This window comes from Streptomyces sp. NPDC093071 (genome assembly GCF_044754545.1).
Lineage (GTDB): Bacteria > Actinomycetota > Actinomycetes > Streptomycetales > Streptomycetaceae > Streptomyces.
In genome coordinates, this window is record NZ_JBIVPH010000011.1 from 113,578 (window position 1) to 167,676 (window position 54,099).

Genomic DNA, 54,099 nt, shown 5'->3' on the forward strand with positions numbered 1-54,099 from the left:
CCTCTTGGCCGGTCGGCGTGTGGCGGCTCCGGACCGGTGGTTTCCGACCGGTCCGCGAGTACGTGGACCACACGACCGGGCCCCGTCAGCGGTGCGTCAAATCTGTCCACCGCCGTGTAAACAACGCGTAGCCCCCGCCCGGTTCCTCCGTCCCGAACGCCTAGCGTCAGCGCCATGCAGCCCCCGCTTCCCGCTCCCCCACCCGGCCCCGTCCCCGTCGACGACGTACTGCACGATGCCGACTGGGCGGGCGAAGCGCGTTCCGCCCTCGCGTGCGCGGGATCGCTGCTCGGGGTGTCGCTGGGCGTCGACGCCTGCGCGCGCGAACCGACCCTGCTCGGCACGGTGGGGTGGATCGCCCTGGCCACGCTCCTGTTGGTGGTCCTGCTGCCCGCACGGGTGGGTGCCGCGCCGGACCTGCTCGTGGTCCGGGGACTGTGGCTCACCAGGACGGTCCGCATCGACCGGCTCACGTCGGTCTCCTGGCCGGAGGGCACCTCCCGGCGTCTGGTCCTGCGGGACGACGAGGGGTCGCGGACCGAGGTCGACCTCCGGGTCCTCCTCGCCAACCCGGCGTTGTGGCTGCGGATCGAGGCAGGCGCCCACGCCTCCCGGCGGCGCGGCCTCCTCACCCGTGACACCGCAGACCTCGCCCGCCTCTCCGTGCATGTCCACGCGGAGACCACGCGCTCCGTCTTGAAGGTCTCCGGCCTGGAGTAGCCCCCCGGGTCATCCGGTCGCAGGAGACGAGGTGCGGCGGAAGCTCCCCGGGGCGCGGTGCGCGCCCCGGGAGCCTCCGGGCGACCGGACGTCCTGCGCGGAGGACTAGTACTGCAACGGTCTTTTTCGTGATGGTTTATCGGCTTCTGGTGGTGTGTAGCCGCGTCGTTTGTAGTGGCTGATGCGGGCTTGGTGTTGTCGTCGGCGGCGCCAGGTCGACCAGTGCAGGATGTGGTCGACCGGGACGGGACGGCGGTGGGTGAGGCGGTGGATCAGACGTCTGAGTTCGGCAAGGCTCAACGGGACGAGGCCGGAGGATCCGTTTCTGCTCTGCCGGTGTCGAGCTCGCGAGCCCGCAGGACGGTCAGGCAGGCGTGGGCGGCCATAGCCAGGGTGATGTGCCGGTGCCAGCCGGGATAGCGGCGAACCTGGTAGTCGTCCAGACCGCACTCCTGTTTCGCGGTCTGGAAGCACTCCTCGACCGCCCACCGGCTGCCGGCAATGTGAATCAGCTCGTCGAGAGTGGTGCCGGCGGGGCAGTAGGCGATGTAGTAGGAGATCTCCTCGGGCCGGCGGACACTGCGGCGAGCGATCACCCAGTGCCGCCGGTCGTCCCGGTGCCAGGGGCGGACCTCGACCCTGGCCCAGTCGAAGACGCGAGGCCCGTGGGCACCGCTGCCGCAGGAGCGCCGCTTCCACTTCTGCCTCGGCAGGTCGTGGAACAGGTCGTGAACAGGGTGGTCGAGGGCCCAGCGGGTGACGACGGTGTCGTGCCGGGTGGTGGCCATGACATGGAAGACATCGGCCCGCTCGAGCTCGGTCCGCCAGCTCTTGGAGTAGCCGTAGCCGGCGTCCGCGGTCACCCAGCCGAACGGGATCTTCTCCTCGATCGCCCGGCGGACCATGGCCCGGGCCATGGCGACCTTCGTCTCGAAGACGACGCCGTCGCCGATGCCGGCCCGCCGGCACCTTTCCCGGTCATCGGTCCAGGATGCCGGCAGGTAGAGGCGCCGGTCGATCAAGGTGCGGCCGCGGCCGGCGGCATAGGCGAGGAACACGCCGACCTGGCAGTTCTCCGTCCGCCCGGCCGTGCCGGAGTACTGCCGCTGGACCCCGGCCGACCGTGTCCCCTTCTTCAGGAAGCCGGTGTCGTCGACGATCAGCACCGCCTCCGGGTCGCCGAGTTGCTCGACGACGTACTCACGCACGTCGTCCAGGACCTCGTCCGCATCCCAGTCGATCCGGTTCAACAACCGGTGGATCCGGTCCGGACCCGCATGTCCGGCCTCCTCCGCCAGCGTCCAGCCGTTCTTCCGCTCCAGCGGAGCGATCAGCCCCCGCATATACGCGAGCGCCGACTCACGCGGCTCCGACCTGGCAAAACGGTGCACAAACCGCTCATGAAGAGTCTTCACTTCACCCGCCCACGACCGGACATCAGACAGTTCCCCACCCATGACCAGACCAACGACCCACCTGCCAAACCGTCACGACAAGCACCGTTGCAGTACTAGGGCTGGGGCAACGCCTAACGTCGAGCCGAGCAGACCGGCCGACCAGCCGGAACAGACGTACCACCACGCCCCGCCGGGCCACGGCCACGCAGGTTACGGTGCCGAGACCGGTGTGCTGCCACTGCCTGCGCCACACCACCAGGTCAACTGATGAGCCGTCAGTAAAGTCAGCAAAAGGTCAGCATTCGGCTGACCAGACCTGCTCGCACCCGAGCACACCCTGGAAGTGCACCCACCGACTGCACGACTGCGGAAGGGGCTGCGATACATGCCCTCCCGCAGTCGCGACGGCAGCCCCGGCGGAGCCAAGCAGCCCTCGACTTCGAATCGACGCAGAAGAGAAAAACCCAGGTCAGCGCACCCTTCCTCGCGCCTTCAGCTGGGTCGGCGGCACCTCCGGGGCGCCCAGCCGGCCACCGTCGTACCCCTTCACCTCGCCGAAGCGGTCGCCCGTCATCCAGTCCTCGCGCGCCTGGCGGATCTCCTCGTCCGTGCGGCCCACGAAGTTCCACCACATAGCACGGGTTTACCGTTTCATCCCAGCTCAGGGCCTTGATCGACCATCCGGAGTCAGCAAAAGGTCAGCAAGACGCCCGGGAGTCGACAACCATGGCCACCATCAACCTCGTCCGCGGCATGGGCAGCTTCTTCAAGGAGTGCGAGCACCCCGAGAGCCGATGGCCGAGGTGCCCGCACGAGTACAAGATCCGCTACCGCAACGCGGCCGGACGGCAGGCCGAGGAGTCCGGCTTCTCCACCCAGGAGAAGGCCAAGGCCCGCCTCGCCGAGATGTACCAGGCCCGGAAGAACAACCCGCACAACCAGCACAAGGCCGAGCGCATCCAGAAGTACAGCCCGATGCAGTTCAAGCAGTACGTCACCGAGTGGAAGGCCGGCCAGCGCGACCTCAGCCCCAGCTCCCTGCGACACCTCGACTCACTGCTCGTCCACCACCTCTACCCTGCCTTCCAGAGCCGCCGGATGGGCACCTTCGACCACAAGGTCGTCGAAGCCTTCATCCAGACTATGGAGCGCAATGGCGTCGGCCTGGCCACCCAGTCCAACGCCTTCGACAAACTCAAGTCGATCCTCCTGGACGCCCACCGACTCGGTCTCTACGACGACAACCCGCTCGACGGCGTCAAGCCCCCGCAGTACGGCCCCAAGCGCGCCGTCATCCCCTCCCCCGCCCAGCTCCACGGCATACGCAACGCCGGCGACGACGTGTTCCGCCTCGTCGCCGACCTCATGAGCGGCTGCGGCATGCGCAACGGGGAAGCGCTGGCCGTCAACATCAACAACATCGTGGCCGACGACGTGTACCGGATCACCGAGCAGGTCAACCAGACCACGAAGACCTACGCGCCCCTCAAGCACCGCAAGGTTGGCGACTACCGCGACGTCCCACTACCGGCCCGGGTCAAGCTCTCCATCGAGTGGTACGCGGACACGTACGGCACCATCGACGGCTACCTGCTCCGCAACCCGCGAGACCTGTCCATGCCGATGCCCAACCACTACATCGGGAACCAGTGGAGGCGCATCAAGAAGGACGACCTCGTCGAGATCCCTGATGACATGGTCATCTACGGCTTCCGCCACTTCTTCGCCTCCAACTGCCTCACCCACAACATCCCCATCACCGACGTCGCGGAATGGATGGGCCACAGCAGCCTCGACATCACCTTCAAGATCTACCGACACCTCATGCCCGGCTCGATCAGCCGCGCCGCCCAGGTCCTGGACCTCGGCCTCGCCGCCTGAACACGCAAGGCCCTCTCCTCGGACAAGGAGAGGGCCTTGCACACATCCAGTCGAACGAGCTCAACCACCCGATAGCCGCTGCTGTTTCACCCACGCTTGAACCTCAGCCACCTTGAACTGAAGCTTGGCATTCCGCCCGCACCCGAACCTGTACGGAACGAGGCCTACGCGAGCGGCTTCGCGATACACCCACGGCACCGACATGTTTAGATACCTCGCGGTTTCCTTGACGCTCATGAAACTCCGGTCCATTGGTTCCCTCTCGACGACAGCTAGCATTTGCCGGAGAGAATCACTCATGGAGAATCGTTTGGCTGAACCGGAATCCTGCGCTACTGAACTTGATTGGGTGATGTCGGGGCCGTTCGCCTGACAGCGCCTGGTCCGTTTCGGTAGCCCTGGACTGTGAGATACGCGCCGGGAGGCGGGTTGACCGACGCCGGGAGGGCCGCGCGGAAGCGGATCCGGCTGCAGGCCGTGGAACGCTTCAAAGGCGGGGAGAAGAACCGGGAGATCGCAGCCGCGCTGAGGGTATCGGAGCGGTCGGTGGAACGGTGGTGCCGGCAGTGGCGGGAGGCCGCAGTGTCCGGGGTGCGCTCGAAGGGCTCACCGGGACGCCCAAGGCTGAGCGATGCTTAAATAGCCAGACTGGAGCGTGAGTTGGAGCGCGGACCGCTCGCCCACGGCTGGGCTGATCAGCGGTGGACGTTGGCGCGGGTGAAGATGCTGATCGGCCGGCTGTTCCACGTCTTCTACACGGTGGAGGGGATCTGGCGGCTGCTCAAGCGTCACGGGTGGTCGTGGCAGCAGCCGGCACGCCGGGCGATCGAGCGTGACGACTCGGCGGTCGAGCTGTGGAAGAGGGAGGTCTGGCCGCGGGTAAAAGCACCGCGGCGGCCCGTGGCCTGGGTCGTCTTCGAGGACGAGGCCGGACAGTCCATGAGGCCGCCGTGCGCCAGGACCTGGGGGCGGATTGGCGACACGCCCGTCGTCCGCGTCCGCGTCCGGGGGTCCGGACGGGTCTCGATGACCGGGATGAGCTGCTTCAAGCAGGGCAGGAGATCGCGGCTGCTCTACAGCTTCCACGTCTACCGGGGCCGCAAGGGCGAGCCGAAGGGCTTCACCTGGCGGGACTACCGCGACCTGATCACAAGGGCGCACATCCAGCTCGGCGGCCCGATCGTCCTGGTCTGGGACAACCTGCGCGCTCACTTGATGCCGCAGATGAGAGCGTTCATCGAGGCGAACGCCGACTGGCTGACCGTTTTCTAGCTTCCGTCGTACGCGCCGGACCTCAGCCCGCAGGAAGGCATCTGGGCCCTGGTCAAGCGGACCATCGGCAACCTCGCCGCCGCGAATCTCGATCAGATGGCCAGGGCTGTGAAGCGCAGCCTCAAGCAGATCCAGTACCGCCCTGCCCTCGTCGACGGCTGCATCGCTGCCACCGGCCTGACTCTGGATGGCTGACCGTGACCGGAGACCAGTCCCGGATCATGCATCCCAGTCCGCGTAGTCCCCCATCTCCACGTCGTCGCAGAAGGTCTCCCAGAACCCATCGGGCACGAGCGCGGTCTGGTCGATGCCGGAAAGGAGGTCGCGCAAATCTTCCGCCACCTCGCAGGTCTCCTCATCGCCCTCGGCATGGAACGGGAAGCGTGCGATCATGGCCGCGACGCATCGGTTGAACGAGGCGAGTTCCCTGTTCACGTGGCTGACCGCCGCTGTCTCGATTGCGGGAGTCTGCACCACGTGACCGCTGGCCACGTCAATGGCGATACTGATACGTCCGAGCAAGCCACTCGTCGCAATCCCTACCAGCCCCTGCTCACCGAGCCCCGCGAAGTACACCGGCTCGCTCAGCGGTCGGTACTCGTAACCGATCAGCCCGGCTGGGATGCCGGTCTTCCTGAGATCGACAGCAACCTGGGTGGGCACTTCGGGCGGAGCCTCAACAGGAATCAAGACGAACTTTGGTTTCGGCAGCTGCGGCAGGGGCTGGTTCACGGGAGGATCCTCTCCCGACAGGCTGCTCGGCAACACTCACAGGCCCGCGAGACTCACGACTCCTGCCCGGCGTCCGACCCCGACATCACTCAATCAAGTTCAGTAGCCCCGGTAGGACGAAGGTGTCACCAGAACGAGGCGTACGAAGGGCGAGGCGAGAACTACTCCAACGGCTGCGAGCCCACTTGCGGTAGCAGGTCTTCAACAGGGAGGAGAGCGCGCAGGCTGCCGAAGACCCAAGCATCGACGGTCTCTGGGTAGTGCCTGATCCAGTCCGCCGGCGGGGGCTGGTGCGGCTCGTCCAGACCGTGACACCACTGCGAGATGATGTTGTCACCGCGCGCAAGGTCAGTCACTGCTACCCGCAGTTTGGCGGCATGCCGCAGGATGCGGTCGCTGTCGGCGGACCATACGGGCCCAATCGCGCCCCCCTCGTGGGCGATGAAATTCCGTGCCTTCCTGGCTTTGTGCAGAGTGTTCATGTCCATGCTCTCACCCATTGCATGGGACGCCAGGCCGTGCAGGGTCCCCCCAGCAGCTTGTCTGCCGGCACTGCGGCGAGTATCTCTTCCAGGGAGAGAGCCGGGTCCGTCTGGTGAGCGGCGAGCAAGTTCCCCATCCGTAGCACGTACTGGCACTTGCGCTCATAGGCGCTCGCGAGGTGGAGTGCCCGCCCCACCGCGAGGAAGAACGCGTCGAGCAGCTTCGGATCCCGAGGTACTAGTAGGCTAAGTGACCAGCTCATTCCAGTCACAGTAGCGGCGGATGTCCCGGCGCCGCTCATGGATTGTTGGAATCTCGCTACTTGCCGCGCGCTATGTCGTCCTGAAGGGAGAGGTGCCGGTCGAGGCCCGTAACAGCCTGCTCGACCTTTTGCTCGAAAGGCTCCAAGGCGTCTTCAATGGCGGCGTACTCATGGACGAGCTGGTGCTTGTCGTCGATCGACTCTAGTTCGGACACCAGACGCCGCCATCGCTCCATGTCCGTCTTGGAGTACGGATACTTTCGCCCGCGAACCTGTTCGAGAGTTGTCGTCGCTGTGAGGTTCGCCTGCACCAGACGCAGAGCATCCCCACGCACAAGGTGCGGGACGCTGAGGTTGTCCTCGATGAACACGAGTCCGTCCCTCACCTGATCCAGCCGAGCATGCAAGTACTGGACGAGAGCGCTACGCACCTGCGGCAGGTCGAGTCCCACTTCGCGACGCAACTGAGCAGCGATCCTCTGCGGGAGATCCTGCCTCACAAGTCCCAACAAGCCATCGCTCGCAGCGTACCTCTTGAGCTCCGGGCCGAGTTCTGAAGGAGAGCCGTACGTCATGTAGAGCTGTCGGTAGGCATCCAGCACAGTGCAGGCGGCGTCGAAGTAGATCAGAGTGGCGGGCCTGATGACTTCGGGCCTCAGCTTGTCACGGTGGTACATCTCGTTGCGGTACTTGTGCAGCTTCTCCAGAACGGGACCAAGTGCAGCGTCCAGGACCTCGCGCCCCACGAGGAAAGCGACCTTGGCGTCGAAGTTACGATCGATCTTGTTCAGGTCGGTTTTGGAAAGAATCTTGGCTTCGATGGCCTCGGCCTCGGCAACCGCCTCCGCATGCCCATGGGCCGCCATTTCCTTGTATGTGGGTAGCAGGCCAGCAAGGATTTCTTGATCCCAGAGCTCGGACTGCACCGTCCGGTGCAGGATCAGTTCTGTCACACTGTCGAGAAGTATGAACGCCAGCCGCAGGTGGGGCACGCGCCCTTTCTCGATCAAGCCCTTGGCCTCTTCGAGCTGCACAACGATCAGCTCCAACTGCTCCATGTAACCTCTCCCGACACGCAGCCCAGTCACCTTGCGCTACATCATCCCTGACCAGTGACGCGGGCGGCACACGAATTTCGTGGGCAGCACGAGCAGCAAGCCCGGTTAACCTCGAAGGCCCAGCTCCCCTCTGAGGGAGACCGCTGAAGAAGCTCCTCACCTCCGGCCAATCCAACCAAGATCCTTCGTCAGACTCAGCCTGACTCACGGACAGCGACAGTCCGAAGAATAAGACAGACGCCCATTCAGGTGGACCGATTGCGGAATACACCAAGCCTGGCATCGATTGGTCTTCTTGCAGAGATCACGGGGAGGGGTGCTGGTGGCGGAGTTGTTGTTGTTCCGGCGGGATGCGGACGGTCGGGACGTGGAGCTGTCGGGTTCGACGGTGGCGCTGGAGGTGGAGCTGCAGCGGCGGGTCGAGGCCGGCCTGGAGCAGATGCTCGGGATCCGGTTCCTGGCGTCGGAGTATCCGACCGGTCCGTGGCACCGGGGGCGGATCGACACGCTCGGGCTGGACGAGAACGGCAGCCCGGTGGTGATCGAGTTCAAGAAGGGCTCTGACAGCGGGGTGCTGTCGCAGGCCGTCTCGTATCTCTCCTGGCTGGAGTCGGCGCATCACGAGTTCGAGGCGCTCGTGCGAAAGGTGTTGGGTGCGGGGGCGGCCGAGTCGATCGACTGGCGGCGTCCGCGGATGGTCTGCATCGCGGCCGGCTTTTCCCACCACGACCGGGTGGCCGTGCAGCGGTTGCCCGAGCGGATCGACCTGGTGCGCTATCGCATCTTCGAGGGCGGCCTGCTGAGTCTGCTGCTCGTGGACTCCTCACCCGGCGTGCCGAACACGGCGTCACGGCGGAGACGCGAGCGGAACGTGGTGGCCGACAACCCGCCAGCGGCACCGGCGACGCCTTCGCCAACGGGTGCCGACCTCGTCCCAGAGTCCTTGCGGGACCTGTACGCGGAGGTGGACGAGGCGCTCACGGCGTGGGGCGAGGTCGAGGTGGTGTCCCTCAAGCACTACATCGCCTACCGGCGGCTGGTGAACGTGGCCTCGGTGATCTTCCGTCCGAAGCACGGGGCGATCCTGGTCTACCTCAGACTCGACCCGGACACGGTCGTGCTGGAGGAGGGCTTCACCCGGGACATGCGCGGCATCGGACACCTGGGGACCGGGGACCTGGAGGTCCGTCTCGCCGCGGCGGCGGACCTGGAGAAGGCGGCGCCGCTGATCCGGCGGGCGTTCGAGGCGGCCTGACACAACGAGAAGGGCGGCTGGAGCACCGGTTCTCGATGCTCCAGCCGCCCTTCGGCGTCTGCGGCCCGCCGGCCCCCGGGCTCTCTCCGGTCTCATGGTCATGCCTCCGGCCCGGCCAGGTCGAAGTTGTCCTGCTTCAGCTCGGCGCGGAGGCGCTGCTCGGCGACGTCGGCGTAGTGCTCGGACAGCTCGACGCCCACGAAGTGGCGTCCCTCGCGAAGGGCCGCGACGCCCGTGGAGCCGCTGCCGGTGAACGGGTCGAGCACGGTGCCGCCCTCGGGGCAGACCTGGACGAGCTGCTGCATCACCTCGACCGGCTTCTGAGTGATGTGGACCCGGCCCTTGCGGGGCTGGGAGGCGATGTAGTGGCCGGGCAGGTAGAGGTCGCGGGTGTTGTCGAGGGAGCCCTTGACGCCCCAGACGATGAACTCGGAGTCCTGCTTCGGCCCGCCCTTACGGGGCCGACTGGAGGGCTTGATCCACGGCATCGTGCCGCTCCAGGTCCAGCCGGCCATCTGCAGGGCGTCGGTCGTCGTCGGTTCCTGGCGCCAGTCGGTGAAGACCATGGCCACCGCGTGCTCGGTGGAGGCCCGGTACGACTCGGTCAGCAGCTCAGTCAGCCAGGAACGGTAGGAGCGCTGGTCGCGGTTCTCGCCGGGGAAGTTCGCGAGGTCGTGCGCACTGTTGCTGGTGACGTACTTGGCGCGCGCGGTGCGTCCGGTGCGGTCGGCGCTGGTGCGTCCGCCGGAGTTGTACGGCGGGTCGGTGATCACCGCGTCGACGCTCTCGTCCGGGAGGGACTTCAGGACGGTCAGGGCGTCGCCTCGGTGCAGCGTGTAGGTCATGGGAAGGGCCTTTCTCAGGGCATGGCAGGTCCGCTCCCGCTCCGGGCAGCGCTCAACGGCGTTCTTCCGGGGTGGGGTTGTGGCGGAGGTTAGCGGCGATCTCCGGCCGAACCCAATGAAGCGACCGGGCCGGGGGGGCCGGATGTGGAGGTCGTTTGGTGCGGCCGGAATCCCGGTCTACTGTCTCGCCGTGTCACCGGGACAGAGCCCCGCTCCACCCCGGCTGACCTGTGCTTTTCCGTGCTGTCTCGTCCAATCGAGCGGTACGAAGGGCACGTTGCCCACGCGTTTCCCGATGCCCTCCGGAGGTCCTCGTGTACTGCCTGAGATTACGAGCGCGGCTGGCTGCCGCGCGTGACCTGAGACCGGCGTCCAGGAGCTACCAACTCCCCTGACCCGGGCCCGCCCGAGCGGCGGAAGCACATCAGCGCGGTGCCGACGGCTTTGCACGAGAAGTCGGCACCGCGCCTCCTACGAACCCCTCAAGGAGCCGCTGCGATGCAGCATGCCCTGAAACGCCCGCGCCCCGATCCGTCGCCGTCACCCGGCCGGCACCGCCGCCTCGGTGAACGGCGGCGGCGATGAAGAAGACCACCGGCGCCGTCGTCGGGCTCTGCGCGACCGGCCCGCTGCTGCTGGCCGCTCCGGTCCTCGCCTACTCGGCCGGGACCGCCTCGGCCTCCTGCTCGACCGGCGGTGCACAGGCTGTGGATACCGCTGCCGTCGCCCAGCAGGTGAAGGCCATCCTGGAGGGCGGGGGCAAGGGCTCGCTCTCCGTGCCGGGTCTGGACGATCCGGCCGAGCAGGTGCCGAACGCCAAGACGATCCAGGCCACCGGCGTCGCGATGAACATCCCGGCCCGGGGTCAGGTCGTGGCTCTGGCGACCGCTCTTCAGGAGAGCGGCCTGCGGAACCTGACCTGGGGTGACCGCGATTCGCTGGGTCTGTTCCAGCAGCGGCCGTCGATGGGCTGGGGAACGGCGAACGAGATCCTCGACCCGGTGCACGCCTCGACGAAGTTCTACGAGGGGCTCAAGAAGGTCTCGGGCTGGGAGTCCCTGTCCGTCACCCAGGCCGCCCAGGCGGTGCAGCGGTCGGGCTTCCCGGAGGCGTACGCCAAGTGGGAGCCGCTGGCCACCGCCCTGCAGAAGGCCATTGAGCCCCTGCTGGTGAAGACCGGCAGCCCCTCGCCGAGTCCTTCGCCGTCCGGCGGGGTCGATGTCGGCGGTCCTCCGCCCGGTACCGCTGGCGGCTGTGCGGCGGACGGGGACGGGACCGACTTCGGGACCATCCCGCCCGGCGCGGTGCCGGCCGAGTACAAGATCCCCGCCGACGCTCCGTTGAAGGCCCAGACGGCGATCCGGTGGGCGCTCGGCCAGCTCGGTACCCCGTATCAGTGGGGCGGGACCTGCGAGAACTCCCACGGCAAGGACGCGATGGGCCGGTGTGACTGCTCCTCGTTGATGCAGCAGGCGTACAAGGCCGCCGGCATCACCCTGTCCCGTACGACGTACACGCAGGTCAAGGAGGGCAAGCCGGTAGCGGTCGTTGTCCTGCAGCCGGGTGACCTGCTCTTCACCCAGGGGACGGCCGCCGTCCCCGAGCACGTCGGCATGTTCATCGGTCAGGGCCTGATCGTCCACGCCCCTCACACCGGCGACGTGGTCCGCATCACGACCCTCAGCCGCTGGAAGCCGCAGCTCCTCGCGATCCGCCGAGTCCTCTGACCGGCGCTTCCTCTCCCCCCTCCCTCCCCCTCTTCTCTCCTCGCACCGCCGCTTCGCCCTCATGGGCTTCGGCGTACAGTAAATCGAACTGGAGTTCCCCATGTATCTCGCCGAACAGGTCATCCAGCTCGCCTACGACCCCGGGATCAAGCCGAACGAGGGCGGTCTGCCGGGCCTGTCCGTCCTCAAGCAGGTGATGGGCTCCATCAACCTCTTCGGGCTGATCGCCGTGGTCGGCGCGCTCGCCGTCAGCGCGGGCGTGTGGGCCTGGGGCCATCACTCCGGCGGCCACCAGGCCGAAGCGAACGGCAAGAAGGGCGTGCTGGTGTCCGCCGGCGCGGCTCTTCTGCTCGGCGCGGCGAACGGCGTGGTCGCCTTCTTCAGCACGCTGGGGACGCAGGTCCGCTGATGCCCTCGCACGCCTCGAACCCCGGCGGCGCATCGCGCGTGCGCCGCCGGGCGCTGCTCGGCACCGTCGTCCTGGCCGTGCTCGTCGCCCTCGCCGGCCTGGCCGCCTACCTCACCCGCGACGGCCGGAACCCTCCCGAACCTCCTGCCCCACCGGCGAGTTCGCCCACAGCCTCCGCCCCGGCTGCTCCTTCGTCCGGGACGCTCGTCCCGCACGCCCGGCCGCGTGCTCTTCCGGTTCCGCCGAAGACCCGTGACCCGATCGCGTTCGGGAGGGCAGCCGCTGCGGCGCTGTGGTCGTACGACACCCGCGCGTACACCCAGCCCGAGCTGCGCAGGGCTCTTCGCGGGTGGCTGACCACCGAGGTGAAGTACGCCGATGCGGCCTCGGTGGACAAGGCCGTTCCCTCCGCCGTGCTGTGGAAGGAGATGGCCGCCAACGGCCAATTCGCCACCGCCAAGGTCCACGAGGGGCACTTCCCGAACGCCTTCACCCGGGCCCTTCAGGAGGACCCCGGAGCGATCACGCAGGCGTACGTCTACGCCGTCACGGTCTCCGGCAAGCAGAAGGTCGCCTGGAAGGGCTCGCCCGCTGGCGGCGCGGAGAGCCGGTCGGCCACCCTCGCGGTCCAGTGCCGGCCCGACCAGCCCTGCGCCCTGGCCGGCGTCATGTCGGCCGTCTCGCCCTGACCCCTCACTCCAGAAAGGAGGTACGACCATGGGAGTCTGCGACCTTCCCCTGATGGACAAGATGTGCGGAGCCGTCGACTTCGCCACCAACCCCGCCGGGGCCGTCACCGACGGCATCGGCGCGTGGATCGCGAAGTCCGCGGGCGAGCTGGCGGCCAGCGCGGCCGACCTCGCCGCAAGGGCCGTCGACCAGACCACCGCCATCGACCTGTCCGCCGGATGGTTCCGGGACAACTACGCGCTGCTGCTGCCCATCGGGCTCGCGCTCACCGTCGGCACGTTCTGCATCCAGTTGATGCTCGCGGCCTGGCGGCGCGACGAGCGCGCCCTGGCCCAGGCCGCGTTCGGCACCATGACCGGCGTCCTGTTCAGCTTCTGCGCCGTCGCCTTCACCAGCGTCGCCATCACCGTGGTCGACGCCCTGTCCGACGGCCTGTTCCAGGCCGCCAACACCTCCGTCGACGACGCGATCCGCCGCGTGGTGAAGGTCAACCAACTGGGGGCGATGTACGGCCTGGGCTGGGGCGTCCCGGCCCTGGTCGCCCTGGGGTGCGCGATCGGCGCCTTCCTGTACTGGGGCGTCATGGTCGCCCGGAAGGTCGGCGTCCTGATCATGGTCGCGCTCGCGGTGTTCGCCGGGGCCGGCGGCGGCTGGGAGGTCGCCAAGCGTTGGCGGCGCGGCTGGATCGAGGCCACCGCCACCCTGGTCGTCTCCAAACTCCTGATGACCGTCGTCTTCCTGATCGGCGTCTCCGCCATGGGCAAGTCCAACGCCAACGACGGCATGTCGGCCCTGTCCGACGCGATGGCCGGCCTCGTCGTGATGGTCCTGGTGCTGCTGTGCCCGTACGCGACGTACAAGTTCGTCCACTGGGCCAGCGACGGCGGCGGCCACGACGACCTGCACCGCACCGGTGTCGCCGGCATGGCGGTCGCCGTCGGGGCGGCGAAGACCGCGGGCACCCTGGCGATGCAGGCCGGCACCGGAGCCCCCGCTCCGCAGGGCCCGAACAAGGTCCCCGGCGCGGACACCGACGGTGTCGCCTCCGGCATCAACCCCGCCGGCAGCACCCTCAGCAAGGAGGGCATCGACGGCGGTCCGCCCAAGCAGCAGACCCGCTTCCGCTACGGCGAGGACCCGAACGCCACCGGCGACAAGGGCCGGGCCCTGATCCAGCGCCCGGGAATCCCGCCACTGATCACGCGTCCCAGCGAAGCAGAAGCGGAAGGTTCCCAAGCAGTCGTCCAGGGCTCCACCGACGGATCCGGTCACCTCACCGGCACGTCGGCTCCAGGCGGCAAAATGATCTCGGTGCCCCCTGCCGGACCCGCGCCCTCGTCCCCCGGGACCCCGGCCGCGCCGCCCGCCGGGCCGCCGGCCGCCGGTTCGCCGGCGCCGCCGACGACGAACTGGGTGTTCCCCACCCAGCCGCCCGAGGGTTCCTGACCCACCACACCCCGGGGGCGGGCTGCCCCTTTGCGCAGCCCGCCCCCGTCCCGCCCGACCAGCAGGAAGGTTCCTCCATGATCTCCAGAAGAGCGCCGCGCGCCCCACCCCCTTCCGCCCGCTCCCACCGTCTGGAACCACCATGTCCGGCAAGCACCAGGCCCCTACCGCCACCGTGAAATTTCCCCACCGCAGCAGGCGCGGCATCCTGCTCGGCCTGACCGCCCCCCAGCTCCTCGTCGCCGGACTCACCGGCCTTCTCCTCCTCGGCGTCGTCCTGACCCGGGGCGTGGTCGGCGCTCTTCAGCTCATCCCGCTGTGGGCGCTGATCGCCCTGGTCGTCTTCGTCCGTCACCGGGGCCGTGCCCTGGCGGACTGGGCGCCGATCGTCACCCGCTACGTGCTGCGCCGGATGCGCGGCCAGCTCGTCTGGCTCACCCGCCCCTCCCGTCGGCCGACCCGCGAGGGGCTGCTCCACCTTCCCGGCACGGCCGCCAGCCTGCGCGTGGCTACGGCGCCCGACAGGCGGTACGGCGCGGTTCACGACCCGCACAGCGGCACGCTGACCGCGGTGGTCAAGGTCTCCTCCCGCGCCTACGCGCTGCTCGACCCGGGCACCCAGCAGGCCAACGTCAACGGCTGGGGACGCGCGCTGGCCGCGCTCGCCCGGACCGGGCAGGTCGCCCGCATCCAGGTGATCGAGCGCACCGTCCCGGACTCCGGCGACGCGCTGCGCCGCTACTGGGAAGAGCACGGCCGGCCCGACGCCCCGATGGCCGGCGCGATCTACGGCGAGCTGATTCAGAGCGCGGGTCCGGCCGCCGCCCCGCACGAGGCGTACGTCGCGCTGTCGCTGGACACCAAGGCGGCACGACGGCTGATCAACCAGGCCGGCGGCGGGCTGACCGGCGCGTTCAGCGTCCTGGCGCAGCTCACCTCCACCTTCGAGCAGGCCGCGCGGACCGCCGGGCTCAACCCGACCGGCTGGCTGACCGCCCGCGAGATCGCGGCCGTGGTGCGCACCGCGTACGACCCGACGGCGCTGGCGGCGCTGGACCGGTGGTCGACCGCCGGCCGTCCCGAGGCCGATCCCGCTGCCGCCGGCCCGGTGGTGGTCGTGGAGAAGGCGGACCACATCGCGACCGACTCGGCCGTTCACGCCACCTACTGGGTGGAGAACTGGCCCAGGACCGAGACGTCGGCCGGTTTCCTGCACCAGCTCCTGTTCACCGGCGGGGTCCGGCGCACTCTCTCGCTCTCCTACGAGCCGAAGGGGCTGGACGCCGCCCTGCGCGACGTCCAGCGCAAGAAGGCGTCGGTCATCGCCGATGCCGCCGAGCGGGCCCGGCGCGGCCAGGTCGACTCCGAGGCGGACTCGATCGAGTACCAGGACATCAAGTCCCGCGAGCGCCAGCTCATCGCCGGGCACGCCGATGTCGCCCTGACCGGGCTGCTGACCGTCTCGGCCGACTCCGAGGACGAACTGCGTTCTGCCTGCGCGGTCGTGGAGACCGCCGCCGTCGGCGCCCAGCTCGACCTGCGGCCGCTGACCTGGCAGCAGGCCGAGGCGTTCACCGCCGCCGCCCTGCCGCTCGCGCTCGCCGCCTGACCGCGGCCCTTCCTTCCGAAAGAGCACCTCCATGTCCCGCACCCCCAGCACCACCGCGCAGGACTTCGTGCCCTTCGCCACCGCCGCGCTCGACTTCCACCGCGCGCTCAACCTCCCCGGCGGCCCGCTCGTCACCACCCGGGCCGAGCTGGACGCCCTGCACTCCCACCTCGTCTCGCTGCACGGACTGCTCGACGCCCACGCTGCCCGGACCGGACGGCTCGTGCCCGGCGAGGGTGAGCAGCTCCGTGCCGCCCGGACCCGGATCTGGCAGGCCGCCGAGCACCTCCACACCGCCTACCACGCAGCCCCCCGACCGGACTCCGGCGAAGTGCCCAATCCCGAGGCGTGCCGCACCGGCCTGCCCGAGGGGGCGCCGGAGCTGTCCGTCTGCCAGCGCCACCAGCGCACCGCGCACCTGATGCGCCGCCGCACGACCCCGGCCGACCTGCACGCGCCGTTCACCGGCCTCGTCCGCCGCTGACCTCCTGGAGAAACGTTCATGTCCCGTACCCGCGCCACCGCTTCCCCGTTGTTCGTACCGCACAAGGCGTCGCGTGCCGAGCAGCGGGCCGCCCGCGCCGGTTTCGCCGAGGCCCGCCACAAGGCCCGTCTCGCTGGCACCCCGCCCAAGCACCGCGCCGAGCAGACCCTCGATCCGGAGCTGCGCCCGAGCTACCCGTCGGCGGGCCGCTCGGGTCCGGCTTCGGCCCGGGGCGGCAAGCTCCGCTTGCCCGCCCACCGGATGACCACCGCCACTGCCAGCGGGGCCTATCCCTTCGTGGCTGAGGGCGGCCTGGGGGCGGAGGGCGTCTTCATCGGCCGCGACGTCCACGCCGAAGCCGCCTTCTGCTTCGACCCATTCTCGCTGTACAACAGCGGCCGGATCGAGGGCTTCACCAACCCCAATGTCGTCCTCGCCGGGATCATCGGCATGGGCAAGTCGGCCCTCGCGAAGTCCATCGCCGCCCGGTCGATCGCCCACGGCTACCGGATCTACATCCCGTGCGACCCGAAGGGCGAGTGGACGTCCGTCGCGCAGGCCCTCGGCGGCTACAGCATCGCCCTGGGCCCGGGGTTGCCCGGCCGATTGAACCCCTTGGACTCCCCGGCCCGGCCCGCCTCCGTCAGCGAAGAGGACTGGGCGACCGAGGTGCGAAAGCGCCGGCTGCTGCTCCTGGCCGGCCTGGCGCGCACCGTCCTCAAGCGCGATCTGCTGCCGATGGAGCACACCGCCCTGGACCTCGCCCTGGACCTGGTCGTCGCCGAGGCCGCCGCCCGGGGCACGGTTCCGCTGCTCGGCGAGATCGCGTACGCCCTCGGCTCCCCCGAACGGCTCGACCATGCCCTCGGCCACCAGGCCGGACACCTCGGATCGGCCGCCCAGGACCTCGCGCACGCCCTGCGCCGCCTGGTGCACGGCGACCTCAGCGGCATGTTCGACGCCCCGAGCACCGTGGCGTTCGCCCCGACCGCGCCGATGCTGTCCATCGACCTCTCCCGCCTCGGCGGCTCCGGCGACGACACCGCGCTGGTGCTGGCCATGACGTGTGCGAGCGCGTGGATGGAGTCCGCCCTCGCCGACCCCGACGGTGGCTGGCGCTGGGTGATCTACGACGAGGCCTGGCGGCTGATGCGGCACGTCGGCCTGCTCGAACGCATGCAGTCACAGTGGAAGTTGTCCCGGGGCCTGGGCATCGCGAACTTGATGGTCATCCACAGGCTCAGCGATCTGCTCTCGGCGGGTGACGCCGGCTCGCGCGGCCGGGTGCTGGCCGAGGGCCTCCTGGCCGACTGCTCCACCCGCATCATCTACCGCCAGGAGCCCGACCAGCTCGACGCCGCCGCCTCCCTGCTCGGCCTGACCGGCGTCGAGACTCAGGCGGTCTCCGCCCTGACCAAGGGCCGGGGCCTGTGGAAGGTCGCCGGCCGGTCCTTCATCACGCAGCACATCCTGCACCCGGCCGAGCGAGCACTGTTCGACACCGACGCCCGCATGTCGGCCTAGCCCAATCAGCCTTATCCATAAGGGAGTTACCTCTTGTCTTCTACCGTACTGCGGGCAGATCACGGGCTTCGTGGAAACGCCCGGACTCCGGCCGCCGACGGGAACGACCGTCTCGCTGCCGCCCGGCCCGAGGAGTTCGAGGAGCTGTTCTCCACGATCCTCGACGCGGACTTCAGCGCGGTGGCCCGGCTGCACCAGATGCTCGAAACCGCCTCGGAGTGGTGCCGCGAGCACGGCGTCCGCGGCAGCGCCGCCGAGCTGGACATCCTCGCCGAGCACCTGACCGATCTCGGCGAGGAGCTGCACCTTGTACGCGAGGGCGTGGGCCAGGAGATCCGCTTCCGCTCGCACCGGGCGGCAGCGGTCCGTACCTCCCCGACCGCCTCGGCACGCGCCGCCGCCAGCCCGTCGACGGCGACGTCCACTCCTGTACCACCGGGGCCCGTCCGCCCGCTGCCGCGCTCACGGTGAAGACCGGCCAGGAACAAGGAACGATCATGACCACTTCTCCCTCTTCTCCCGCCCCGGCCGAGAACCAGCCACCGCCGGTCACCGATCACCCGGAGTGGCGGCGGCACCTCCCGGCACTGGCCTCGGCCGCCGCCGGCATCAACCACGCCTCCAACGCCTGGGACACGGTCTCCGACTCCTTCTGCGACCAGGACGGGTGGCCCGTCGACGAGAAGGGCTACGCGGACGGCAAGGTCAAGCGCGACGCCGAAGCCTGGAAGCACGTCGAGGTCTTCCTCGACCACGGCCCCGAGGTGCTGGCCGCCGTCCGCGCCGCCGTCGACAGCGCCGACTACGCCGGGGGACCGATCAGTGACGACCTGTACCGGCTGCGCGGAATCGACACCACCCTGGAGCAGGCCGGTCAGCTCCGGCACGAGTGGGACCAGATCATGGCCCTCATGGACGCCTCGCAGCCGGGCTCCCTCCAGCTCTACCAGGAGAGCGCGGAGGAACACCGCAATGCCGAGGGCTGGCACTACGCGCACGAGCTGTCCGACCAGGGTCCCGCGCTCGTCCGGGCCGCCGAGTACCTGGCCGACCGGATGAACGCCGAACGGCCTTCGCACACCGAACGCGCCCGGGTGGCCCTGACCCGGTCCGCCCCCGGCAACCGCCGGGTCCCATCCGATGGGCCTGCCCCGGCCCCGGCCCCACATCCGCCGGCACCGAGTCGTTCCCGCTGACACCCTAAAGCGTGTTGCAGAAGGTCGTGTCTGGGCAGGTCAGGGCCGGTTTCGGACTGGCCTGCTCATGCTGCCAGGGCGAGGTTGTGCATGTGGGCGACGGCCTGGACTGCGTGATGGAGGCCGTCGCCGCGCTGACGGCAGTCGCGCAGGATCTTGTAGTGCTTCATGCGCGCGAAGGCGTGCTCGACGCGGGCCCGCACCCGTCGGTGTTCGGCGTTGTCCTCCTCCTCGCCGGGCAGCAGGGCCCGGCCCGGGCGTTTGCGGTGCGGGACGACGAGCCCGGTGTTGATGTAGGCACCGTCGCCCAGCACCGTCACGCCCTCGCAGACGGCGGCCAGGCCAGAATCCCGCCACGCCTTCGCGTCCGCGGTGTTGCCGGGCACCGGCCGGGCCGCCGCGACCACGAGTTTCGTGTCGGCGTCGATGATGACCTGCACGTTCGCCGAGAACCGGTAGTTGCGTGAGGACGCGCCGGTCTTCCGGTCGCGGACCGGGATCAGGGTGCCGTCCACGATCCACAACCGCTCGACCGCGTCGGTGGGGCGGGCTGCCGGCTCGATCGCCAGCAGCGGCCGCAGCCGCTGGATGACCCGGCACACCGTCGCCGGCGAGACGCCGAACAGCGGCGCGAGCTGCCGCATCGTGAGGTTCGTGCGGTAGTAGACGGCTACCAGCAGCACTCGGTCGGCCAGTGGCAGACACCACGGCCGGCCACCGCCGGGCCCGTTCCCGCCCCGTTCACGCACGACTTTCAGCAGCCGCTCGAACTGCCGCATCCGCAGACCCGTGAACGTTTCCACCCACAACGGCTCAGCCCTCAACACCCCACGCATACAGGGGAAATGCCCGAATCGAAGCCTTCTGCAACACGCTTTAAGGGCTGTCCCGTAACTGATGGCCAGGCGTTAATGGATGGGTAGTCCGCAGGCTCGCATGCAAGTCCAAGATCACCTGCCGCCCGTCTTGATCCATGGCCATTTCACGATGCAGACCACGACAGGGGCGACGAGCATGGCCAGCAGCCACAGGCCCACGCTCGCTGGAGAGTAGATGTAGTAGAGCCAATGCTCTGGCAGGGGCGACGGCGCGAGCAGCAGCAAGATCAGCGTGGCCCATGTGGCCAGTACGGCGGCTGCCATGCGTGCGGTCATCTCTATCGGCCCCCTCGACGACGCTCATCTCTACGGATCGGATGATAGAGCGACTGAGATGATCTTGGTGTGGCTGGTGTGATCACGGCGTCGGAGCCGTCCTGGATAGCCCCGTTCACCGGGCTGAGCCCGCGCGCCTTCGGGAAGCTGGTGACGGTGCTGCGTCGCGCAGGTGCAGACTCGGTCCGCAAGGGCCGGCCGTGGTGTCTTCCGCTGGAGGACAGAGCCCTGCTCGTCGCGGTGTACTGGCGCACGAACCTGACCATGCGGCAGCTCGCGCCGCTGTTCGGGGTCTCGAAGTCGGCGGCGGACCGCATCATCGACCACCTCGGGCCGATGTTCGCGCTCCGGCCCCGTAAGCGGTTCGCCAAGGACACCGTGCTCATTGTGGACGGCACCCTGGTCCCCACCCGCGACCACACCGTCGCCGAGCGGTCGAAGAACTATCGGTACTCCACCAACCACCAGGTCGTCATCGATGCCGACACCCGCCTGGTCGTCGTGGTCGGGCGGCCGCTCGCCGGGAACCGCAACGACTGCAAGGCGTGGGAGGAGTCCGGCGCCAAGGCCGCCGTCGGCAAGACCCTCACGATCGCCGACGGCGGATACCCGGGCACCGGGCTCGTCATACCCCACCGCCGCCGCACGGGCGAGGAACTGCCGGAGTGGAAGCAGGAGCACAACAAGTCCCACAAGCAGGTCCGGGCCCGCGCCGAACACGTCTTCGCCCGCATGAAGACCTGGAAGATCCTCCGCGACTGCCGCCTCAAAGGCGACGGCGTCCACCACGCCATGCTCGGCATCGCACGGATGCACAACCTCGCACTCGCCAGATAGACCAGCGGGCCACACCGCGGCCACTCACGCCCGAGCCGACTCAAAGATCATTTACGGGACAGCCCTTAGGCCGTATATCGAAGGTGGATCTTGTATTCGAATTGACCGTGGTTCATGGAGTTGGGGCGATCTGAACACCGGTCCGGACTCGAAACCGTATGCCGGCGATCAGCCGTCGCCAGTGCCAGGCGGGCTGCCGCCCTACCTTCGACAATAACGGCCCCAGCGCCGCCCACCGCTCATCCGTGAGCCGGTACGTTCCACTTCTTGATCAGATGAAGGGACGTTGGATAGGCTCCACCGATACGGTGCGCGACGCTCGGGGAACAACCTGTATGCAGCCGCCGGTGCAGGGGGTGGGTTGTGCCTGACTCGATAGCCGTGCCGACGGGTGTCCAGCCGATCAGCTTCGATGTGCACGCAGTCCGCGGGGGAAGCCCCGGCGGAGCCCGCGACGACTTCGAAACGATGATCATTCAGCTTGCCGCCGCGACGACCCCCAACGTACGGTCCGTCGCTGCCAACCCGGGTGACTGGGGTATCGACGCCTTCGCCGGAAACCTCGGCGGAGCAATCACGGTGTGGCAATCCAAGTACTTCATGCCGGTCACAACAAAGAAGCACGTAGATCAGGTCGAACACTCTCTCGGCAACGTGCTGAAGGCAGCTGCCAAGAACGGCCACACCATCGCCAGCTGGATTCTGTGCATCCCCTCCAGCATGGATGGCCCCATGACGGCATGGTGGGACGCGTGGACGAAGGCGAGGGAGAGGGAACACAGCCTCGTCATCCAGCTTTGGGACGAGACCGCCCTCCGGAAGAAGCTGCTCAGCCCTGAGGGCGACGACGTGCGTCGCGGCTTCTACGAGACGTACGCTCAGACCGCCCCCGCCGCCATGGAGCAGCTTCGGCTGGTACTCGAAGTTGAGGATGACAAGGCAGCCGCCCTTGGCTCCGCCTTGTTCATTCGACAGATGACCGAGGCTGGCCACGTGGAGCTGGACTCGGCCAAGAGGCAGTTCTTCAATGCCGATCTGGTAGCTCGCGAGATCGCGCACAAGGATGTTCCGGCGGAGGTAGCGGCGCTCAGTTCCGCCGATGCGACGCTCCATGGGCTATGGGAGATGCAGTTCAACGAATGCGCGGCCGAGGACACGCTTCGCACCCTCCACACTCGTGTCTGGCGGGATGTACGCAACGAGCACGACAAATTGCCGAAGTCGCTTCGCCTGGAGCTGGTGCACAGCTGGGGACTGGTCCACCGGCTCGTAGACAACCGCAGGGCGGGCTGGGTCAAACACTGGCGGCAGATCGCCGCCGAGCACTCCGACGGCTGACCGCCGCCGCCTGTCCTGTCAGACCTACAAGGAGTTCGCTGTGGAAGCACACCGGCCGGTGATGATGCCGGAGGATGAGGTGACCTTCCGGCTGGCGCAGCTGCTGCTACTTCTCGACGCTGTCGCCGGACAGGACGCGAAGGGGGCAAGCCTGGAGCGCATCGGCTACTACGACTTCCTGTCGGCGAATCCCTTCCTCGTCGTCGATTCCGAAGGCCGGGAGGGCAACTTGCTCAGGCTGGCCGGGTTCGATCCGCGGGTGCTCTCCTACGCGTCCTCCTCGCAGCGCTTCACCAGCCGACGCGAGCGTATCCAGCACGACCTCGGACTGCTCGTGGCTTACGGGTGTTGTGAGGTCCACAACCGCAACGGCGCCTTCGCCTATTCGATCAGCGACCACGGTCGGGAACTCGGGGCTCGCTTCACCGCCACCTACGCCACGTCGTTCACCACTGCGGCGTCCATCGTTGTGCGTCGTCTTCGCAAGCTCAGCGACAGGGCACTGCGGGAACAGACCGCACGATGGCTGCGGCCCGATGGAGAGGGCGGTCCCGGTGCCGCGCTCCTCAGCGTGTTGGGTCCGGGACCGCAGGCGCACGACATGCGCTGGGAGGGATGAACATCATGCAGCCTCTGCCTGGCATCCGGATCCGACGCCTGCGCCTTACTGGCGTCAGCCAGAGCTATGACGTCGATTTCACGCAGGATCAGCGGGTGCGGGGGCTGTCCGTGGTGGCCGGGGCGTTCAGTTCGGGCAAGACTGCGGTGTTGGAGTTCATCGCCTACGGCCTCGGTGGAAAGCGCCATCCCCGGCATCTTGAGGTGCTGCGCAAGGTCCGTTCCTGCCTTCTGGAAGTCGAGCTGTCCGGCGAACCGCACGTCATCGAACGGCCCGTCGGGGAGCCCTCGAAGGTCGCCTATGTACGCCGGGGGACGCTGGACAGCCCGCAGCTCTCCAAACCTGAGAGCAGGACCATCGAGCCGGCGGGAGCGACCGAGAGCCTCTCCACTCTGCTGCTGAGGCACTGCAAGCTCGAAGGCGTTCAGCTGCGGGAGGCCCCCACCAGCCGTGAGTCCCGGACCGACCCCCTGAGCATCCGCGACCTCATGAACCTGGCGTTCCTGCCCAACGAGCGCATCGCCTCCAAGAACTTCCTGTTCGAAAACGAGTACATGAAGAAGCACAAGCTGAAGCAGGTGGTCGACGTCGTCTTCGGCGTTCACGACGACCGCGCTGTGGAGCTTGGGCAACGCATCAAGGAACTGGGCGCCCGACTCATCCAGGCACGCTCCGAACTCGCCGCAGCACGGGCGTTCGTCGATGAGCAGGATGTTCCCACGGCTGGCGCGCTGACCGCTGAACAGTACGAAGGCGAGCTGCGGGAGCTGACCGAGCAGCTAAGGACCCTCGACGAGGCAGCGGTTGCTGGCACCACCTTCGCCGGGCGTCTGCGCCGCGAGCACCAGCAAGCTGCCCAGCATGCCCGGCGAGCCGCCGGCGTGGTACGTGACTGCGAGACGCAACTAACCCGGATGATGCCACTGCGGGCGCAGTACGCGGACGACCTCGTCAAGCTCAACATGCTGGCCGAAGCGCAGCGCCTGTTCGACCCCCTCAGCGTCACAACCTGCCCAGCGTGCCTGAATCGGCTGCCCGTTCCCCCGTCGGTGGAGAACGGCTCGTGCAGTCTGTGCAGCCATGAGCTGCCCCACGGCGACGGGCACCTGACGCTCGGCACCGCTACAGCCGAGCACTCATTGGGTGATGGGCGGATGAATGTCGCGGCCGAGATCAGAGCCACCAAGGCCCGTTTGAAGGAGATCACTGCCTACGTCGAGGGCCTAGACAGCTCGCTCGCCGCGTTGAAGCTCCAGGCAGAAAACGCCGCCATCGACGAAGAACGTGCCGCGGCCGCGGTCGACGAAGCCACTTCGCCCACCGTCACCCCGTTCCTCGCCGCTCGCGACAACCTCCAACGTCGGCGCGAGGAAGTCCTCCGTCATCTCCAGCACACCGAAACCGCGACGAAGCTTCAGTCTGGTCTGGAGAAGCGCGCCGCGCTCGTGGAGCGGCAGGAAACAGAGATCGAACGCCTGCGGGAGGAACGCGATCGGCTGGGAGATGCCGCGCAGGACCGGGACCTGGTCGTCGGCCGCATCAGCGGCCGCTACAGCGAACTCCTGCGGCAGTGGCGCTACCCGAAACTCAGCCAGCCGATGATCGACACGAACCTGGTCCCTCACGTACGCGGCGACTCCTATCGCGAGGCGTCATCCGGCGCCCGGACACTTTTGACCTTGGCCTGGCAACTGGCCGTCTTTGAGGTGGCCGTCGAAACATCGGCCGCCCACCCTGGCTTCCTCATGATCGACAGTCCGCAGAAGAACCTGGGCCACGGCGGTACCCGGGACGCGGTGATCGCAGACGCGATCGCCATCGACGACTTCTATCGCCACCTGACCAGCTGGCTGGCTGAGCAGGGGGCGGGTGCACAGGTGATCATTGTCGACAACAGTCCGCCCACGCTCGTGGAAGAGAACGTCGTGGTCCGGTACAGCCGCAGCGAGGACCGGCCCCCCTACGGGCTGATTGACGACGAGACCACTACCGACGAGGGCATCCCCGAATAGTCTTCTCATCCTGCTTGGGCCCGGTCCTGCGTCTACCGCGGCGTTGGTGATCAGCCGTCAGCAGTCCAGTGCCGCGTCAGACAACATTCGTCCTGTTGGTGAGGGCTGGCCCGTCAATGCAGGCTGCACCGCATGGAGTTGATTGCACAGGTCCGGGATGCTGATGTGTATGCCCTGGATGAGTCCAGAGTGCTGCGGAGGTACCAGCACGGAGGGCCCACCGGTCTGGAGTCACGCTTGATGACGCACCTTGCGGCATGTGGGTATCCGGTGCCGCAGGTGTACAAGATCACCGACACTGACATGGTTCTTGAGCGGCTGACCAAGCCGACGATGCTGGACGTGCTGGCCTGGCGTTCGTAGCGGGTGGGTTCTCTGGGTCGGGAACAGGGTCGCCTGCGCGATCGGATGCATGCGCTGCTGGCACCGGAGTGGCTGCCCAAGCGGTTCGGCACGGCGGATGGCGACCAGGTGCTGCATCTGGACCTGCATCCAGGCAACGTCATTCTGACTCGGCGGGGGCCGGTAGCGATCGATTGGTGCAATGCGGGCGCTGGTGATCCGGCTGCCGATGTGGCCATGACCATGGTGACCGTGGGCAGTGCGGACGTGCCGGGACTAGCCATGGCTCAACGACTTTCCGGACACCCCTAGCACCGAGCCACGGCCGTACCAAACCGGCCGATCACCGGATCCTCGTGGACCACCCCTGCCCAGCACCACGCCTCTGCGACTCACGCCGTCAGTCCGGGGCGCCTGACCACGGAGAAAGCCCATGTATCCCGATAGCGCCCTCACCACCTTTGAACAGGACGGCTCACGCATCCTCGCGTGGACCAGCCCGATGTCCTTCGCGCCCGTGGACAACCCTTCCGCGCAGGAGGACCACGGGTACGACTACCTGACCACTCCCCTGCGGCAGCGCGGTCTGGAGTGCACCGTCGAGTTCGGCCTGAGCGACTACATCGTCCACGCCGAGCTTCCCGACGGCAGTTCGCTGATCATCTCGCCCCCACAGGAGCCGTCCTCCGAGCATCCTGAGGGGCCCGAAAGCTGGACGGTGACCCGCCACCGGGACAGCGGGCCCGCAGTATACGAGGTGATCTACGACTCGGGGCCCGAGGGCCTCCACGCGTGGAACGGCGGCAGCGTCCCGCACCTGCTCGCCGTCGTCGACGCGCGCCTGGACCGGCTCGGCGTGGCTCCGCGCCGGGAGCAGGAACGATCCGCCGAAGTGCAGGCCGCCGGCACGGTGCTCTACCGGGCGGGCTTCGTGCCCGCCGTGGCGTTCGGCGGTGTGCACTACCACCGGCTTCCCTCGGCCATGACCGATCCGGCCGAGCAGCGGCTGGCGGTGACCCGAGCCCTCCACATGCTGCAGGCCGAAGGCTTCCACTTCGTCTGCGACCCGTCCCTCGCGGTCGCCGGCCTTTCCCGTCCCCAGGGCCACGAGATGAGCCTCGGCGACCTTCTCGGGCGCCTGGCCCAGTCCGTCCAGGGGGCGACGCACACGAGCGAAGCCGTCGCCGCGCTGAGCAAGCTGACCGCTCCCGGCGACGGTGTTCTCCAGCGGGTCGTCGAGGTCCTCGACACGACGGCCGCCTGGTGGGAAGGGATGGGTGGCACGGCCGATCAGCGTTACGCGGACCGCCTGCGCCTCATCGCCGAGGACCTGGACTCCTACGCGAGCAGGCTTCAGGCGATACGCAACGACCTGGCCGACCGCCATATCCCCCACCCCGAAAAAACGCCGGCGGCCCAGGCGGTCTCGGCACGGGTGAGTGCCGCGCTCGCACCGTCGCCGTCGGCCGGGCGGCACACGGTCCGGGCTGGCCCGCCGACGGAACCGTCCACTCCCACCGCGCCACCGCCCGCACGTCCCTCGTCCGCTCCCGGCCGCTGACCGCCTTCCCGTACCGGAGTGCCCCTGTGCCCCGCACCAGCAGAACCGTTCCGGCCCTCGACCGCCCCTGCCTTCGAGCCCGTCCCGAATGGATCCGCCATGCCCACCTCCGATCAAGAACCGCTCCCCGACGTCGTGGTCGGCCACCACCCCGACTACGGCATCGTCGCCGCGAACCCCAAGAACCTGCCCGCCAGTACGTGGATGCTGGAGCGCCTCGACTTCCACCCCGTCCCGGGCGAACCAACCCTGTACGCCCTGGCCGATCCGCAGCGTGACAGCGCAGATCGTGCCGCCCGTGCCGTCACGCTGCTGCGCAACGCCGACCTGCGGGTCGACGTGGACGCCGCCTTCGATCCCTCACTCGCGCCCGGGGCGGTGCCCGGCCGGGGCCAGGCCGTGCTCGGTGAGCCTGCGGTCGCCTTCGCCGAGCACCCGCGGCTCGGCATCGTCGCGGCCCTCGACAGCCGCGCCTCCGGACTCACCGGGCTCGCTCTGGTCGAACACGGCTGGCGGCACAACCTGGGTCTCGACATCTACGCGCTGCCCGCCACCGTCGGCCGGGACGAGGCGCTGGGGAAGGTCGCCGGTGCCACGGTGGCGCTGCACCGCTCCGGCGTCCAGGTCGCGGTGCAGCCCCGCCTCGCCCAGGACGTCGTAGCGCGCCGCCGCCCTGCTCCCGTACCGGCCGCGTCCCGTGAGCGCGGCCAGACCGCCGCTCGTACGTCTCCGATCAGTGCCGCCGCGCTCGCCGCCAGCCCGGCCCGCGCCGGCCTTCCGAGCAAAGCACCGGTCCCCGCCCCCGTCGCCCCTGCGGCGGTCCGGCCGGTCGACCCCCGCATCGCGTTCTCCCGCGACCGCTGATCCAACACCCCTTAAGGAAGAACCCTCATGGCCGTGAAGACCATCTGGCCGATCCGCTACGCCTGCGGACACCAGGACGACCGCGATCTGTCCGACCGTCCGGCCGACCGCCGAGCGGGCTTCGCCGAATGGCTCGCCAAGCAGAAGTGCACCGACTGCTGGCGGGCCGACACCGACGAGCGCACCGACCAGGACAAGGCCGACTGGCTCAAGGCCAGGCAGGAGGAGTCCGACGCCTGGGCGGTGAAGTTCCGGATGCCTCCCCTGGAGGGGACCGAGCGGTCCGTCCCCTGGGGTGTGCGCTGCCGCCACCAGATCATGGACGCCGCCCACACCGCCCTGGTCCTCGAAGGCGACACCAGCATGGCTGAGTGGGAGAAGATCGAGGACAATGCCCGTACCGTCACCCGCGCCGGGTGGTGGATCGACCAGCGCTTCTCCCAGCCGGAAGACCTCCCCGAGCTGCTCCAGGCCGCCACCGGAGCCGACCGGCCGACCGAGAACCCCCACTTCTGACCGACCGGTGCCCCGCTACGGCGGGGCACCGCCCTCTTTCCACCCGCCGGCGCGCCGGGGGCAGCCCCCGAGGACGATCGGCGGCTTCTACCAGCGTTCTCCGGCCGGGCCAAATCGCGGTTTCTGCGGATCCTCTCCCCTGTCGATCCGACCCCCCGCGTCCAGGAGGCCCGTGTGCCTGCCCCTTCGATCATCATCACGTCCGAGTTCAGCGGCAGCGTCGTGGCCAAGGGCGCCACCGACGACCTCTCCGCCCAACTCCTCAAGCACGCCGGCTTCCAGCAGATCGACGACTGGCACGGCCGGCGCCACCGGCTTCCCACCACCATGCCGGTCACCGACCAGGTGGCCATCGCCAGCCACGCGGCCGAGATGCTCCGCGCCGCCCGCTACGAGGTCACCCTCCCGCCCTCACTGGACACGGCCCGGATGAGCCCTCCGGTGCCCGTCCTCGGGCCGTATGCCGCCGGGGCGGAGCTGCTGCAGATCACCGACCGGATCCGGGCGGCCGAGACCGGGGCCGATCTCCAGCGGGCGGTCGACCACCTTCTTCACCCCGAGCACGGGGCCCTGGAGCGCGTCCGCGAAGCGCTGGAGGCGGCGGGCGAGCACATCAACGACCTCGACGAGGAGGCGTACGCGCTGGCCGACCGGTTCGGCTTCGCCGCGGAGTTCGTCAGCTCGGCGCAGTCCGAGCTCGTCGACTCCGAGGCCGAGCTGCGCCGTGTCGGCCACGCCTCCTCGGCCGGGTCGCGGGCTCGTTCCTCAGTGCTACCCGATCACCGGGGTGCCGCTCTGGCCACGTCGCCGGCCGTGGCCAAGGCCAATCTCTCCCCGTCCCCCGGCGTCGAGACGACGACCGCCGGCACGGCCGTGTGCCCGTCGCACGCTCCCGGTCCGCGACGGTGACCGGGGACTCTCTTCGTCCGCGCCCGCCGCCGGTCTGCCGCGCGCCTACATGATGCGGGCGGTCGACGCCCTCGCCAGTGCGACCGCCCACTACGCGGTGCCGCTCCTGGTCCTGTTCACCACCGGCTCCACCGCGCTGACCGGCCGGGCCTTGCCGGTCACCCCGTGACCCCGCCACCGCTGTCTTCCGCCACCAGAGCGGAGCCACTCTCGGCTGCTCAGGACAACCATCGAGGAGGAATCGTGCCCGAGTACTACTCCAGCATCGGCGAGGCCGTCGGCGCCGCGATGCAGCACAACATCCGGCTCGCCCACCGCAGCGCGCCACCCCGACCCGACACGTCGTTGAAGGGCCGGCATCTGCCCAGCGCTTCCGCCGACCCGCACTCCATCCGCGGGATGATCGCCCGTCTCACCGAGGACGCGACGCCCGACGAGGTCGCGGGGATCCTTGAGGAGGTCAACGACACGCTCGTCGACGCGCTGTCCGAGCTGAGCGAACTCGTCGGCGCTGCCGCCGACTGGACCCGTGTCCGCCTGGAGTTCCCGCTCCCTGTGGCCCACAACCACACCTGGGAGACCTGGAAACGGCTGGCCGCCGCCTACGACTACCTCGAGGACTTGCGACGGGAGTTGGAGGCTGCTGAGGACGGAGTCGCCGAGTGCCCGGTCGAGCACGGCAACCCCCAGCACTACGCCAAGGTCCACACCCTGCGGTCCCGGGAACTGTTCGACGATGTCTTCGGCGCCGGCCCGGTCGCCGCCGCGTCTTCCGCCCCGGACACCGACCACCGGCGTGCCACCCCTACCTCTGCGCCGCAGGCCGGCAGCGCGGAAGTCCCGCCCCGTACCTCACCGTCCCGTTCTCCGGAAGGATCTTCCATGGCCAACCTCGCCGACACCTACGGCACCGACGTCGAGATCTACCCCTGGGGGGACGAGATCGTCTGGGCCGACTGCCGGACTGGTCTGCCCGAATCGGGCCACCGCGTTCTGCGCTCCTTCGGGTTCACTGCCCCCGGCGCCCCGGGCGACGCCTCCTGCTACAACCTTCCGCGCGGCTTCCCCGACCCCGAGCGGAAGATCGCCGCCACCTCGGCCGCCAACCTGCTGGCCGACCTGGGGTACCAGGTCGCGATCGACCCGGTCCTGATCGACCGCTCTCTCGACGGGAACTCCGATCCCGAGGTCCGACGCCAGGCCGCCGCCCTCCAGGTCTCACCCGTCGCGGCCAAGACCGCCACCGAGACCAGCGTCCCGGCCCCCGCCACGCCACCCCCGCCCGCGGCACGGCCCGCCGGCCGCCAGCGCTGAAACGTTCCCCCTCCGACCGTCAAGGAGCAGACCCGTGAACCGCACGAGAGCCGAGCGCGCCCCGCCCCTGCCCGCTCGCACCCTCTAGGAACCGCCGTGCCCTCCCCGCGTACCAGCGCGCCATCGACCACCACCGGCTCCGACGCGCTCCTCTACCTCCTGTTCGGCGTCCTCGGCGCCGCCATGGCCTTCGGCTCTCTGGCCTGGCTGACCGGCAACCTCACCAACGCCCTTGTCGGCAGCGGACCGTGGGCGGCATTCCGTGCCACCGAGTCCCTGCTGCACCCCGAGGTGCTGTGGCCGGCCCTGGACGCCACCGCGCTGCTGGTCGGCGCTCGCCTCGTGCCCGGCCTGCTCACCCTGGGCCTGATCACCACCGGTCTGGTGCTGTGGACGCGCTGGCGCGCCGGCTCCAAGTCCGGTCTCGCCCGCAAGGGCGACCTGGCGCCGCTGCTGGACAAGGAAATCACCGCGAAGGCGAGGAGCCTGCGCCCGTCCCTGGGCGGCCGGGAGGGTAAAAGAGGTCGCTCCCGCTGACCGCGGCATCCTGCTCGGCACCCTCGACCCCGGTCGGGCTGAGGTCCGCGCGTCCTGGGAGGACGTGATCATCGCGATCATGGCCCCGCGCTCCGGCAAGACCTCCGGGCTCGCGATCCCCTCGATCCTCGCGGCACCCGGCCCGGTCCTGCTCACCAGCAACAAGGCGGCGAACGACGCGTTCACCGCCACGGTGGACGCCCGCGCCGAGGTCGGCACGATCTGGACCCTCGACCCCCAGCAGATCGCCCACCACCCGCGCGAGATGTGGTGGGACATCCTGGCCGACGCCCGCGACCTGGCCGGGGCGAAGCGTCTCGCGGGGCACTTCGTCACCGCGAGCGTGGACGAGTCGAGCGGCTCCGACTTCTGGTCCACCGCCGCCGCCAACACGCTCGGCGCGCTGTTCCTGGCCGCCGCCAGCCACCGGCGGCCGATCACCGACGTCCTGGCCTGGCTCGCCACCCCCGCCGACCGCACCCCGGTCGACCTGCTCACCGATGCCGGCCACGACGCGGTCGCCGCCCAGCTCCAGGGCACCGTCTCCGGCGCCACCGAAACCCGCGACGGCATTTACGAGACGGCGAGGCAGTACGCGAGCTGCCTGCTCGACCCGGACGTCGCCGCCTGGGTCACCCCGCACGAGGACCTCCCGGAGTTCCGGCCGTTCTCCTTCGCCACCTCCCGCGACACGCTGTATCTGCTGAGCAAGGACGGCGGCGGCTCGGCGTCGGCGATCATCGCGGCGGCGGCCGACGCCGTGATGCGCGCGGCCGTCATCGTCGCCGAGCGCTCCGGCGGCCGGCTCGACCCGCCCGCCCTGTGCGTCCTGGACGAGGCCGCGAACGTCTGCCGCATCTCCGACCTCCCGGACCTGTACTCCCATCTGGGCAGCCGGGGCGTCATCCCGATGACGATCCTGCAGTCCTACCGGCAGGGCCAGCGCTGCTGGGGCGAGGCCGGCATGGACGCCCTGTGGTCCGCCGCCACCGTCAAGATCGTCGGATCCGGCATCGACGACGCCGACTTCGCCGACCGGCTCAGCCGCCAAGTCGGCGATCACGACGTCCAGACCACCTCCGTCTCCACGAGCGAGAGCGGCAAGTCCACCTCGGTGAGCATGCGCACCGAGAGGATCCTGCCGCCCGACGCGATCCGCGCCCTGCCCAAGGGCAAGGTGCTGCTGCTGGCCACCGGCATCCGGGTCGCCATGCTCTCCATCCGGCCCTGGTACAAGGAGCCCTCCGCCAAGGTGGTCGGACCGGCCTCCGCCCGCGCTACCAAGGCGATCACCGAGCGGGCCCTGGCGAAGAGCATCGGGCACGACGACCTCGGGCTCTCCGCATGAGCGCGCCCGCGCCCCGCCCCCGGCTGCCGCGCTCGCCGGTCGTTCTACGCGACGGCCAGTGGTGGCTGGTCGGCAGGGCCGGCTCGATTCCCGTCTCCGATGCCGCGTTCAGCGCCGTGCTGGACAACTTCGCGCAGGTAGTGGCCGCCGCCGACCAAGCGGTCGCCGAACTCCACACCCGACAGAACGACTCCTCCGCCTCCGACCCGGGAGGCCGGCGATGAACCCGCTACTGAAGGCGGAGCAGGCCGTTCTCGGCGCCGTGCTCCTCGACCCGGACCAGCTCGCCCACCTGGACTGGCTCGCGCCGGATCACTTCTACCGGCCCGTCCACCAGGCCCTGTTCGCCGCGCTCCGCACGTTCCGAAGCGACGGCCACCAGGCGATCGGCGCCGAGGGACCGGTGCCGCTGTCCTGGGTGACCGACGCCATCGAGGAGACCGGCCGCCACGTCCGGGGGCTGACCGCGGCGTACACCCACAGCCTGATCTCGGCCTGCCCGCGTACCGTGCACGCTCCGGTGTACGGCCGCATGGTGCTGGAGGGGGCGATCCACCGCACCGTCGCCGAGCACGCGACCCGCCTTCACCAGGTGGCGCGGGCCGACGCTCTGCAGGGAGAGGTCGAGGGAGCGCTGCGCTCGGCGGACGTCCTGACCGGGGTGCTCACCGATCTCGCGCGGCGCTGGGGAACCGAACCTCGCCCTGTCGCGCCCCCCACCGCGCCGGCCGCCGTCCCGCCGCCGGTCCGGGACGATCAGGTCGCCGAGGACGAGCGGTTCCTCCTGGCCGTCCTCACCGAACAGCCGAAGGCCGTGGCCGAGGTGGTGGACTGGCTGCGGCCGGCCGACTTCGCCGACCCGGCCCACGGACAGCTCTACCGGTGCCTCGGTGCCCTGCACCACCGGGGCGAGCCCATCGACCGGATCACCCTGCTCTGGGAGGCCCAGCGGCGCGGCCTGCTGGCCGACGGCACCCTGTCGGGCGAGCAGCTCACCACCCTGTGCGACGACGTGATCCCCGGAAGCGCCGAATGGTTCGGGGAGAGGGTGATGCGCTCCTCCCTCACCCGGACCGCCGCCGCCTCCGCGCGGGCCGTCCGGGCCCTGGCCGAGGACGAAGCCCTCGGTCCCGGCCGGCTGATCAACCATGCGCTGCACGCGCTCGGCCCGCTCAACGAGGTACGCGCCCGCTGGCGGGCCGCGAACGGCAGCCCGGCCCCGGAGCCGCCGACCGCCCCTTCGGCGAGTGGGCCGCCCGCGGCCCGGGTGCAGGCCGCCCGCGCCCGCAGCACGCCGCACCCCGCCGCGCCGCCCCCGGCCCGGACCGGGCCCATCCCCGCGCCGGCCAGTGCCCGGCCACCCTCACGCGGCCACCCCTGACCCTCTCGCCGCCCAGCCATCTCCCCCTCTGCTTACTGGAGTTCGCCTTGATAGATACCGTCTCCTCTGATGCCCTGGCCCTGCGCGCCACGGCATCGGGCTTCGACGCCGTGCGTGCCAAGCTCCCGGACACCGGGAATCCCGACCGTCCGCTCGACAACGTCACCATTGCCTTCCAGCTCTCCCACCTCGGCACATTGCTCACCGAGCTGGCCGACGAGGTTTTGCACCGTGCCGCCGAACGGAACCGGCAAGGGCACACCGCCCCGGCCATCATGGGCTTCGCCGCCGCCGTCCAGCCCGCCTGCCGGGCAGCCTCTGCGCTCGGAGCGGTAGCGCACCAGCTCTCCACCCGGGACCAGGCCGGGCACCTCGGCGACGAGCCCGGCGCCCAGGACACCTGTGACGTAGACCGGCTGGTGATAGGCGACGTCCTCGACGTGGCGGACCAGGCTCTGCGGGAGACCTCCGAGGGCCTGCGCGCCGCAGGGGAGACGATCTCGCCCTCCTCCGCTCGTGTCGAAGCCGCCCGCAGCCGTTCCACGACCGCGGCGCCCTCCCCCACACCACCGTCCCCCGCCGTCCCGCCGGCAGCTCCGCCGGGCCGGAACTCGCGGGGGCGGTGACATGCCCGCCCTCTTCGCGCCTCCTCCGCTGATCGGGTCGCTGTGCTCGGGGTACGGCGGCCTCGACCTGGGCGTGCAGTCCGCCTTCGGCGGCACCCTGGCCTGGCACGCGGAGGTCGACCCGAACGCCTCGCGCATCCTGGCCCGCCACTGGCCGAGCGTCCCCAACCTCGGCGACATCACAGCCGTCGACTGGTCCACCGTCCCCCGGGTGTGCGTCCTGACGGCCGGCTTCCCCTGTCAAAGACGTCTCGGTCGCCGGCCGCCGGGCCGGACTCAATGCCCAGACCCGCTCCGGGCTGTGGCTGCACGTCGCCCGTGCGGTCGCGGCCCTCCGACCCTGCCTGGTTGTGATCGAGAATGTGCGCGGCCTCCTCACCTCCCCCGCCGGTTCCCCTGGCGACGTGGAACCCTGCCCGTGGTGTCTGGGAGACACCGCAGGTCAGCCTCCTCTGCGGGCACTCGGTGCCGTACTCGGATCCCTGGCCGACCTCGGGTACGACGCGCAGTGGCTCGTGCTTCGCGCCTCCGACGTCGGGGCCCCGCACCGCCGCGAGCGGACCTTCCTCACCGCCTGGCCCGCCGGCCACCCTGCTCAAGACGCCGACCAGCAACATCGGCAAGAACGGCGGCTCGCAGCACCCGGCGAAGAGGAAGAGTGGCGGGCACGGCCCGAACCTGGCCGACGAGGTCGAATGGCTGCTGCCGACCCCGAAGGCGTCGGACGGGACCAAGGGCTCGCCGAACCAACGGCACGGCAACGGGGACATGACCCTGCCCAGCGCGGCAGCGTCCCTGCCCAGGGCCGGCAGCACGGCGACGCCGGGCTGTCGTACCGGGAAGGAGCGGCGGCCTCCCCTGCCGGCGGTGGTCCTGCCGCTCTGGACGGAAGGAGCCTCGTAGGCGGAGGAGGAGGCCGGCGATGGGGGCCGTACGCAGCCGCCGTCACCCGATGGGAGAGGCTCACCCGTCTCGCGCCCGAGCCCACCGATCCGGTCGGTCGGCTCCGCCCTGAGTTCGTGGAGTGGATGCAGGGCCTCGGCGCCGGCTGGGTCACCGCCACCCCCGGCCTCGGGCGCCCGGCGCAGCTCACCGCGCTCGGCAACGGAGTTGTTCCCCAACAGGCCGCTCGGGCTCTGCGGTTGCTGGCGCCGCCCTTCCCGCGCTGTCCTCGCTGCGCGGGCGGGTAGCGCTCCGCTACCGGGTTTTCCCGGCCGGGTCAAACCGCGGTTTCTCCGGATCCTCTCGGGCATGTCGCCGTCTCACAGATGGAGCACGCCCCGATGTCCGACACCAGCCCGACCACCCCCGGCCCCGGTCCCGAGCCGTTCCGGCTCTCCGACGGGGACCTCGACGACCTCGCCAGCACCCTCGCCAAGACCATGGCCGAGGTCAAACAGCACGGCGTCATCCTCGACCGCCTCGGCTCCGAACCCGACCCCGTACCCGCTGCCGAGCAGCAAGGGAACGGCGCTCCGGAAGCCGAGGCGGCCGACGCCAAGACCGACGGCCCCGCCTCGGTGTTCATCCTCGCCCTGGGCGGCGAGGCATACGCCGCCGAACTCGCCGCCCTCGCCGACTGGGTGAACTACCTCTTCCTCCCCGTCTACGGGCGGGAGATCAGCACGATGCGCCCGTGGTGCGCGCAGTGGCACGAGCACCCGGAGGCCGTCGCCCGCCTCCACGCGCTCTGGCTCGCCTGGCAGCAGTTCACCGACACGGAGGCCGGCCTGTCCGGTCCCTCGACCTGGCACCGCGACCACCTGGACCAGACGCTGGCACACCTGCGTGCCCCCGACGGTCCCTTCGCGGCGTGCACGACGAGCGCGAATCGCCCCAACCACCGCGTACTGGCCACCCCGGCGGAGGTGGCGGCGTGAACGACGGCTTCGACTTCGACTTCGACCTCGACGAACTCGCGCCCGCCGACGACGCCTCGGCGGAGGCGGTGGAGAGGTTCTGGTCCGGTGACCTGACGGCGCTGTCGCATCACCACACCACGCCCAACGGCTCCCATAGCTTCGTCGTCGCCCATGACCGCTCGGTCACCTGGGGGGTCCCCGGTGAGCCGCAGATCATGGCGATCGCGGTCGCGCGGGATCTCAGCCGGTTCACCTTCACCCTGGAGACCAGCTACCACACCACGGTGCCCTTCGCCCAGAACTGGCTGGTCGAACGCGGCTGCCCGCCCGCGCAGATCGCCCAGATCGCCAAGGGCTACCTGGATCCCGCCGACGACCTCACGCTCCAGGTCGAGCAGCAGATCCGGGAATCCGGCACACGCTACGAGGTCCTCGACACCTACACCTCCGACTCCGCCCCGTGCGAGACGTGGACGCTGACCCGCGACTCCCAGTCCGACCAGGTACCGGTTCGCGTCTTCCTCGAGGAATGGGACCACGACGCCGGCACGTACACGGTGCGCGAGGGCGCCTTCGCCGACGTGGACGCCGCCCACTCCTGGCTGGAGGACCGCGACGGCCCGCTGCCCGAACCACCGGAATACCGCTACGACGAAGGTGCCGTCAGCCGGGCCCGGACCCGGGCCGCCCTCGCCCGGTCCGCCGGCGCTTCCGCGATACCGAAGGCCGGCCCCGAAGTTCCCCTGGCGCCGGTGCCCGTCCCGGTGCAGCATCCGGTGCAGGGGCGGCTGCTGTGAGCCGGGCCCGCTTCGCCTTCGCCGCGCACCCCGACGCCATCGCCGACTTGCGGGAACTCCCGAACGAGATACGCGATCTGGCGCTGCTGGAACTTCAGAACCTGGTCCACGGCAGTAACGACTGCCTGCCGCTGAAGGGGCGTCTCGCCGGCTACCACAAGGTGTACGTCGACCCTGCTGTCGCCTACCGGATGGTCATCCAGTTCCGCCCGGCACCGTCGACCTCGACCCACAAGCGCGAGGTCTACCTCGTCGCCGCCGGCAGCCGGCACGACTACGCCGTCTACCGCGCGGCCCACCAGCGCACCGGCCCCCAGCAGGGCGCCGACTCCGCCGCCGAGGCCCGCGTACGCGCCGCCCGGTCCCGCTCGGCGCTCGCCCCCGACCAGACGGCGGCGGGCCAGGCGGCTCCTCCCCCAGCCGTGGCCCCGTCTCCGGCCGCCGCTCCCCGAAAGGTTTCCCCGCGATGACCGCTCCCCTGCCCCGTACCGAACTGGCGGGCCTTCTCACCGAGGCCGCTCAGAGCGTCTCGGGCATCGTGACCGCCGAGTACCCGACGGCCGCCGGCCGCTCCTACCTGCATCCCGTGCTGGGCCCGCTGTCCGCCGGGCCCCGGGTGGTCGGCGAGCTGAACGACCGGCTCGAAGGGCTCGTTGCCGCCGTGCCCCGTCCGGCCACGCCGGCGGGTCTGTTCGCCCTGGCCTCCTACGCTGCCGCGTTGGGGTGGCTCACCGAGTCCTTCACCGAGCTGACCGCCTCGGTCGACCGGATCTGCACCCGCGTGGGCATCCCCTCCGAGCCCCGCGACCCGGTCGTCGCCGAGTCCGGTGGCGCCGAGCGGGGCGACGCGTTCGACTTCGCGTTCAGCGCGCTGGAGCTGGCGGCGATCCGGACCGCGGCCGAGGCCGCCGGCCTCACGCCGGACGAGTACGTCGAGGTCCTCTCCCAGTCGCTGCTCGCCGCCTCCCGGATCACCGACGACTGCATGGAGATCTCCAGCAGCCTGCTCGAAGACGCCGCGTACGTCTTGGACGAGGCCAGCGATCAGGTCCGGACCGACGACGGACCCAACAGCCTGCCCGCCCTGGTCCGCTCCCTGCTCGCCCGGATGGAGACGGCCCGGTGAACCCCTACGACCCGGACACTCACCCCGGCCTCCATCTCGTTACCGAGGCCCTCGGCGTCCTGGAGGTCAGCACGCTCAACACCGCGCATCACCACGGCAGTCCGCTGCACCAGGCCGCGACACGGGTGATCGGAGCTGCGGCCGAACTGGACGGGCAGCACGGCCAGGTGACGGACGCGGCCAAGAACGCTCTCCGGCTCCTCGAACCCGTCGGGGAAGGCAAGCTCAGTGGTGCGCGCGTCTCGTACGCGATCCTGCGGAGTTCGATCCCGAAGCTCGGAGAACTCCTCACCCGGCAGGACCGGGCCCACGACCAGCTCGTCGAAGCCGTCTCCGCGTACCAGAGGCTTCTGCCCGAGCCGAGCACCGAACGCTCGACGGTGAAGTCCCACGCGGCCAACCGGGAACAGGATTCCGGCCGGGACGACGACTGGGCCATCGCGGGCGACCACCAGCTCAGGGCTCTCGAAGCCGTCGAGGCCGGCAGCCTGCGGTTCCACCAGAGCCCGGTCTACGGCTACGTCTACCTCTCCGACAGCCGAGGTCCCCACTCCACCCCGAAGGTCTGGCCCGAAACCGTTCAGCGGCTGGTCGCCGACGGGCTGCTGCACCAGGACACCAGCGAGAGCCTGTACCGGCCCGGACAGCTCCTCTCGCTCACCCCGCAGGGCGAAGCCGCCCTTCGTGAAGCCCGTACCGCCCGTGCTGCCCTCAGCCGCAGCAACGCTCCGACGCCCCCCGGCCCCGTCACCGGCCCGGCCACCGCGCCCGCCACCGGGGCGTCCCCCACGGCCTCCCGCTCCCGCTGACCCCTCCCCGACAGGACGCACCCATGCCCACCTCCGCACAGCCCCCCTCCTTCTCCTTCGATTCGTTCGATGCACAGTGCGTCGAGGACGCGCTTGCCCGGCTCGGGCCGAAGTGGACCACTTGGTCGGCGATGGTCCTGGCCCAGGAGAACCGCTTCGTGCGCGTGCGCGAGGTCGCCGACCAGATCCCCTTCATCAGCCAGCAGTTCGTCGGCAAGCGCCTGGCCAGGATGTACGCCGACGGGCTGGTCGACCGCGCCGACGGGCCTCGTGGAGCCTTGTACCGGCTCAGCGCGCTCGGGGAGTCGCTGACCCCCGTGTACCGCACGTTGTCGGACTGGTCCCGGGCCCGCCTGTCGCCCGGGGTGATGGCCGAAGCCCAACGCGTCGAGGACGCCCTGCAGCGGCTGAACCTTCAGGACTCGACCGCGGTGATCCAGGTCCTCGGCGCGAGTGGCCCGATGCGGTTCGTCCACATTGCCGAGGAGGCCGGCCTGGACAATACGTGGGCCCGGCAGCGGCTTCTGCGGCTGCAGGCCGACGGCCTGGTCACCCGCGCCGGCTCGCGGCACGGCGACCCGTACATGCTGACCAGTGCCGGTGAGGCGCTGGGAGCCGTCTACGCGACCGTCGAGCACTGGAGCGAGCCGATCAACGGACGGAGGGCTTCGCCGGCTCCCCGCCCGGTCGCGGCTGCCACGCGGACCCACGCGGGCGTCCCGCTGGGGGCGGACGGTGCCCGGACGGCGGCGGCTCTCCGGCGCAGTGCTGCCGCGCCGACCTCCTTGTTCAGCCATGCGCCGCAGCCGCAACCTCGGGTGCCGGCGGCCGTGACCGTCCAGTCGGCCCCGGGCCGGGGACGGTGAGCGGGGTGGTGCGAGCCAGAGCCGTCCTGCCGCTGCCACGGCGTCCGCGTGCGCGCCTGCCGATCGTCCTGCCGCGCACGCGGGCGCGTTCTCCCCCCTACGCGCCCGGAGCTTCGACCATGCACACCCCTGACACCTCGTACCTCTACGCGGAGGTCCTGGTCAGTCCCATGTACCTGGCCGGGTCCAGCGGGGTCGGCGACGCCGGCTTCGCCCCGGTCTCCCACTGGCCGCACCACTACCTCGACGACGGTCCCTGCCAGCTCCTCGTCACCTCGCCCGACCAGCGGATCAGGATCGGCTGGTTCGGCGACGACTTCGAGCTGTGGAGGATCACCGCAGCCGAGGAGGCCGCCTCCGCCACCCGCTGGACGGCCACCTTCAACCACGTCACCCCACCCGAGATCGTCGCCGGCCTCACCACCGCGCTGGCCCGCGACTACGCCGAAGCCGATCCCTACGACGGCAACCGGCGCTTCCTGGCGAACCCGTCGGTGTACTGGGCTGATGCCGTCCGGCCGTTGACCGAGGCCGGCTGGAAGCGTGGCGTCCCCGCCGAGCGTGGCACCGTCGAGATCGTCGCCCCCGATGGCCAGGCCGGTGTCGTGATCGACAACCGTCGCTCCGGATGGGACGACGAGACCGTCACGCTGTGGGCAGGCCCTCGGGGCTGGGGTACGCGGGTGGAGGCGGTGTTCACCGCCCGCACCCCGTCCCACCTGATCGCCGCGACGGCGGCCGTCATGGCGCAGTCGGCTCCCGTGGTGCGCGAACGGCACCAGATCGACCGGCGGGTGGAGCACCTGGTCACGCTGGCCCCGGTCGCCCAGGCCGTGCCGGTCGCGTCGGCCGCCGAGCCCTCGGTCTCCCGTGCTCCGACTCCGCTCGACGTGCGCCGCACCGCGGTCACCCAGGCCGTGCACCGCGCCGCACGTGCTCCGCGTACGGCGGCCGATCTGCGGGTGATGGCCGCCCAGAGCCGCTCTGCGGGTACGGCGCAGTACCGGCCGGGCAGCCCCGTGCCCGCAGCCGCTGCCCGGCCGTCGGCGAACTCCTCGACTCCACGGCGCAGTCGCTGATTTCCGCGCCGGTTCCCCGGTCGTCGCCTTCGCTCGAAAAGCCTGCATACAAGGGAAGTTCTGCCATGCCCACTGCCACCATGCTCGACCAGGCCACGGCCATGATCGAGAAAGCCTGGGGCCAGCCCGTCGAAGTCCTCGAAGTCCTCGCGGTCCGCCGCCCATGCGAGGACCCGCTCCTACGCTCGGCCATGCACACCCGTACCGCGCTGGCCATCACCGACAACGCAGTGGCCGTCTACCAGAACCGCCTGCACGCGCTGACCCGGCCCGGGTATGTGCCAGCGCACTACGAGCTGGACCGGATCGTCAGCTCGGCGGCCGACCTTCGCGTCGCGCTCTCGGAAAGCGGCGCGTACCTGCAGGCGATCCGGCGTGTAGTGGAGGCCCGTGAAGCCGCCGCGCCCGCAGCCCGGGCACCGGCGGACCGCCGGGCCCAGGCCGCGGTCGCCCGCTCCGGGCGCACGTCCAGCGCTCCGGGCCAGGTGGCCGATCCGCCTGTCCCTTCGGTTGCTGCCGGGCCGCCGGCGCCCGGGGCGGGGCCGCGCCGCTGAACGGTCAGGCGAGGTCCTCGTCGCGGTGGGCGTCTTCGGTGCGGGGGACTACCGCGCGGGCCAGCTCCTCCACTGTCAGCTCGACGCTCCGGCCTTCCGCGACCCGGCGCTCCACCACCGTCTCCTCGCCCGGCCACCGGTCGGGCTGCGCGCCGACGCCCCACTGGCCGTCGGCGACCATCGCGATGTCGCCCACGGTCCAGGGCCGTCCGGCGGCGCGGATCTTGCGTTCCAGCCCGGCGCTGTCCCAGTGCCTGCTCGCCTCGGCCATCCCTTGCTCCCCCTTCACTGCCGTGCGGCCCCTTCGCCGCAGCCCAGGTACGACAACCGCGGTCGCCGATCCATTCCCGTCCCGCCGACACCCGGCGGTGATCTCCAGTTCGCCCACGGCAGACGGCATCCCCGGGGAAACGACTACGTACTTCGGCATGCGCCATGTCAACGTACGGGTGTCGGGAAAACCGCAGGTCAACGAAGGGACTGTCCCACCATGAACACCTCTGCCACCCTCCTGCCCGCCGTCGTCCGCCCCACCGTGGAAGACCGCCACTGGCTCTCCTCCGACCACTGCGCCACTCCGGTGCTCGACCTCCTGGACGCTCTCGGCTGGGCGATCGCCGAAACCCCGAAAGCCAACGTCCACGCGACCAGCCCGGACGGCCGCGTCTACGTCGGCTGGCTTCCCGAAGACCCCTCCGCCTGGGCGCGCGACATCGTCTGGCGCGTCCAAGTGCTGCCTGCCGACGGCGAGGTGTGGGTCCAGGAGTTCGGTGTCCACACCCCCTCCGAAGCCGTCGCCGGATTCCTCACCGCCCTCGTCGCCCACTCCTCGCGCTGACCTCCGAACCACGGGGCGGGCCGACTGCGGCCCACCCCGTTCACCGCGTTCGTCCCCCTTCCACCCAAGAGGAGCCGCCCCACCATGGCCTTCCGCGCCCCACTCACCCACCACCATGCCGACGACACGATCTGCCCGGCGGGCCACAAGCACACCAGCTCCGGCAAGCCGCTCCACCCCGACTGCCCCGGCCGCGCGTACACGAAGGCTGTGTGCTCGTGCGGCGGCTGGGAGATGAAGGCTCGCGGCAAGGGCTACGTCAACGAGTGCCGCCGGCGGCATCTCGCCGACCACGACGAGGGTCCGAAGGTCCTGCGCGACCTGCTCCGCCTCGACGCCCCTTGACCCGCCGCCAGCCTGGCTCCGTCTTCCCGTTCCGCTCTTGGAGGTTTCCTTGCCCCAGTACCTGACCGTCGGCCACCTGCTCCGCCAGTTCCAGGACCTCGACCCCCGCCTGCCGGTCCGCCTCGCCGTCAACCCCGACTTTCCCTTCGCCCACTACGTGGGGGCCGAGGTCGTCGTCCGTGACGGCATGGTGTTCATCGCCGAAGACGGCCAGGAGGGCTATCTCCCGGCGAGGGCGCGCGACGCCCTCGCCTGGGCCTGACCCCCGTTCCCACACCGCCACGGAGGCTTCCATCTCGCCGTACTCCCGCTCTTCGTCCCTCCTTCCGCTGCACGGCCTTGCCGTGCGTCCGATGCCGGCCGGCGTACGCGGCGCGCTGGTCCAGCGCGTCTCCGTGCGGCCCGACGGCCCACTCGACGTCACCTGGCTCGCCGCCGGAGCCCCCAGACTCCCCCTCGGGCGCATCTGCCTGCACTGGGAGCCCGCCCCCCTCGCCGGCTGGAACGTCACCGCCCGCCTGGGCCTGGCCGCCGCCGAGGTGCACCTCGCCTCCTGGCCCTCCGCCCCGGACGACTGGCCGCGCCTGGTCCGCCCGACCGTCCACGAGGTCACCGGCCTGTGCGCCGCCCTCGCGTTCGCGACCAACGTCCTCGGCCTCTCCAACCACCTCGCCGAGGTCTGACCGACAACCACCGAAGGCCGCCCCGCGCCGACCGCGCAGGGGCGGCCTTTCCGTACGCTCACCCGGCCTGGACGTGCGCGTACGCTCATCTCGACGAACGAGGAGGACATGATGGTCGACGGCCAGAAGCTCTGGGGATACCCGGAGGTCGCCGCCCACCTGGGCATCAGCATCGGCGCTGCCCGCAGCCGGAAGAGCCGGGGCAGCCTGCCCGCGCCCGACGACGACAGCGTGCCGGACCGGCCCCGCTGGAAGCCGTCCACGTTCCAGGGATGGAAGCCGGTCGGCCGGGGCTTCCGCAGCGACCTTCACGGCACACCGCTTTCTCCGGCCTCGTCCCCCGACCCGGGAACATCGTGAACAGCCTTCTCGCCGGTGCCGTCGTGGTCACCGTCGCCGGCGCCGCTGCTCAGGACTACTCATCCCGGGTAAGGATGAGCGCCCCGGATGTGCTTTCCAGGACGGGCTGCCGAAGAGCACCGAGCGCGGCTGATCATCTTGAACGCCGAGGGGCGCCACCGAAGTATCCGTGGCGCCCCTCGGCGCTTGCTCCCTCGCTCGTCTACGCCAGGTAGACGCCGGCGAAGGCACCGTCGAAGCCGAGCGCGACCAGACCCTCCTCGACGCTCGGGTAGGTCGTCCCGTACGGGCCGGCGATCAGGGCGTCGAAGTCGGGTCGGCTGATCTCGGGTTCGAGCCACTGGTTGCCGCACCGGCAGCGGACCCAGATGTTGCGGCCGTGGTTGATGAGCAGCCAGTCGCGTCGGGCCCGGCATGCCGAGCACATCACGGGGATGCCGCCGAGAGCGAGTTCGTGCGGGTGGCTGACGCAGCGGGTCGCGCCGGGGCCGTCGGCCGGCCGCATCTCGTGCTGGAGCTGCAACAGGGGGTCGGTGCCGGCAGGGAGGAGAGGCGGCACGGGGGCCGGCTTCGTGGTGTGGTTGGTGGTTCTGAGCACGAGCATCATCTCCCGGTCGAGGGCGTACTTTCATCCGTAACAGCCGGCGGAACCGCCTGTCCAGGCATTTCGTGGAGCCCGGTCGGCCGGTGGTCGGCCTTCCGAGCGTGCTGGTCAGCGGCGTGGGGGTCGGCTGCTCGGGTCGGAAACTGCAGGGCGCGGTGCCGCTGCGGAGGTGTTCCGTTCGCTGGTGCGGTTGGCCGAGGTCTTCGCCGGCCGGGTGCCGGCTGGCGGGCGACGGGGAGCTTCGCCCGGGTGGGCGGGGAGCTGGGCGATCCTGCGCAGGCGCCAGACCAGGACGTCGTTCACGTCCGCGGCGGTGTCGAGTTCGCGCATGTCGACGGCCTGTCGCAGCAGGGCTTCAGGATCGTGGCCTGCCTGCTCGGCCTGGGCGAGGGTGGCGACCAAGGCGTCGGCCCTCGCCGGCCTGCCGTCCGCTCGCCCGCCCGGCACAACCGCGCGGAGGGTGGCCTCGTACGTCCGGCGCTGTGCCTCGGGCAGGGCGCGGCCTTGGTCGTGCAGGGCTCGCATCGGGGTAGCGGCGGCCTGGCGGTAGGCGGTGCGCAGGTGCTCTGCGGCCTGTCGGGAGGCGTGGGCCTGCTGGGCGTGACCGCGGGCGGAGTGCCAGCGGGCGGCGGCGAGGGTGACCAGGACCAGGGTGGAGACGAGCATGGCGGTGGTGCCGCCGTCCTCGCCCCGGCCGAGCGCGCCGCCGGCCCGGATGATGCCCCGGGCGGCCGAGCGCAGCGCCCGGGTGTCGGCGTGCTCGGCGCGGACGTGGCTGCGGGTGGCCCGTTCGAAGGCGCGGGCGGCGGCGGCCAGCTCGGCGCGGGTGGCGGCTGGGGAGGTCTGGGCGACCGCGTCCAGGAGTTCTCCGACGCCGACGAGCTGGGCGGCGGCTTCCTCGTCGTCACCGTCGCCGTCGAGGAGAACGGCGGCGCGCTCGGCGGTGCCGGTGGCGCCGCGTCGTTCCCGGGCGGGCGGGGACCACTGCGGCCTGCCTTCGGCGGCCGACGGCGCTGCCTGGTCGGCGCCGCCGGCCAGCCGGTGCCGGATCTTCGGTAGAGAGAGGTCGGGGGCCAGTTTGGAGCCGGGGTACCAGACGGGTTCGCCATGGCGGTTGCGGTCGCCGGGCAGGGCCACGTTGTAGCCGAGCGCATCACCGGACGGGGCCTGGCGGACCTTCACTCGCAGGCCCGCCTCGCGCAGCCGGGTGAAGAACTCCTTCTCGTCGGCTGCTCCGGCGAGGGCCTGGCGGACGGCTTCGCGGAGCGTCTCGCGGGAGGTCTCGGGGCGGCCGGTGCGCTCGGCCTTGAACTTCTCGGCGCTGGTGGGGTTCTTCGCGGCGGTGCCGTCGCCGGCGTTGAGGCGGCGCAGGCCCATCTCCTTCTCGATGCGCCGGCATTCGGCCTGGGCCTTGTTGAAGTCGTAGTTCAGGCGCGGGTTGCGCAGGTCCCCTCGGACCAGGGTGGCGACGATGTGGATGTGGTCGTCCGCGTGGCGGACGGCGATCCATCGGCAGCCGTCGGGATCGCCCTCGGGGGCGATGCCGGTGGCGTGGACGATGCGCTGGGCGATGGCGTTCCACTCCTCGTCGGAGAACCGCTGGTCGCCGGGGGCGGTGCGGACCGAGCAGTGCCAGACGTGCTTGGCAGGTGCGCGGTCGCCGGCCTGCTTGACCCGCAGGTCGAGGGCGGCGGTGAGGCGGGCGAGGGTGACCTGCGGGTCGGGGTCGCGGCCGGGGTCGGGGGCGAAGCCGTCCCAGGAGCCGACGAGGTGCGCGTCGGTGTGCTCCTCGCGCCGGCCGGGGCCGTAGAGGTAGACGAGCAGGCCGTGGGTACGCGAGCCGCGTCCGATGTCAGGGACCATCACAGCCTCCTGGTCACCAGGGTGTTCGCCGCGTCGTCGATGCGGGCGAGGAGCCGGAGCAGCACGCTCAGTGCGTGGTCGAGTTCGCCGGGGCGGGGTTGTCCGCCGGCGTTGTAGGTGTAGGCGATCTGGTTGATGTTGTTGCCGATCCGGGCCAGCGCGGTGCGCAGGGCGGCAAGTTCGTCGATGGCCGCGTCGAGTTGTTCGTTGGTGTGCAGGGTGGTCGAACCGCGGGCAGCGGCGAGGCCGGCGGCGGCGAGGAAGCGGGCGACGGTGACGCCGCGCTGCGTGGCGGCGGCGGTGATCTCGGCTTTCTCGTCGTCGGAGAGGCGGGTGGTCGTCTTGCGGGTGCGCTCGCTGGGGTTGCGGGTACGGCGGCGCGGTTTGCGGTCGGGGAAGGCGGGCGTGCTCGGGCTCGGCTGCTCGTGGTGGTCGTCGTGGTCAGCTTCTCCCCTGGTGACCGGCGCCCCCTGGTGCCGGTTGCCCGGCTGGTCCCCGTGCGCCCTCGCTCGGGGACCAGTTGGGCTTCCCCCGCCCTCCGGGGCGGGGGCAAGTGCGTACGACGGGCCGTAGGACCGTCGTACGCGATAGCTTGCTCCGCCAGGAGCCGTGGTGGGGTCACGCTGCGGTCCGGCGGTGGTCACCGGCTCGTCTCCGGGTTCTGCTGCTGGATTTCGCGGACGAGTTCCTCGATCCAGTCCATGGCCAGGACCGGGTGGTGCAGGGTCCAGGGCCGGTCGTGCTGCTCGCGCTGCGCGATCCAGGTGGTGTCGGGGCCGGACTGGGCGCGGTGGAGGTGACCGCGCTGGTGCAGGACGGTCAGCCAGGAGTCGACTTCGGCGGGCGTGGCCGGGTGAGTGCGCATCAGGTGCTCTCCGCTTCTGCTCGGAAGGGATACGGGCGGGGTGTCCGGAGCGGGTGACCGGCCGGAGTGACCGGGCCGGTCACCCGCTCCGTGGAAGTTCGGTCAGGGCCGGGCGGAGGTGACCGGCTGCCGGTGCTGCTCGCGGAGCTGGGCCATCAGGGCGGTCAGGGTGTCGCTGGAGAGCGGGATCTGCTGACCGCGGATCGCCTGGGCGACCACCTTGCGGGTCAGCTTGTCCTCGGCCCTGACCGCTGACCGGGCGATCTTCAGCAGTTCCTCGGTGTCCGGGTCAGGTCGGCGACCGCCGGGTGTCCGGGCAGTGACCGGCGGCGGAGTGACCGGCTGACCGGAATGCGCCGCCGGGCTGTCCTGGTCACCGGTAACCGGGTCGGTGTCGTCGGCGCGGTCAGTGACCGGCCGCGCCGTGTCCGGGTGTCCGGGCAGGTCAGCGGCCTCGTGCGGCTGACCGGGATGACCGGTGACCGGCGCCGGGCTGTCCGCCGGGATCGTGCCCCCGGTCAGTGACCGGGGGGCGGACACCTTCTTGTCCAGGGACAGCGGCGGCCGGTCGGTCGGCGCGGTGACCGGCTGACCGGAGGTGACCTGGTCGGCCGCCGGCTGCTGACCGACTCGGTCGGTCCGGGTGACCTCGACGGTCTCGCCCCGGTCGACCTGACCCGGCTGACCGGGGTGGCCGAGGTGACCGACCTGACCGAGGTCCTGGCGGTCACCGTTCTTGACCGGCCCCCGGGCGATCAGGATGTAGAGGTGGACGGCGCCGGCCAGGGCGAGCGGGGCGATGGTGGACAGCACCGCGACCACCGTGTCGCCGAGCCGCAGGCCGGCGGCGGCGACCGTGTTCTCGTTGAGCCTGACCGCGTGGAGGGCGTTGGCCCAGATGCTGGCGGCGGTGGCCGTGCCGAAGAGCGTCCAGACGTAGAGCCGGGCGCGCAACGGCGCGTTGCGCAGGACCAGGAGGGCGCGGACGCCGTAGGCGATGAACCCGTCGATCACCAGGGGGAAGAGGTAGGTCAGGAAGCCCCGGATGTGGATGGCGATGGCCATCTGCTGCAGCGCGTCGTACGACAGCGCGCATCCCGCGCCGCCCAGGGCGATGACGACCGTGCGGTCCCAGCCGGATATGTGCGCCGTCTTCGGCGCGCTCGTGGCGCTCACGCCGCCGTCCCGAAGTCGTCGCGGCCCAGGCGCTCGCCGCCGGCCCCGGAGGCCGGGGTGGCCGTCGCGGACTGGTCCAGGTCCCGGTGGCTCAGGGCGCGGCGGAGTTCGCGGTAGAGCTTCTGGGCGTGCTCCTCGGTGACCTGCAGCAGCCAGGCGAGGCGCTGCGCGGTGATCCCGTGGCGGTAGGCGGCGTGGATGACCGCGGTGCGCTCGTCCTGGGTGAGGTGGACGTTTCGCCCGGCGAGGGTGTCGTTGACGCGGCTGTAGTCGAGGCGGCGGGAGAGCTTCTTGTGCAGCGGCCTGCGCTCCTCCTCGGTCAGTCCGCCCCGGATGCCGTCGGCATCGCCGCCTTCCAGCGCGGCGTCCAGGCAGATCTGCCGGACCGGGCACTGGCCGCACAGGGCCTTCGCGGCGGTGATCTTGTCAGTCTCATCGGGCTCCGGGAAGAAGATCTCGGGGTCGACCGGGTGGTATTCGGTGCTCTGGCAGACGGCATCGTCCCGCCAGGTCTGGTCACCGAGGAGGCGGTGGCGGGCAGGGCTGTTCGTCGTACTGGTCATGCGGGGTTGCTCCGATCGCTCTCCGCGCGCAGGGGCGTCGGCGGAGAGGTGCGCTGGTTCGGGAAGGTTCTCGGGGCGGCGGGCGGAGGGCGCGGCCTGGCGTGGCGGCCTGCGGCGGGTCAGGCGGCGGCGCTGTGGCGTCTGCGGTCGACCTCGTCGAACTCGACCCGGGTGGTCATCTGCCGAAGGCGGGAGGCGACGCGGTCACCGACGTGGGCCCGGAGGTCCCGGATCGTCAGGTTGGTGGTGATCAGGGTCGGGAGCATGAGGTTGTACCGGCGGTTGATCAGCCGGTAGGTGATCTCCTCGGTCCACTCGCTCGCCTTGGCCGCGCCGAGGTCGTCGATGATCAGCAGCGGGCAGCGGCTGACCGCCGCGAGCTCCCGCTCGCTGTCGACGCCGGGCCGGGGGCGCAGTTCGGCGTAGAGGTCGGCGGCTGTGGTCGCGCGCCAGCGCACGCCGACCCCGTTCTGCACCAGCAGCCGGACCGCGCCGTACGCCTGGTGGGTCTTGCCCGCGCCGACGACCCCGGCCATCAGCAGGCTCGGGCCGGTGGTGACCTGTCGACGGGCTCCCCGGCTGGGGGCGACGGCCGCCTCGGTGACCTCCCGGGCCCAGTCCAGGACCTTGGGGTGGTCGGCGACGGCCGCCCGGTAGCGCGGGGGCATCCCGGCCGACAGGGTTTCCAGCGGGGAGAACGGCTCGGGCCCGTCGGTGAGCGCGGCGACGGCGGCCGGGTCGATGTTGCGGGCGGCCAGGATCCGGGCCATTCGGTCCAGGGTTCCCTCGCCGAGGGTCTGCGGTTCGCGGCTGTGGGTGCGCATCACAGCTCCTCGGCGTAGGCGGCGGCAGCGTCGATCGGGTTGGTCCACGCATGGTGGGCGGGCACGTTAGGCCGGATTCCCGGCCGCGCCAAACCGCCGGAGCGGGCGTTCATGGCCTCGTTGACCATGCTGGCCAGCACGCTCGGGTGCTTGGGGTTGGCCGCGAAGTTCGCCAGGCCGGCCCGGATGTGCTCCGGGGCAATGCCCTCGGCCAAGAGCTTCTTGGCGACCCGCCCGAGGTGCCCGATCACGTCGCTGGGCGGGCGCTCCTCGCAGGCGGCGACGTACTCGCCGACGAGCTGGTTGGCCGAGACGCCGGCTGCGGGCGCCGTGCGCCCCGTAGGGACAAGAGATCCAGGATCCAAGATCCTAGATCCAGGCGCCGAGCCCTCTCCGAGGTTTCGGGGAAGGTTCGGGGAGTCCTCGGACAAACCCTTCTGACCTGCATTCTTCACTCCAGCCCGGCTGGGAGCGCCATCCGTGCCGTCGACGGCTCCCTGCCGGTCGGCGGAGGCTCCGCTCGCGTACTCGGAAGGCGTCGAGACGGTCTTGATGGGCAGGTCGAGGGCTCGGGGAACGTTCGGCGAGGTCTCGGCGAGTCCTCGGGGAGCGGTGGGCGAGCTCTCGGCCCGCTTGGTGCAGGCGCCCTTGCAGGGGGCGCACCGGTCGGCGGCCTGGTGCTGCGGGCAGGAGGGCAGGCGCGACTGGCTCGGCTTGTCGATCTTCTGGTGCTCGGACCACTTCACGACGTGGAGGTACCGGCGGCCGTCGCAGCCCGTGTACCGGCAGATCAGGCCAGCGGTCGCGAGCTGGTGGAGGTCGTCTTCGACGTGGACCGAGGTGTGCTCGGATCGCAGGGGCCAGAGGAGCCCGGCGATGATCGCGGCGTTGTCGCGGTGGCGGCCGTGGTCGTCGGCCTGGGTGAGCAGTCCGAAGAAGGTCCGCTCGGCCTCGACGCTTACCTCGGCGAGCGACTCGGAGGTGAACGCCTCCGGCTTAATGGTTCGGATCCTCGCCATGTCAGCGGCCCCGACCGACGGTGGTCAGGTCACTGCGCGTGAGGGTGGTGTCGGCGAAGTGGAAGGCGTGCGGTCGCGTCCAGTCCGCCTCCGGCCAGACCCGCAGGATCCAGCGGGCCGCGATGCTGGTGGTGGTACGGCTCACCTCCATGGTCTTTCCGGCCTCGTCCTTGACGACGGCATGCGGGTGAGGCCACTTCTGCTTCGGGTCGTCGAAGCCGACCCGAATGGCGACCGCACCCGGGATCATGTCAGCGGGTTGAACGGCAAGGCGGCGCTGACGGCCTGCGTTCGGGCAGGCCGAGGTTCCGCTCGGCATGGCGAGCATGCGATACTCCGTTGTTCGCAGGAGCGCGGTGCGGCGGTCTCGTGCTAGAAGCCCTGCCGCCCGCGTGATGTGTAATTGGCGCCCCTTGGGGTGCCAGCCCGGCGCTTGGGAGTTGGTAGCTCCCGGGCGCCGGTTTCCTTTACCCCTATGGGTTCACGGCCTGTGTGCGTGCATCGCTTTCCCCTCCTGGTCCGTCCCCGGCCGGTGATCGATTGCGCGGGGACCAGAACCATATGGGGACCCCTGACACAAGTCCATCCTCTTTGCACCCACCCCGACCAGGTGCGGAACACTTAACTGGACAGTCCACAAGTTCAACGTACACCGCAGTGGCGCCACGACGTCAACCTCAGTGTTGATACGCGAGGAGAAATTAGGCGCTATCACCACTGGAGTGGATAGGATGGTGACCATGACGAAGGGCAGGGGATGATCGCGAAAGACGAGCGCACCTTCGCGGAGCTGCTCGACCACCTCTTCCGAGAGGTGCGCCCGGAGGGACGTGGCCCGTACACGTACGCGGAGGTCTCGCAGGGCATCCGCGACACCTCCGGCGTGACCATCTCCGCGAGCGCCATCCAACAGCTCCGCACCGGGGTCAACAAGAACCCCAAGAGGGACACCATCCGAGCGCTGGCCGCGTTCTTCGGGGTGAAGCCGAGTTACTTCCTCGACGGCGAGGAGACCGAGCGGCAGGATGCGGAGATCAAGGTGATCGCCGCCATGCGCGATCAAGGCGTGCGCCGGGTCGCCTTGCGCGCCAACGGGCTCAGCGCATCGAGCTTGGCCATGCTGAACACCGTGATCGAACAGGCTCGTCGACTTGAGGGAATGGTGGAATCGGACGACCCGGGGCTGCTCGACGACGAGTGAGTTCGGCATTCATCTGCATCAGGGCACGCTCCATCCATGTGACCGACTCAGGCACCGCCGGCCTCCCGCTGGTCTTCCATCAGCACGATCACACGGAGGAGGTCGCTGCGCATCGGCCGTAAGGCGACGATACGAACAGCAACCTCCCGCCCCCGGTGGCATGGGAGCCTGAGCCGACGCAGAGCGCCGTGAGAGTGCTCGACCACCTCGCGCCGATCCCACATCTCCCGTGCTGCCGGCGACCCCGTGAGGATGTCCCGCTCCAGCTGCAGCAGTGCCTCATCCTTCGGGTGATGAGCCCGCTCGTAGCGGAGCTGCCCCAGAAAAGGGCGCGCCCAATCCTGCTCCCAGTTCACGAGCTGCTCACGGGCCTCCGGCTCCAAAAAGGTCCATCTCATCTGATTGGCCTGACGGGTGACCCACGGGAACCACTCCAGCAGCGGCCCATTGTGACCGATCACGTTCCATGCGAGGTCCGTCGCGAACGCGGGAGCAGGAACCTGATTGTTCAGGAACTGCCGGAGCAGCCCTTCGTCCACCTCTTCGGACGCGCCCGCTTCTGACGGCTGGACAAGGACAGGCAAACGACCGACCGCCTTCAGGTACAAAGCACGGCGCTCCGCAGGGCTTAGCTGAAGTGCGGACGAAAGTCGATCCAGGAAGTCGGCCGAGTATTCAGCCTCCGTACCTCGCTCCAGTGCGCCGTACCAGCGCTCGCTCACCCCCGCCAGGCGAGCCACGTCACGCTGCGTCAGCCCTTCACCTCTTCGCCCCGAGGCAGCCAGACCCGGAATTCCTCGAGGATTCGTACGCCTCCGCCATGACCGCAACAGCGCAGGAAGAGACTCGCCGTCGGGAGCCTCACCCTCGACCTGCCCACCCCGATAATCCATGCCCAGGAAGGTAAGGCCCACTGCGAGGTGACATGCACCACAACACGCCCCTAATTACCACCAGGGGATCATGGATAGGTCATTCAGCGTAGTCAGACATAACGAGTAGTCTATTGTTCAATCAATCCGACAGTACGGCACATGGGCCCGAAGTGGTCGGCCCTACGCCACATCGACACAGACCGAAAGGCGTGACACTCCAAGCCAACGCCGCCCACTTGTATCACTTTCCGTAATCGGAACTCATAGTTCCGGGAAGTGCCAGTTCCTGCTTTCTCTTGGCATCCTCGTGCTGCCACTCACCAGGAATTTGACTACTAGTCGAGGCCGAGGGGAACCACCGTGCCCTTGCCGGAAGTCGACGAAAGACGACTGCGCAATTGGTGCGAGGAGCAGATAGACCTCCTGCGCCTACCACACCGCTTCAGCACGCGCGAATTGTGCAAGGCGATAGCCGATCGCCGCGGGAAACCGATCATCTTGAAGCCGCTGAACACACTCGGCGCAGTTGATGCGCCTTGCGGTATAAGACTCGAAACCCCATCGGCCGATCTCCTCTTCTATGAAGAAGGAACATCCGTTCACCACCAACGGCACATCCTCACGCACGAGCTGTGCCACGTGTACTGCGATCACCCGGGAAGCCTGGAGGTCGACACGAGGACGGCTCGGATCCTCGGGGTGAACCCCACCCTGGTGATGCGGATGTCGGGACGTACGAGGTACTCGACCCCCGAGGAGCGCCAGGCAGAGACGATGGCGTCGGTCGTCCGTCGGCGCATCTATCGCGAACGCGAATCGCCTTCCCTCCGACCCGAAAAGGGCCCGGACAGCTGGGATGCGCTCTTCGCCCAGCCCCTCAAGAAAGGTCGGTTCCTCCGATGAACGCTGTTTTCCTTGGCATGGCTCTCCTGCTCGCTGTGGCTGCCGGCTACTGGGTACTCGGTCGAGGAACACCCCGCCCGACGGGAACCTGGGCCATGGGCGCGCTTCTCTGCTCATTCGCCCTGGCCTTCGCCTCCTACGCGCCGCTGGTCGAGGACACCGTCGAGACGCTCGTGCCGCACGTCGCCCGACTACTGAGCAACTGCGCTTCGTTGGCGGCCGCCACGGCGGTACTGGCCGTGTCGTTCCAGCTCAACCTGGACCCCTCGGAAGCTCGGCGTCGGATCCGAGTACGCCTTGCTCTCCTCACCGTGGCGATCCTCGGTATGACCACCCTGTTCGCCTACGAACAGCTCACGCACCGTTCCCCCCAGGTGTACGCGCTCTACCTGCTCCTGTACGTCTCCTATCTCGGCTTCGCGGTCGTCGACTTCCTGGTGCAGGCCGTACGGCAGTCGAACTCGACGCGTCGAGACAGTGTCCGGATAGGGCTTCGTACCGCAGCGGCAGGCTGTGTCTTCGCTCTGGTCTACGTCGCC

62 protein-coding genes and 5 pseudogenes (1 of these 67 only partly in view) are annotated in these 54,099 nt (G+C 70.0%); 47 read left to right on the top strand and 20 right to left on the bottom strand.

Going from position 1 to position 54,099, the window contains the following annotated elements:
• Positions 1–174: 174 nt before the first annotated feature.
• Complete coding sequence (locus ACIQD7_RS29760) at positions 175–720, top strand: hypothetical protein (RefSeq protein WP_402445593.1); 546 nt, start codon at positions 175–177, stop codon at positions 718–720.
• 296 nt (positions 721–1,016) lie between these two features.
• Here ACIQD7_RS29760 and ACIQD7_RS29765 read toward each other — a convergent pair whose 3' ends face one another.
• Positions 1,017–2,177 carry an IS701 family transposase gene (locus ACIQD7_RS29765; RefSeq protein ID WP_402445595.1) on the bottom strand — a complete coding sequence of 387 codons (1,161 nt, stop codon included), beginning with the start codon at positions 2,175–2,177 and terminating at the stop codon, positions 1,017–1,019.
• A gap of 409 nt (positions 2,178–2,586) precedes the next feature.
• Positions 2,587–2,751 (bottom strand): annotated as a pseudogene (locus ACIQD7_RS29770) (pirin family protein); the annotation flags it as partial.
• A gap of 92 nt (positions 2,752–2,843) precedes the next feature.
• On the opposite strand from ACIQD7_RS29770, the gene ACIQD7_RS29775 reads away from it, so the two are divergent.
• Positions 2,844–3,998 (top strand): tyrosine-type recombinase/integrase, encoded by a 1,155-nt coding sequence (locus ACIQD7_RS29775; RefSeq protein ID WP_402445597.1) that lies wholly within the window; start codon positions 2,844–2,846, stop codon positions 3,996–3,998.
• A gap of 60 nt (positions 3,999–4,058) precedes the next feature.
• On the opposite strand, the gene ACIQD7_RS29780 is transcribed toward ACIQD7_RS29775, so the two are convergent.
• Complete coding sequence (locus tag ACIQD7_RS29780; protein ID WP_402445599.1) at positions 4,059–4,298, bottom strand: helix-turn-helix domain-containing protein; 240 nt, start codon at positions 4,296–4,298, stop codon at positions 4,059–4,061.
• A 105-nt stretch (positions 4,299–4,403) separates the two neighbouring features.
• On the opposite strand from ACIQD7_RS29780, the pseudogene ACIQD7_RS29785 reads away from it, so the two are divergent.
• Positions 4,404–4,941: pseudogene (locus ACIQD7_RS29785) on the top strand (winged helix-turn-helix domain-containing protein).
• An 83-nt stretch (positions 4,942–5,024) separates the two neighbouring features.
• Positions 5,025–5,270 carry a hypothetical protein gene (locus tag ACIQD7_RS29790; RefSeq protein ID WP_402445601.1) on the top strand — a complete coding sequence of 82 codons (246 nt, stop codon included), beginning with the start codon at positions 5,025–5,027 and terminating at the stop codon, positions 5,268–5,270.
• A gap of 219 nt (positions 5,271–5,489) precedes the next feature.
• Here the strand turns inward: ACIQD7_RS29790 and ACIQD7_RS29795 are convergent, their stop codons facing one another.
• From ACIQD7_RS29795 to ACIQD7_RS29805, 3 genes are all read right to left on the bottom strand, one after another.
• Positions 5,490–6,002 carry an SUKH-4 family immunity protein gene (locus ACIQD7_RS29795; protein ID WP_402445603.1) on the bottom strand — a complete coding sequence of 171 codons (513 nt, stop codon included), beginning with the start codon at positions 6,000–6,002 and terminating at the stop codon, positions 5,490–5,492.
• A 161-nt stretch (positions 6,003–6,163) separates the two neighbouring features.
• Positions 6,164–6,484, bottom strand: coding sequence for a hypothetical protein (locus ACIQD7_RS29800; protein WP_402445604.1), 321 nt, complete (start codon positions 6,482–6,484; stop codon positions 6,164–6,166).
• Between the two features lie 319 nt (positions 6,485–6,803).
• The gene (locus tag ACIQD7_RS29805) at positions 6,804–7,805 is read right to left on the bottom strand and encodes a hypothetical protein (RefSeq protein ID WP_402445605.1); all 1,002 of its coding nucleotides are present in this window, start codon (positions 7,803–7,805) and stop codon (positions 6,804–6,806) included.
• 322 nt (positions 7,806–8,127) lie between these two features.
• Between ACIQD7_RS29805 and ACIQD7_RS29810 the strand changes: the two genes are divergently transcribed.
• Positions 8,128–9,060 carry a DUF5655 domain-containing protein gene (locus tag ACIQD7_RS29810; protein ID WP_402445606.1) on the top strand — a complete coding sequence of 311 codons (933 nt, stop codon included), beginning with the start codon at positions 8,128–8,130 and terminating at the stop codon, positions 9,058–9,060.
• A 98-nt stretch (positions 9,061–9,158) separates the two neighbouring features.
• Here the strand turns inward: ACIQD7_RS29810 and ACIQD7_RS29815 are convergent, their stop codons facing one another.
• Positions 9,159–9,905, bottom strand: coding sequence for a DNA-methyltransferase (locus tag ACIQD7_RS29815; protein WP_402445608.1), 747 nt, complete (start codon positions 9,903–9,905; stop codon positions 9,159–9,161).
• A 581-nt stretch (positions 9,906–10,486) separates the two neighbouring features.
• Here ACIQD7_RS29815 and ACIQD7_RS29820 point away from each other — a divergent pair.
• The 9 genes from ACIQD7_RS29820 (at position 10,487) to ACIQD7_RS29860 (ending at position 18,990) form a co-directional block, all read left to right on the top strand.
• Entirely contained in the window at positions 10,487–11,632 is a 1,146-nt protein-coding gene (locus tag ACIQD7_RS29820) for a C40 family peptidase (RefSeq protein ID WP_402445610.1), read from the top strand.
• Between the two features lie 100 nt (positions 11,633–11,732).
• On the top strand, positions 11,733–12,041 hold the full coding sequence (locus ACIQD7_RS29825) for a DUF6112 family protein (RefSeq protein ID WP_014046753.1): 309 nt from the start codon (positions 11,733–11,735) through the stop codon (positions 12,039–12,041).
• Positions 12,041–12,730: a hypothetical protein gene (locus ACIQD7_RS29830; protein WP_402445612.1), complete on the top strand. Its 690-nt coding sequence runs from the start codon at positions 12,041–12,043 to the stop codon at positions 12,728–12,730. The genes ACIQD7_RS29825 and ACIQD7_RS29830 overlap by 1 nt, the downstream gene beginning before the upstream one ends.
• A gap of 28 nt (positions 12,731–12,758) precedes the next feature.
• A complete protein-coding gene (locus tag ACIQD7_RS29835; RefSeq protein WP_402445613.1) occupies positions 12,759–14,177 on the top strand; it encodes an ATP-binding protein in 1,419 nt (472 codons plus the stop codon).
• Between the two features lie 142 nt (positions 14,178–14,319).
• Positions 14,320–15,786 carry an SCO6880 family protein gene (locus ACIQD7_RS29840; protein WP_402445615.1) on the top strand — a complete coding sequence of 489 codons (1,467 nt, stop codon included), beginning with the start codon at positions 14,320–14,322 and terminating at the stop codon, positions 15,784–15,786.
• Positions 15,787–15,817: 31 nt separating this feature from the next.
• Positions 15,818–16,270 carry a DUF6238 family protein gene (locus tag ACIQD7_RS29845; protein ID WP_402445617.1) on the top strand — a complete coding sequence of 151 codons (453 nt, stop codon included), beginning with the start codon at positions 15,818–15,820 and terminating at the stop codon, positions 16,268–16,270.
• Positions 16,271–16,288: 18 nt separating this feature from the next.
• On the top strand, positions 16,289–17,794 hold the full coding sequence (locus ACIQD7_RS29850) for an ATP-binding protein (protein WP_402445618.1): 1,506 nt from the start codon (positions 16,289–16,291) through the stop codon (positions 17,792–17,794).
• 33 nt (positions 17,795–17,827) lie between these two features.
• Positions 17,828–18,265: a hypothetical protein gene (locus ACIQD7_RS29855; RefSeq protein ID WP_402445620.1), complete on the top strand. Its 438-nt coding sequence runs from the start codon at positions 17,828–17,830 to the stop codon at positions 18,263–18,265.
• A gap of 26 nt (positions 18,266–18,291) precedes the next feature.
• Positions 18,292–18,990, top strand: coding sequence for a hypothetical protein (locus ACIQD7_RS29860; RefSeq protein WP_402445622.1), 699 nt, complete (start codon positions 18,292–18,294; stop codon positions 18,988–18,990).
• Positions 18,991–19,055: 65 nt separating this feature from the next.
• Here the strand turns inward: ACIQD7_RS29860 and ACIQD7_RS29865 are convergent, their stop codons facing one another.
• Positions 19,056–19,826, bottom strand: a complete 771-nt coding sequence (locus tag ACIQD7_RS29865) for a transposase family protein (protein WP_402445624.1) — start codon at positions 19,824–19,826, stop codon at positions 19,056–19,058.
• A gap of 114 nt (positions 19,827–19,940) precedes the next feature.
• Positions 19,941–20,144: a hypothetical protein gene (locus tag ACIQD7_RS29870; RefSeq protein WP_381412603.1), complete on the bottom strand. Its 204-nt coding sequence runs from the start codon at positions 20,142–20,144 to the stop codon at positions 19,941–19,943.
• 69 nt (positions 20,145–20,213) lie between these two features.
• On the opposite strand from ACIQD7_RS29870, the gene ACIQD7_RS29875 reads away from it, so the two are divergent.
• From ACIQD7_RS29875 to ACIQD7_RS29995, 25 genes and pseudogenes are all read left to right on the top strand, one after another.
• Positions 20,214–20,981: a transposase gene (locus tag ACIQD7_RS29875; protein WP_402445626.1), complete on the top strand. Its 768-nt coding sequence runs from the start codon at positions 20,214–20,216 to the stop codon at positions 20,979–20,981.
• 363 nt (positions 20,982–21,344) lie between these two features.
• Positions 21,345–22,319 (top strand): serine/threonine protein kinase, encoded by a 975-nt coding sequence (locus ACIQD7_RS29880; protein ID WP_402445628.1) that lies wholly within the window; start codon positions 21,345–21,347, stop codon positions 22,317–22,319.
• A gap of 40 nt (positions 22,320–22,359) precedes the next feature.
• A complete protein-coding gene (locus ACIQD7_RS29885; RefSeq protein ID WP_402445629.1) occupies positions 22,360–22,938 on the top strand; it encodes an ABC-three component system middle component 2 in 579 nt (192 codons plus the stop codon).
• Positions 22,935–24,950 carry a DNA recombination protein RecN gene (locus tag ACIQD7_RS29890; protein ID WP_402445630.1) on the top strand — a complete coding sequence of 672 codons (2,016 nt, stop codon included), beginning with the start codon at positions 22,935–22,937 and terminating at the stop codon, positions 24,948–24,950. Before ACIQD7_RS29885 ends, ACIQD7_RS29890 begins: the two co-directional genes overlap by 4 nt.
• Positions 24,951–25,082: 132 nt before the next feature.
• Positions 25,083–25,313 (top strand): hypothetical protein, encoded by a 231-nt coding sequence (locus tag ACIQD7_RS29895; protein ID WP_402445631.1) that lies wholly within the window; start codon positions 25,083–25,085, stop codon positions 25,311–25,313.
• A 3-nt stretch (positions 25,314–25,316) separates the two neighbouring features.
• Positions 25,317–25,604: a phosphotransferase family protein gene (locus ACIQD7_RS29900; protein WP_402445633.1), complete on the top strand. Its 288-nt coding sequence runs from the start codon at positions 25,317–25,319 to the stop codon at positions 25,602–25,604.
• 121 nt (positions 25,605–25,725) lie between these two features.
• A complete protein-coding gene (locus tag ACIQD7_RS29905) occupies positions 25,726–26,853 on the top strand; it encodes a hypothetical protein (RefSeq protein WP_402445635.1) in 1,128 nt (375 codons plus the stop codon).
• Between the two features lie 99 nt (positions 26,854–26,952).
• Complete coding sequence (locus ACIQD7_RS29910; protein WP_402445637.1) at positions 26,953–27,717, top strand: hypothetical protein; 765 nt, start codon at positions 26,953–26,955, stop codon at positions 27,715–27,717.
• A 27-nt stretch (positions 27,718–27,744) separates the two neighbouring features.
• Complete coding sequence (locus tag ACIQD7_RS29915) at positions 27,745–28,233, top strand: hypothetical protein (protein WP_402445639.1); 489 nt, start codon at positions 27,745–27,747, stop codon at positions 28,231–28,233.
• A gap of 174 nt (positions 28,234–28,407) precedes the next feature.
• A complete protein-coding gene (locus tag ACIQD7_RS29920; RefSeq protein ID WP_402445641.1) occupies positions 28,408–29,142 on the top strand; it encodes a hypothetical protein in 735 nt (244 codons plus the stop codon).
• A 243-nt stretch (positions 29,143–29,385) separates the two neighbouring features.
• Positions 29,386–30,456, top strand: coding sequence for a hypothetical protein (locus tag ACIQD7_RS29925; RefSeq protein WP_402445643.1), 1,071 nt, complete (start codon positions 29,386–29,388; stop codon positions 30,454–30,456).
• A 96-nt stretch (positions 30,457–30,552) separates the two neighbouring features.
• Positions 30,553–32,341: pseudogene (locus ACIQD7_RS29930) on the top strand (type IV secretory system conjugative DNA transfer family protein).
• A complete protein-coding gene (locus tag ACIQD7_RS29935) occupies positions 32,338–32,565 on the top strand; it encodes a hypothetical protein (RefSeq protein ID WP_402445645.1) in 228 nt (75 codons plus the stop codon). The pseudogene ACIQD7_RS29930 and the gene ACIQD7_RS29935 overlap by 4 nt, the downstream one beginning before the upstream one ends.
• Positions 32,562–33,722: a DnaB-like helicase N-terminal domain-containing protein gene (locus tag ACIQD7_RS29940; protein WP_402445646.1), complete on the top strand. Its 1,161-nt coding sequence runs from the start codon at positions 32,562–32,564 to the stop codon at positions 33,720–33,722. Before ACIQD7_RS29935 ends, ACIQD7_RS29940 begins: the two co-directional genes overlap by 4 nt.
• Positions 33,723–33,769: 47 nt before the next feature.
• Positions 33,770–34,348: a hypothetical protein gene (locus ACIQD7_RS29945; protein WP_402445648.1), complete on the top strand. Its 579-nt coding sequence runs from the start codon at positions 33,770–33,772 to the stop codon at positions 34,346–34,348.
• A 1-nt stretch (position 34,349) separates the two neighbouring features.
• Positions 34,350–34,523 (top strand): annotated as a pseudogene (locus tag ACIQD7_RS29950) (DNA methyltransferase); the annotation flags it as partial.
• Between the two features lie 121 nt (positions 34,524–34,644).
• Positions 34,645–35,538 (top strand): annotated as a pseudogene (locus ACIQD7_RS29955) (DNA cytosine methyltransferase); the annotation flags it as partial.
• Positions 35,539–35,631: 93 nt separating this feature from the next.
• Entirely contained in the window at positions 35,632–36,228 is a 597-nt protein-coding gene (locus tag ACIQD7_RS29960; RefSeq protein ID WP_402445650.1) for a DUF4913 domain-containing protein, read from the top strand.
• Positions 36,225–37,007, top strand: a complete 783-nt coding sequence (locus ACIQD7_RS29965) for a glycosyl hydrolase (RefSeq protein WP_402445652.1) — start codon at positions 36,225–36,227, stop codon at positions 37,005–37,007. Before ACIQD7_RS29960 ends, ACIQD7_RS29965 begins: the two co-directional genes overlap by 4 nt.
• Positions 37,004–37,477 (top strand): hypothetical protein, encoded by a 474-nt coding sequence (locus ACIQD7_RS29970; protein ID WP_402445654.1) that lies wholly within the window; start codon positions 37,004–37,006, stop codon positions 37,475–37,477. The genes ACIQD7_RS29965 and ACIQD7_RS29970 overlap by 4 nt, the downstream gene beginning before the upstream one ends.
• Positions 37,474–38,133 (top strand): hypothetical protein, encoded by a 660-nt coding sequence (locus ACIQD7_RS29975; protein WP_402445656.1) that lies wholly within the window; start codon positions 37,474–37,476, stop codon positions 38,131–38,133. Before ACIQD7_RS29970 ends, ACIQD7_RS29975 begins: the two co-directional genes overlap by 4 nt.
• Complete coding sequence (locus ACIQD7_RS29980) at positions 38,130–38,942, top strand: large ATP-binding protein (RefSeq protein WP_402445658.1); 813 nt, start codon at positions 38,130–38,132, stop codon at positions 38,940–38,942. The genes ACIQD7_RS29975 and ACIQD7_RS29980 overlap by 4 nt, the downstream gene beginning before the upstream one ends.
• A 23-nt stretch (positions 38,943–38,965) precedes the next feature.
• Entirely contained in the window at positions 38,966–39,808 is an 843-nt protein-coding gene (locus ACIQD7_RS29985; RefSeq protein ID WP_402445660.1) for a winged helix-turn-helix transcriptional regulator, read from the top strand.
• A 119-nt stretch (positions 39,809–39,927) separates the two neighbouring features.
• Positions 39,928–40,887 (top strand): DUF317 domain-containing protein, encoded by a 960-nt coding sequence (locus tag ACIQD7_RS29990; RefSeq protein WP_402445661.1) that lies wholly within the window; start codon positions 39,928–39,930, stop codon positions 40,885–40,887.
• A gap of 65 nt (positions 40,888–40,952) precedes the next feature.
• Positions 40,953–41,441: a hypothetical protein gene (locus ACIQD7_RS29995; RefSeq protein ID WP_402445663.1), complete on the top strand. Its 489-nt coding sequence runs from the start codon at positions 40,953–40,955 to the stop codon at positions 41,439–41,441.
• A gap of 4 nt (positions 41,442–41,445) precedes the next feature.
• Here the strand turns inward: ACIQD7_RS29995 and ACIQD7_RS30000 are convergent, their stop codons facing one another.
• On the bottom strand, positions 41,446–41,712 hold the full coding sequence (locus ACIQD7_RS30000) for a hypothetical protein (protein ID WP_402445665.1): 267 nt from the start codon (positions 41,710–41,712) through the stop codon (positions 41,446–41,448).
• A 219-nt stretch (positions 41,713–41,931) separates the two neighbouring features.
• Between ACIQD7_RS30000 and ACIQD7_RS30005 the strand changes: the two genes are divergently transcribed.
• The 5 genes from ACIQD7_RS30005 to ACIQD7_RS30025 all read left to right on the top strand — a co-directional run bounded on the left by ACIQD7_RS30005 (position 41,932) and on the right by ACIQD7_RS30025 (position 43,667).
• Positions 41,932–42,279, top strand: a complete 348-nt coding sequence (locus tag ACIQD7_RS30005; protein WP_402445667.1) for a DUF317 domain-containing protein — start codon at positions 41,932–41,934, stop codon at positions 42,277–42,279.
• A gap of 84 nt (positions 42,280–42,363) precedes the next feature.
• Complete coding sequence (locus ACIQD7_RS30010) at positions 42,364–42,624, top strand: hypothetical protein (RefSeq protein ID WP_402445668.1); 261 nt, start codon at positions 42,364–42,366, stop codon at positions 42,622–42,624.
• A 49-nt stretch (positions 42,625–42,673) separates the two neighbouring features.
• Positions 42,674–42,886, top strand: coding sequence for a hypothetical protein (locus ACIQD7_RS30015; RefSeq protein WP_402445670.1), 213 nt, complete (start codon positions 42,674–42,676; stop codon positions 42,884–42,886).
• Positions 42,887–42,977: 91 nt separating this feature from the next.
• Complete coding sequence (locus ACIQD7_RS30020) at positions 42,978–43,307, top strand: esterase (RefSeq protein WP_402445672.1); 330 nt, start codon at positions 42,978–42,980, stop codon at positions 43,305–43,307.
• 108 nt (positions 43,308–43,415) lie between these two features.
• Complete coding sequence (locus ACIQD7_RS30025) at positions 43,416–43,667, top strand: MarR family transcriptional regulator (RefSeq protein WP_402445674.1); 252 nt, start codon at positions 43,416–43,418, stop codon at positions 43,665–43,667.
• A gap of 202 nt (positions 43,668–43,869) precedes the next feature.
• Here the strand turns inward: ACIQD7_RS30025 and ACIQD7_RS30030 are convergent, their stop codons facing one another.
• The 9 genes from ACIQD7_RS30030 to ACIQD7_RS30070 form a co-directional block, all read right to left on the bottom strand.
• The gene (locus ACIQD7_RS30030; protein WP_402445676.1) at positions 43,870–44,274 is read right to left on the bottom strand and encodes a hypothetical protein; all 405 of its coding nucleotides are present in this window, start codon (positions 44,272–44,274) and stop codon (positions 43,870–43,872) included.
• 105 nt (positions 44,275–44,379) lie between these two features.
• Positions 44,380–46,134 (bottom strand): relaxase/mobilization nuclease domain-containing protein, encoded by a 1,755-nt coding sequence (locus tag ACIQD7_RS30035; protein ID WP_402445678.1) that lies wholly within the window; start codon positions 46,132–46,134, stop codon positions 44,380–44,382.
• Positions 46,134–46,778 (bottom strand): plasmid mobilization protein, encoded by a 645-nt coding sequence (locus ACIQD7_RS30040; protein WP_402445679.1) that lies wholly within the window; start codon positions 46,776–46,778, stop codon positions 46,134–46,136. Before ACIQD7_RS30040 ends, ACIQD7_RS30035 begins: the two co-directional genes overlap by 1 nt.
• Complete coding sequence (locus ACIQD7_RS30045) at positions 46,775–46,999, bottom strand: hypothetical protein (RefSeq protein WP_402445681.1); 225 nt, start codon at positions 46,997–46,999, stop codon at positions 46,775–46,777. The genes ACIQD7_RS30040 and ACIQD7_RS30045 overlap by 4 nt, the downstream gene beginning before the upstream one ends.
• Before the next feature lie 102 nt (positions 47,000–47,101).
• On the bottom strand, positions 47,102–48,175 hold the full coding sequence (locus tag ACIQD7_RS30050; protein ID WP_402445682.1) for a DUF2637 domain-containing protein: 1,074 nt from the start codon (positions 48,173–48,175) through the stop codon (positions 47,102–47,104).
• Positions 48,172–48,738 carry a WhiB family transcriptional regulator gene (locus ACIQD7_RS30055; protein ID WP_402445683.1) on the bottom strand — a complete coding sequence of 189 codons (567 nt, stop codon included), beginning with the start codon at positions 48,736–48,738 and terminating at the stop codon, positions 48,172–48,174. Before ACIQD7_RS30055 ends, ACIQD7_RS30050 begins: the two co-directional genes overlap by 4 nt.
• Before the next feature lie 119 nt (positions 48,739–48,857).
• The gene (locus tag ACIQD7_RS30060; protein ID WP_402445685.1) at positions 48,858–49,562 is read right to left on the bottom strand and encodes an ATP-binding protein; all 705 of its coding nucleotides are present in this window, start codon (positions 49,560–49,562) and stop codon (positions 48,858–48,860) included.
• A complete protein-coding gene (locus ACIQD7_RS30065) occupies positions 49,562–50,581 on the bottom strand; it encodes a hypothetical protein (protein WP_402445687.1) in 1,020 nt (339 codons plus the stop codon). Before ACIQD7_RS30065 ends, ACIQD7_RS30060 begins: the two co-directional genes overlap by 1 nt.
• 1 nt (position 50,582) lies before the next feature.
• Positions 50,583–50,909, bottom strand: a complete 327-nt coding sequence (locus ACIQD7_RS30070) for a transcriptional regulator (RefSeq protein WP_402445689.1) — start codon at positions 50,907–50,909, stop codon at positions 50,583–50,585.
• Between the two features lie 429 nt (positions 50,910–51,338).
• Here ACIQD7_RS30070 and ACIQD7_RS30075 point away from each other — a divergent pair, with 429 nt between their 5' ends.
• Complete coding sequence (locus tag ACIQD7_RS30075) at positions 51,339–51,782, top strand: Secondary metabolite protein (RefSeq protein ID WP_402445691.1); 444 nt, start codon at positions 51,339–51,341, stop codon at positions 51,780–51,782.
• Positions 51,783–51,829: 47 nt separating this feature from the next.
• Here the strand turns inward: ACIQD7_RS30075 and ACIQD7_RS30080 are convergent, their stop codons facing one another.
• Entirely contained in the window at positions 51,830–52,675 is an 846-nt protein-coding gene (locus ACIQD7_RS30080) for a helix-turn-helix domain-containing protein (RefSeq protein WP_402445693.1), read from the bottom strand.
• A 342-nt stretch (positions 52,676–53,017) separates the two neighbouring features.
• On the opposite strand from ACIQD7_RS30080, the gene ACIQD7_RS30085 reads away from it, so the two are divergent.
• Positions 53,018–53,560: a regulator component gene (locus ACIQD7_RS30085; protein WP_402445695.1), complete on the top strand. Its 543-nt coding sequence runs from the start codon at positions 53,018–53,020 to the stop codon at positions 53,558–53,560.
• A gap of 17 nt (positions 53,561–53,577) precedes the next feature.
• On the top strand, positions 53,578–54,099 hold the 5' portion of the coding sequence (locus tag ACIQD7_RS30090; RefSeq protein WP_402445696.1) for an MAB_1171c family putative transporter. The gene runs 636 nt beyond the window's last position; the window shows 522 of its 1,158 coding nt (coding positions 1–522); its start codon is at positions 53,578–53,580; its stop codon lies off the right edge, out of view.

What these genes read in the sequence shown, in the direction of transcription:
- ACIQD7_RS29985 (WP_402445660.1), top strand. Translation starts at nt 38,966, where the DNA reads ATGCCCACCTCCGCACAGCCCCCCTCCTTCTCCTTCGATTCGTTCGAT.
- ACIQD7_RS30035 (WP_402445678.1), bottom strand. Translation starts at nt 46,134, where the DNA reads ATGGTCCCTGACATCGGACGCGGCTCGCGTACCCACGGCCTGCTCGTC.
- ACIQD7_RS29765 (WP_402445595.1), bottom strand. Translation starts at nt 2,177, where the DNA reads ATGGGTGGGGAACTGTCTGATGTCCGGTCGTGGGCGGGTGAAGTGAAG.
- ACIQD7_RS29960 (WP_402445650.1), top strand. Translation starts at nt 35,632, where the DNA reads ATGTCCGACACCAGCCCGACCACCCCCGGCCCCGGTCCCGAGCCGTTC.
- ACIQD7_RS29915 (WP_402445639.1), top strand. Translation starts at nt 27,745, where the DNA reads ATGGCCGTGAAGACCATCTGGCCGATCCGCTACGCCTGCGGACACCAG.
- ACIQD7_RS30075 (WP_402445691.1), top strand. Translation starts at nt 51,339, where the DNA reads ATGATCGCGAAAGACGAGCGCACCTTCGCGGAGCTGCTCGACCACCTC.
- ACIQD7_RS29775 (WP_402445597.1), top strand. Translation starts at nt 2,844, where the DNA reads ATGGCCACCATCAACCTCGTCCGCGGCATGGGCAGCTTCTTCAAGGAG.
- ACIQD7_RS30020 (WP_402445672.1), top strand. Translation starts at nt 42,978, where the DNA reads ATGCCGGCCGGCGTACGCGGCGCGCTGGTCCAGCGCGTCTCCGTGCGG.
- ACIQD7_RS30045 (WP_402445681.1), bottom strand. Translation starts at nt 46,999, where the DNA reads ATGCGCACTCACCCGGCCACGCCCGCCGAAGTCGACTCCTGGCTGACC.
- ACIQD7_RS29840 (WP_402445615.1), top strand. Translation starts at nt 14,320, where the DNA reads ATGTCCGGCAAGCACCAGGCCCCTACCGCCACCGTGAAATTTCCCCAC.
- ACIQD7_RS29815 (WP_402445608.1), bottom strand. Translation starts at nt 9,905, where the DNA reads ATGACCTACACGCTGCACCGAGGCGACGCCCTGACCGTCCTGAAGTCC.
- ACIQD7_RS29895 (WP_402445631.1), top strand. Translation starts at nt 25,083, where the DNA reads ATGGAGTTGATTGCACAGGTCCGGGATGCTGATGTGTATGCCCTGGAT.
- ACIQD7_RS29890 (WP_402445630.1), top strand. Translation starts at nt 22,935, where the DNA reads ATGAACATCATGCAGCCTCTGCCTGGCATCCGGATCCGACGCCTGCGC.
- ACIQD7_RS30005 (WP_402445667.1), top strand. Translation starts at nt 41,932, where the DNA reads ATGAACACCTCTGCCACCCTCCTGCCCGCCGTCGTCCGCCCCACCGTG.
- ACIQD7_RS29940 (WP_402445646.1), top strand. Translation starts at nt 32,562, where the DNA reads ATGAACCCGCTACTGAAGGCGGAGCAGGCCGTTCTCGGCGCCGTGCTC.
- ACIQD7_RS30000 (WP_402445665.1), bottom strand. Translation starts at nt 41,712, where the DNA reads ATGGCCGAGGCGAGCAGGCACTGGGACAGCGCCGGGCTGGAACGCAAG.
- ACIQD7_RS29990 (WP_402445661.1), top strand. Translation starts at nt 39,928, where the DNA reads ATGCACACCCCTGACACCTCGTACCTCTACGCGGAGGTCCTGGTCAGT.
- ACIQD7_RS30070 (WP_402445689.1), bottom strand. Translation starts at nt 50,909, where the DNA reads ATGCTCGCCATGCCGAGCGGAACCTCGGCCTGCCCGAACGCAGGCCGT.
- ACIQD7_RS29910 (WP_402445637.1), top strand. Translation starts at nt 26,953, where the DNA reads ATGCCCACCTCCGATCAAGAACCGCTCCCCGACGTCGTGGTCGGCCAC.
- ACIQD7_RS29800 (WP_402445604.1), bottom strand. Translation starts at nt 6,484, where the DNA reads ATGAACACTCTGCACAAAGCCAGGAAGGCACGGAATTTCATCGCCCAC.
- ACIQD7_RS30060 (WP_402445685.1), bottom strand. Translation starts at nt 49,562, where the DNA reads ATGCGCACCCACAGCCGCGAACCGCAGACCCTCGGCGAGGGAACCCTG.
- ACIQD7_RS29975 (WP_402445656.1), top strand. Translation starts at nt 37,474, where the DNA reads ATGACCGCTCCCCTGCCCCGTACCGAACTGGCGGGCCTTCTCACCGAG.
- ACIQD7_RS29825 (WP_014046753.1), top strand. Translation starts at nt 11,733, where the DNA reads ATGTATCTCGCCGAACAGGTCATCCAGCTCGCCTACGACCCCGGGATC.
- ACIQD7_RS30010 (WP_402445668.1), top strand. Translation starts at nt 42,364, where the DNA reads ATGGCCTTCCGCGCCCCACTCACCCACCACCATGCCGACGACACGATC.
- ACIQD7_RS29820 (WP_402445610.1), top strand. Translation starts at nt 10,487, where the DNA reads ATGAAGAAGACCACCGGCGCCGTCGTCGGGCTCTGCGCGACCGGCCCG.
- ACIQD7_RS29845 (WP_402445617.1), top strand. Translation starts at nt 15,818, where the DNA reads ATGTCCCGCACCCCCAGCACCACCGCGCAGGACTTCGTGCCCTTCGCC.
- ACIQD7_RS29780 (WP_402445599.1), bottom strand. Translation starts at nt 4,298, where the DNA reads ATGAGTGATTCTCTCCGGCAAATGCTAGCTGTCGTCGAGAGGGAACCA.
- ACIQD7_RS30055 (WP_402445683.1), bottom strand. Translation starts at nt 48,738, where the DNA reads ATGACCAGTACGACGAACAGCCCTGCCCGCCACCGCCTCCTCGGTGAC.
- ACIQD7_RS29835 (WP_402445613.1), top strand. Translation starts at nt 12,759, where the DNA reads ATGGGAGTCTGCGACCTTCCCCTGATGGACAAGATGTGCGGAGCCGTC.
- ACIQD7_RS30065 (WP_402445687.1), bottom strand. Translation starts at nt 50,581, where the DNA reads ATGGCGAGGATCCGAACCATTAAGCCGGAGGCGTTCACCTCCGAGTCG.
- ACIQD7_RS29860 (WP_402445622.1), top strand. Translation starts at nt 18,292, where the DNA reads ATGACCACTTCTCCCTCTTCTCCCGCCCCGGCCGAGAACCAGCCACCG.
- ACIQD7_RS29870 (WP_381412603.1), bottom strand. Translation starts at nt 20,144, where the DNA reads ATGACCGCACGCATGGCAGCCGCCGTACTGGCCACATGGGCCACGCTG.
- ACIQD7_RS29865 (WP_402445624.1), bottom strand. Translation starts at nt 19,826, where the DNA reads ATGCGTGGGGTGTTGAGGGCTGAGCCGTTGTGGGTGGAAACGTTCACG.
- ACIQD7_RS29850 (WP_402445618.1), top strand. Translation starts at nt 16,289, where the DNA reads ATGTCCCGTACCCGCGCCACCGCTTCCCCGTTGTTCGTACCGCACAAG.
- ACIQD7_RS29995 (WP_402445663.1), top strand. Translation starts at nt 40,953, where the DNA reads ATGCCCACTGCCACCATGCTCGACCAGGCCACGGCCATGATCGAGAAA.
- ACIQD7_RS29830 (WP_402445612.1), top strand. Translation starts at nt 12,041, where the DNA reads ATGCCCTCGCACGCCTCGAACCCCGGCGGCGCATCGCGCGTGCGCCGC.
- ACIQD7_RS30025 (WP_402445674.1), top strand. Translation starts at nt 43,416, where the DNA reads ATGATGGTCGACGGCCAGAAGCTCTGGGGATACCCGGAGGTCGCCGCC.
- ACIQD7_RS29905 (WP_402445635.1), top strand. Translation starts at nt 25,726, where the DNA reads ATGTATCCCGATAGCGCCCTCACCACCTTTGAACAGGACGGCTCACGC.
- ACIQD7_RS29935 (WP_402445645.1), top strand. Translation starts at nt 32,338, where the DNA reads ATGAGCGCGCCCGCGCCCCGCCCCCGGCTGCCGCGCTCGCCGGTCGTT.
- ACIQD7_RS30030 (WP_402445676.1), bottom strand. Translation starts at nt 44,274, where the DNA reads ATGATGCTCGTGCTCAGAACCACCAACCACACCACGAAGCCGGCCCCC.
- ACIQD7_RS29760 (WP_402445593.1), top strand. Translation starts at nt 175, where the DNA reads ATGCAGCCCCCGCTTCCCGCTCCCCCACCCGGCCCCGTCCCCGTCGAC.
- ACIQD7_RS30080 (WP_402445693.1), bottom strand. Translation starts at nt 52,675, where the DNA reads ATGGATTATCGGGGTGGGCAGGTCGAGGGTGAGGCTCCCGACGGCGAG.
- ACIQD7_RS29790 (WP_402445601.1), top strand. Translation starts at nt 5,025, where the DNA reads ATGACCGGGATGAGCTGCTTCAAGCAGGGCAGGAGATCGCGGCTGCTC.
- ACIQD7_RS29805 (WP_402445605.1), bottom strand. Translation starts at nt 7,805, where the DNA reads ATGGAGCAGTTGGAGCTGATCGTTGTGCAGCTCGAAGAGGCCAAGGGC.